Consider the following 54,095-nt stretch of genomic DNA (forward strand, 5'->3'; position numbering starts at 1 on the left):
GGTGTTGACGGTGTGCTGGGTGACGTTGGTGAGGTCGCAGAACACCTGGTGCGAAGCGCCCACAGCCAGGTCGAAGCTTCCGGCTGCGGTGACGCACGAGGGCGACACGCTGTCCGTCAGGGTGATCCCGGTGACCGGCACGGTGCCGGTGTTGGTGACGGTGATGCGCCAGTAGGCGGTGGTGCCGGTGGGGATGGTGGTGGTCTTGGCCCACGGTCCGGGGCCGCCGTCGGCGCAGTCGGCGGCGTTGGTGGAGGTGCAGACCTCCTTGTTGATGCTGATGGACGGGATGACCGGCGGCGTCACGTCGACGGTCGCTTCGGAGGGCGGTGTGGTGATGGGTGTGCCGCCGGGTCCGGGGAAGGAGGCGGTGACGGTGTTGACGGTGTGCTGGGTGACGTTCGTCAGGTCGCAGAACACCTGGTGGGAGGCTCCGACGGCGAGGTCGAACGTTCCGGCTGCGGTGACGCAGGACGGGGAGACGCTGTCCGTCAGGGTGATGCCGGTGACGGGGACGGTGCCGGTGTTGGTGACGGTGATGCGCCAGTAGGCGGTGGTGCCGGTGGGGATGGTGGTGGTTTTGGCCCAGGGGCCGGGGCCGCCGTCGGCGCAGTCGGCGGCGTTGGTGGAGGTGCAGACCTCCTTGTTGATGGTCAGCGCCGGGGTGCACGAGGCACCCGGCGTCACCTGGAGGGTGACCGTGTTGGAGGTGACCGGCGGCTGGCCATTGGTGACGGCGGACGCCTGGTTGGAGACGGAGGTGACTGCACAGTCGGCCGACACCGTGGTCTCGAAGCAGATCTGCGGCGCGTCGCCGACGAAGGTCACCTGCATCTTCGGGTGGTTGTCGGGGGTGAACGAGGACCCGCTGATCAGGGTGAGGTTGGCGATCACCTGGATCGGTGAGTCACTGGTCGGGACGGACGAGATGTCCGCCGTTCCCGTAGCGGGGTTGAACGGGAAGGTGCCGATCGTGGTGCCGTCGGAGGCCAGCACGGTCACCGAGGACTGGGTGAAGTCCACGGTCGTCGGGTCGATGTCGAAGAGGCTGACCGTTCCGTACGACCGCACGTGTCCGGTGGCCCCGTCGCAGTAGTACGCCGAGGGGTTGAGGGTGCTCTGGGCCTTGGTCTTCAGGCAGGGGGAGGCGCCGGTGACCGGGTCGATCGAGAACAGGAAGCCGACGTCGCCGAGGCTGTACTTGCACTGGCCGTCGTAGGCGAAGCCGTACGGGCTGGTGTAGCCGCCGTTGACGGTGGGCGGGCCGTTGACGACGCCGTTGGTGCCGTACTGGGCGCAGGGGGCCTGGAGGTTCCAGTCGTAGCAGAACTCGGAGCTGTTGAGGGTCGGCGTGTTGCCGGTGTAGATCCAGAACGGGAACTCGGTCTCCAGATGCCCGTTGGGGGCGGTGATGGTCAGCGGCACCTGGTAGTTGGCCTCGCCGGTGGCGACGTTGGTGCTGACCAGGGTCTGGAGCCCGGGGGGAGCGGCGATCGGGCTGCCCGTCAGGCTGAAGCAGACGACGGTGCCGACGGGCGGGTTGACCGCGAGGTAGACACCGCCGACCACCGAGCAGACGCCGGTGACGGTGCCGGCCGAGTCGTACATCTCGAAGACGTTGTCGGCCCGGGCGGGGGCGACGCCGAGCGGGGTGACCACGATCTTGGGGACGGACCAGCCGGTGCACGCGGCGTTCGTCACCGGATCGAAGCAGGACATCAGCGTGGGCAGCGGGGCCAGCTGGTTGTTGGTGAGGTAGATCTTGCCGTTGATGACCCTCATGGTCCCGACGAAGTCGCCGCCGAAGCCGCCCTGGCCCTCGTTGGGGGGCAGGGCGATGGGGAAGGTCCCGCAGGAGGCGTTGGCGACGGGGTCGTAGCAGAGGATCTCGCCGGTGCCGGACACCGCGTAGATCAGGTTGTTCGGCGCCTCGACCACGCCGCCCACGACCGAGCCGGTGCCGGTCTGCAGGGGCGTGAAGCCGCAGCTGGCCTGGGCCTGGAGGTCGATGCAGCCGACGCCGATCACCGCGTACGTGACCCGGCTGACCGCGGCGTAGTACAGCTTGGAGCCGGACTGGACGTAGGTCGGCGTGCGGGTGCTGCCGAGGTCGCCGGTGGTCGCGCCGGCCACCGAGGAGTTGAGCGGCTGGGGCCAGCTGGCGGGGGCTCCGGTCGGGCTCGGGCACGGGCCGTTGGTGAGCAGGTCGGTGCAGACCACGCTGGCCGTGTTGGAGAACCCGTGGTGGTAGATGTTCCAGACCTCGGGCGTGGGGACGCCGTTGATCGTGGCGGTGTAGAGGATGGGGGTGAAGCCGTCGCCGCCGGTGGCGGTGTTGACCGGGGTGAACGGCGGCGGGATCTGCACCACCTGGCCGGTCGCCGGCGACGCCAGCAGCGGGTTGGTCGCCTGGACGACGTTGGTGGCCGTGCCCTGGTCGGTGCCGGAGAAGGTCGTACCGGCGTCGGTGGACCACTGCCTGGTGAAGCCGGGGGGCGCCTGGAGCGACCCGGGGACGTAGGTCTGGGCCTGCGGCGTGCTGCCCGGTCCGCCCTGGATCGCGTCGGTGATCGTGGTGCTGACGGGGGCGCCGTCCGGGTTGGTCGCGGAGACGACCCAGCGGACGGTGTCGCCGTGGGTGGTCTGGGTCGTGCTGCCGGTGGTGACGTCGGTGCCGGTCTTCGCCAGGGTCACGGGCTGCTGGCGGCCGGGGTGACGGGCGGCGCCGCCGTCGGCGGGAACGGCCTGGCCGCCGGCGGCGGGAGCGGACGGAGCGTGCGCCAGCGCGGGAGCGGCGAAGGAGCCGGACGCCGTGGCGAGCGCGAGGAGGAGGGGGAGAGCGGCCCGGGTGAGGCGGTTGCGGAGCCCGGCCGGTCCGTGGTGTCTTCGCTGGCGCCCGCTGGTGGGTGGACAGCGCCTCATGACGATTCCCTTCGGTCGAACGGTCCGGTGTGACGTGGTGGGGGAGGAAACCGTGGACCGAGTACGTACGGAAGGCAGATAGCTACCCACGGTGACCATATGGCTGTAGTATGTCGTCTGAAAATCTGACAAATCGTCTGAATGCGTCCGAACGTGGACGCATTCACCCCGGTGCGTGCGACGGGTCGGCCTGACGGGTGTTCATGCGGGGGCGCCGGTGAGGTCGTCGATCCGGTCGTCGATCCGGTCGTCGGGCCGGTTGTCGGGCCGGTCGTCGGGCCGTCGCGTCGTGGCTCGGGCCCGTCCGAGGTCGTCCAGGCCCGTCCAGGCCCGTCCGGGCCTGTCCGGAGTGGGCCGGAACCCTGGGGGAGGTCCGGCGGCGGGTGGCAGCATCGCCTCGGCCGGTCCCGGAAGGCGGGGCCGGCCGTCGACGGAGCGGCCGGCGCATCGGGCGCCGGCCCGGGGAGGGACATCATGGGGAAGATCAGTCGCAGGGCCAGGGCAGGCTTCGCCGTCGCCGTCGCGGCCGGCGCGCTGCTGCCGCTCGCCGTGTCGGGGAGTGCCAGTGCCGCCACCGGCGGGGGCTGTCGGGGCTACACGGCGCCCGGCAGCTACCCGAGCGGGGTGCAGCTCAACCCGTGCATCAATGCCTACGTCTCCAACGGGTCGGATGGCTACGGCTATGTGAACAGCCCGCAGACCGACATCCGGATCTACCTGCAGATCGGCTGGAAGCCCGTGTGGCAGGCGGGTGAGCCCACGAGCTTCGGCTCGGTGGTCAACGCCGGGGTGGTCGGCCCCGGCAACGGCTACTACCGCGGCGAGGCCTTCGCGGGCGGGGCGCCGGGGTACTGCTACTACACCCGGATGTGGTACACGAACGGCGGTTACACCTCGGGCTGGGCCGAGTCCCCGGGGTTGTGCTTCTGACGGTTCGCCGCCGGGGTCCGCGCCCGTCCCGTGTCGGGTCCCGGCCCCGCCCCTCCCCGACGCCGGAGTTGTGTAAGATGTCAACTCGTCAAGTGACTCTTACAGGGGGTGGCAGGTGGACGAGCCCACCGTCAACGAGCTGGTGCGGGCGTGGGTCGAGGGCTGGATCGTGTCGCGCGGTGCGGCCGATCCGGTGGACGAGCCCTGGGGCTGGAGCATCGACGTCGGCCAGCCGAAGCAGGTGGCCCGGCACGTCCTGCCGGAACCCGTCGAGGCCGACGTCCGCAAGCTGGTGGCGGCCACCACCGCGCCGGGGACCTGGCTGAAGCTCTTCGCCGACGACGACACCGTCCGTCCCTGGCTCGGGCCCGGCTGGCAGTACGACCTTCCCGGCTACCTGATGACCGTCCCGCTGGCCGCCGAGCGCCCGGTCGTGCCCGCCGGGTACACCCTCACCAGCTGGTCGCGCGGCGGTGTGGTCCGGGTGCTGGTCCGCACCGAGGACGGCCGGTTCGCCGCCCGCGGCCAGCTGGCGGTCACCGGGGCGACCGCCGTCGCCGACCAGATCGAGACCGACCCCGGGCACCGCCGTCGGGGGCTCGGCTCGCTGGTGATGCGGTCCCTGCGGGACGCCGGTCACCGCGGCGGGGCCGCCACCGGCCTCCTGGTCGCCACGCCCGAGGGGCGGGCGCTGTACTCGGCCCTCGGCTGGAGCGTCCGCGCGTCGATGGCGAGCCTGTACTACGCGCCCCGGCCGGCGGAGTCCGCCGGGGCGTGACATGCCGCCGCGCCGGTCCGGACGGGGTGTCCGGACCGGCGCGGCGGTCCCGGCGGCGGGCTCAGTGCCGGTTCAGCACTGGGGCCGCTTGCCGTGGTTGGCTCCCTTGCGGCGGGCCTTCTTCTTGCGGCGGCGCTTCGAGGACATCGGGCCTCCTTGGTGGTTCGCCCCCGTCCAAGGTCTCACACCGCCGGCCCGCCGTCGTGTTCTCGTCCTGCGGACGGAGGTACCGGGGCGCCGAAGGCCGGCCGGCCGGCGGGTCAGGCCGCCTGCCACAGCGCCGGCGCGTTCGGCGGCTCCCAGCCCACCTGCGCCTGGTGGCCCTGGAGGCAGCGGTAGGAGGTGCTGCCGTAGGTCACCGTGTCACCGGCCTTGTAGACGGTGCCGGCCGCCCAGGTGCCACCGGGGTTGCCCGGGCCCGGGCCGGGGCCGGGGCCCTGCGAGTCCGTCTTCAGCGTCAGCCCGTAGCCCTGCAGGATCGGGTTGACCGGCTGGAAGTAGGTGGTGCCGCCCTGCGAGCAGTTGCCGGTGCCGCCCGAGGTCACGCCTTGAGCCTGCGTCCCGGAGATGAAGGAGCCGCCCGAGTCGCCGGGCTCGGCGCACACGTTGGTGCGGGTCACCCCGGAGACGGTGCCCTCCTGGTAGGTGACGCTGGTGCCGTGCTGCTGGATGGTCCCGCAGTGCCAGCCGGTGGTGGAGCCGGACCGGCAGACCGAGGCGCCGACCTGCTGGAGCACCGAGCCGCTCACCGCGCCGGACGCGCTGTTCACGTACGGGGTCGCCGTCCAGCTGCTGTTGGTGGCGACCCAGGACATGTCGTTGCCCGGGAAGACCGAGGCCTGGAAGCTGCCCTGGGAGACCCGGTTGGACCCGGTCGTGCTGGAGCCCGCCCGGCCGCAGTGGCCCGCGCTGACGAAGCCCTGGGTGGTCCCCCGGGTGATCGGGAAGCCGATCGAGCAGCGGCTGCTGCCGTCGATGTAGTAGGCGTCGCCGCCGCGCAGGTCGTAGAGCGGCCGCGGGGCCTCGGCCACCCGCTCCACCTGGACCGCCGCGCGGTCCACCCCGGCGGCCGTGATCAGTCGCTCGGCCGCGGCCGGGTCGGTGGCCTGCACCACCACGGTGTTGCCGCGCACGTCGACGAAGCGCACCGGCGCCGCGAGCGCGTCCGCCCGGCCCGTCGCGCCGCGCCCGGCGGCCCGGTCGAGTGCGGCCAGCGCCCCGTCCAGCGCGGCCAGCGGGCGCGCGACGACCACCGGCCGGGCGCCCGCCGCGCGGATCGTCGCGGCGTCGGCGGCCCGGGTGGTGGCGACGGCCAGCCCGGCCGCGTCCGCGCCCTCCACCCAGGAGCCGGCCCAACGGGTGCCCAGGCCCTGGGCGAGCGCTCCGGCCCGGGCGCCGGCGCGGGCCTCGTTGACGATCCGGGCCTGCGCCTGGCCGGCCGTCAGACCGAGGTCGCGCTGCAGCGCGTCGAGCACCGCGGGCGTGGCGGCGGCCACGGCGAGGGTGTCCGGCGCGTTCGCGGCGGCCGAGGCGGCGGCGCGGACGGCCGCGGCGGATCCGGGGTCCGGGGCGGCGGCGCCGGCGGTGCCCTGGAGGGCCGTCAGCGCGAGGGCGGCGGTGGCCAGGACGGCGCACGCGGCCCTGGCGGGTCGTCGGAGCATGGGGGTCTCCCGCGATCAGGGTGTGGGGGTTGCGGGAAACCGTAGGAGCCCCGTCCGACGGCGGGGGAGATGTCACCCGGGGGTACAGCCCCGGGCTATACCCCCGCCGGGACGCGCGGCCGGCGACCGGCGGACTCCGTGGTACAGAACACCTTTTCGTGGACCGTTGCGTCAAGACCGCCGCAGCGGACCGGAGTTGGTCAGCGCTGCTCGACCAGCCCCAGCAGCCAGAAGTTCGCGTACGGCCCGGCCGCCGTGGACACCGGGTCGGCGAGCCGCCCGGCCCGCCCCAGCCGGACGGTCACCGTGTCCAGCGAGACCGACGCGCCGCAGGTGTAGCCGAGCGGCGCGTACGTCTCGTCGGGCCCGCAGAGCACGGACACCACACGCCGGGCGGGCGGGAAGCGCAGCACGATCTGCTGGTGGTCGGCGGAGGCCACCTCCAGGCCGAGCACCAGGTGCGCCCCGCCGACCAGGTACCAGCCGCTTCCGGGCCGGTCCTGGCGCAGCACACCGGCCAGCAGCCGCAGCCGCCCCGCCCCGATCCCGCCGAAGCCCCCGAACCCGCCCATCGCACCGATCGCCCCGAGGCCGCCGGCCCCGCCGGACCTGCCCGCCGCGCCCGGCCCGCCCGCCTCGTCCGCCGGCCGCTCCGCCCCCGTACCGCCCCCGCCGGGCGGTTCGGTGGGCGCGACCGCCGCGGTGGCGAGCACGACCGCCGCCGCCACCACCGCCACCGCCCTGAGCCGTCGCACCGCCCCGCCCTTCCCGCGCCGACCGCCCATCCGACCACGACCGGCCCCCGCCCCGCCGCCCGCCGTGCCGTCCGGCCCCCACGACCACCCCTCCGGGGGACGGACCGGTCCCCGGCAGCCGGCCGGTCAACCGTGGGCGAGGAGGACCGGCCGGTCAGTTGGCGCCGGTCGGGTAGAACTGGCGGGCCCAGTGCCGGTAGATGCCGACGGACTGGTCTCCGGCGGCGAGCCGGGGCCGGGGCTCGTACCGCTTGTGGTTCCAGATCGGCACGTCCTGAAGGATGACCCGGGCCGTCATCCGCAGCGTGGAGCGGGCGACGGCCCTGGTCAGTGCCGCCCGGGCCGCCGGGAGGTTCAGGCCCGGTACGCGGCCCGGGTCGGTGATCTCGCAGGCCGCCGCGACCCGCAGCACCGTGCGCCAGGGGCCGGTCGGGGTGGGCAGGCCCCAGAGGTGGACGGCCATGCCGAAGCGCGGCAGTTCGAGCTGGGTGAGCGTCCACCCGAGCCCCGCCATCAGCGTCGACTTCTCCCAGGAGAGCCCGCCGAAGACCGGGATCCGGCCCGCGGTGGAGCGCAGGTTCGTCCGCAGGTACGGCCCGTCGGGGGTGGGCGGCGTCACCTGGCGCACGGTCAGGCGGTGGAGCGTGCCCAGGTGCCGGTAGTCGGCGACGTTCTCCATGACCTCCTGCGGGTGGGTGTCCACCTCGACGGCCCAGTGTGCCGTGGGCCGCACCCGCGCGTCGGGCAGGGCGGGCAGCTCCCAGGTCGGCGGGGCGTCGTCGTGGCCGTGCCAGACGTGCAGGAAGCCGTTGCGTTCGAGGACCGGGAGGTGCTCCACCCGGGTGCGCAGCGGCACGCCGTCAGGGTCGCTGACGCAGGAGCCGTCGGCCCCGAACGCGAAGCGGTGGAACGGGCAGACCAGCGTGTCGCCCTCGACCGTGCCGCCGAAGCCGAGGTGGGCGCCCATGTGGGGGCAGTAGGGCCGGGTGGCGCGGACCTGGCCGCCACGGGTGCGGTAGAGGACGACGTCCTCGGCCGCGAACCTCCGGGTCAGCACGGCGCCCCGGCGCAGTTCGCGGGAGAGGGCGAGGCAGAACCAGCCACTGGGCGTCGGGAGCGCCGGCCCGTCGCCGCCGGGCGCGGTCCGGGGTGGGCGGGCCGACCGGGGAGCGGTGGCCCGGGGACTGTCGTCTTCGGTGGTCATGGGGCACACGGTAGGTAGGCAAACGTTCGCTGCCGCGCAGCGCCGTACGCGACACCCGCCGCGATCACCCGCACCGCCGCGATCCGACCCCGGGGGCGACGGCGGCCGGGCGGTCAGGTGTGGCGGCCCTCGCCCAGGTCGGCGAGGGCCGACAGGACGTCGGCGCGCAGCCGCGGGTTGCCGGTCGTGCCGTCGATCAGCGCGAGGGCCTGGCGCAGCCGCTCGGCCGCCTGCTCCGGGTGGTCCAGTCGGCGGTGGTGGTCCGCCAGGTAGTAGAGCGTGAAGCTCTCCAGCACCGGGTCCCCGGTGGAGCGGTGGCGGTCCAGGGCCCGGTGCAGGTACTCGCCCGCCTCCCGGTCGCGGCCCGCCCACATCGCGGTGACGCCGATGTTGGTCTCGCACACCCGGATCGCCCAGTCGTCCCGGAGGTCCTCCGGCTGCGCCCGCAGCAGCGCGAGCGCGCCCTGGAAATGCAGCCGCGCTTGGCCGTAGGCGCCGGTGCTGAGACAGTGGTCGCCCAGGTTGCCGATCACGTGGGCCTCGCCGTTGCGGTCCCCGATCGACGCGAACAGGGCGCGGGCGAGGCGGAGTTCGGCGAGCGTCTCGTCGTGCCGGCCGAGCGCTCCGAGTACCGTGGCGAGGTCGTTGCGGGCGTGGCCCTCGCCGTACCGGTCGCCGGCCCGCCCGGCCGCCGCCACCGCCAGCCGGGCGGCCTCCTCGTGGTCGTCCAGGTGCGGACTGGTGAAGTAGTAGCTCCACAGGACCACCGGCAGCCGCCAGGCGAGGTCGTCCGGGCCGTCCGCGGCGGCCGTGCGCACCACCCGCAGCACGTGGGTGTGCTCGCTCTCGCACCACCGCTGGGCCTCGGCGGCGGTGGTGAAGGCGGGCGGTTCGTACCAGGCACCGGGCGGGGCGAGCGGGATCCGCCGGCGGTGCGGGGTGAGCAGCCGGGCGGCGGCGTCGGCGTGGTGCAGGTACCAGCTGCCGAGCCGTTCGCGGGCGGCGGCGCGCACCGCCCGGCCGGTCTCGGCGTCGGCGCGCTCGGCGGCGTACAGACGCAGCAGGTCGTGCAGCCGGTAGCGGTCCCCGCCCTCGTGGGTGAGTAGGTGGGCGGTGGTCAGCTGCTCCAGGACGGGGCGCACGGCGGCGGCGCGTTCGCCGCAGAGCGCGGCCGCCGCGGCGGTGGAGAGGCCGGGTCCGGGGGCGAGCGAGAGCAGCCGGAAGAGGGTGCGGGCGGTGGCGGGTAGCGCGCGGTAGGAGAGGTCGAGGGCGGCGCGGACGGCCGAGGTGGCGTCGCCGTCGATCGCCAGCGCGGTGAGCCGGTCCCCGGTGTCGCGCAGTTCGGCGACGTGGTCGGCGACCGTCCGGCCGGGGCGTTCGGCGAGGCGGCTGGCCGCGATGGCCAGGGCGAGCGGCAGCCGGCCGCAGACGGCGGCCAGTTCGCTGACGGCGGTCGGCTCGGACCGGGCCCGCCGGCCGCCGATGACGCGGTCGAGCAGCGCGACGGCGTCCCGAGCCGGCATCAGGTCGAGGGTCAGCGGGCGGGCGCCGTCGCGGGCGGTGAGCCCCGCCAGGCCGGAGCGGCTGGTGACCACGGTCAGGCACTCCGGCGCGCCGGGGAGCAGCGGGCGGACCTGCTCGGCGCTGCGCGCGTTGTCCAGGACGACCAGCACCCGCTGGCCGGCCAGCAGCGAGCGGTAGAGCGCGGCGGCCTCCTCGGGGACGCTCGGCACCTGCTCGCCGGGCACCCCGAGGGCGCGCAGGAAGCGGGCGAGCACGGCGTGCGGCGGCAGCGGTGGTTCGGGGGAGAAGCCGTGCAGGTCGGCGTAGAGCTGGCCGCCGGGGAAGTGGCCGCGCCGCCGGTGCGCCCACTGGACGACCAGGGTGCTCTTGCCGATCCCGGCGCTGCCGGAGATCGCGCAGATCCGGGCGGCGGGCCCGCCGGTGACGGCGGTGGCGTCGGCCGGGAAGTCGGAATCGGCCGGGAAGGTGGAATCAGCCGGGCAGGTGGGATCGGCCGCGTAGGTGGGATCGGCCAGGGGCGCCGCGGCGTCGGCGAAGCGGTCGAGGGCGGCGAGTTCCGCGGCGCGGCCGGTGAACGTGGCGAGCGGCGGTGGGAGTTGGGCGGGCCGGGGCGGCGCGGCCCGGGCGGGCGCGGGTACGGCGTCGTGGTCCCCGCGGCGCCCCCGTTCCCCCCGTTCCCCCTGGTCCGCGCCGTCCCGCCGGTCGTCCGGCCCGCCGCCCGGGACCGGGCGCGGCCCGCCCTCCCGGCCCGCCTCGGTGGTGAGCAACTCCAGGTGCAGCCGCCGCAGTTCCGGGCCCGGGTCGAGGCCCAGCTCCTCGGCGAGCCGGGTGGTGAACCGCCGGTGCGCCGCCAGGGCGTCGGCCGTCCGGCCGGAGGCGTGCAGGGCCCGCATCAGCTGTCCGACGAACCGCTCGCGCAGCGGATGGTCGGCGACCAGCGCGGTGAGCTCGGGAAGGCCGGCCCGGTGCCGTCCGAGCGCCGCCTCCAGGTCGAGGCAGTCCTCCCAGGCGGTGAGCCGCAGTTCGTCCAGCGGTACGGCGCTCGCCGTGATCACCCGGCCCGCCAGTCCGTCGAGCACGGGGCCGCGCCAGAGCGCGAGCGCCTCGCGCAGGTCCGCCGCCGCGGCGGACGGCTCACCGGCGGCGGCCGTCCGGCGGGAGCGGGCGACCGCGTCGGCGAAGGTCCGGGCGTCCAGCCGGTGGCCGTCGAGCAGGAGGCGGTAGCCGCGCCCGTCGGTCTGCAGCGCGGGCGGCCCGGCCGGGTCGGCGCGGTGGAAGCCCCGGCGCAGCAGCCCCGCCAGGTTGCGGATCTGGCGGTCGGCGGTGGCCGGCGGCCGGTCGTCCCAGACGGCGTCGACCAGCCGGGCCACCGGTACGGCGCCGCCCGCGTTGAGCAACAGTGCGGCGAGCAGCCGCTCCTGGCGCTCGCCCCCCAGCCGGACCCGCTCGCCCCCGTCGGTCCGGACCTCCAGCGGACCCAGAATCGCGAACTCCATGCGCTGCCCCTCCCCAGGGTCTTGCACACCGCTGTCGGGTCGTCGCATGTGGTGACGATCTGATGACTAGATCATGCCAGAATCGTGCGCGTGATTGAGAGGGTCGGTGTGGGCCGGGCCCCCAGGGTCGCGGCGCCGTGATCACCCCGCCCCTCAGTCGCCTGGAGGAAGCACCCATGATCCGCGTCAAGCGCTTCGCCGCCGTCGCGGCCGCCACCGTCGTGGCCGCCCTCGCCCCGCTGACCGCCGCTCCGACCGCGCAGGCCACCCCGACCGCCAACCACCCCGGCATGACCTGGGAACTCCTCAACTACGGTGCGGGCTACGCCATCCAGGTCGGCGGACCCGGCGGCAGCGCCAGTGACGCGTACCACGGCGACACCCCCGCCTACACCTCGCTGCCGGTGCTCTGCCTCAACCAGGACAACCGGCCGGCCCCGCCCGGGATCGTCATCGGCTTCTACAACGGCTGGGCCCTGGGCGAGGTGGAGATCAGCCGCCCCGTGAAGGGGACGGAGCTGACCAGCCCGGAGGCGGCCAACACCATCTGCCGCCAGCAGTTCGGCCGCAACTGGCGGCAGGCCGAGTTCCACGACGGGCACTACGGCGACGGCTACGCGTTGCCCGGCGGCTGGACGTTCTGGGCCAACGGCAACCTGCCGAAGAACGTCCGCTTCTGGGTGAACATCAACGACCAGGCCGCCAACCCCTGGAGCTGACGTCCCGCGCGACCGGCCCCGCCCACCCGGGCCGGGGCCGGTCCCGGCCGCTACCAGGCCCCGCCCCCCGCCAGCCAGCGGTCCCGGGCCTCGTGCTCGGCGTCCAGATGGCCGTCGAGCCGCCAGCGCGCCACGTCGTAGTCCGGCAGATGGCTCCACGCCTCGGCGGCGGTCAGCAGGTACCGCCACAGCCCGCTGAGCCGGACCATCAGCTCCTCCACCGCGCCGCCGTCCCCACCCTCCTCCGGCGCGGCCTCCGCTCCGGGCTCCGCCGCGGCCGCCGCCCCGGCCTCCGCGGCCCGGTCGGCGAGCGCTCCGAGGACCTCCCGCGCACTCCCGGTGAGGGCCGCGACGGTCTGGGACAGCGCCTCCCCGATCCGCTCCTCCTCGCTCCCCGACGGGCCGGCCCCCTCCCGCAGCAGGACGATCCGCCGCGCGATGAACCGGGCCAGGCCGTCGATGTCCTCCGCGGTGATGTCGGCGGTGTACCGCAGTGCGGACCGGTGGGTGTCTGTCATCCGGGTGTCCCCTCCCTCGGCCGGCCCGCTCCGGCCGAGCGCCGGATCGGGCCTGAGCCTCGGATATGGCACCCCGGCGGGAACGGTAAACCTCACCGGTCGCTCCCGCCCGGGGCGCAACCGGGCGGACGGGGGCGCACCGGTCGCGCCGACGATGATCGTCAAGGGGTGGCGCATGCGCCTGCGACCTGCGAACATCTGCGGATGCTCACACTCGCCGACGACCTCGGCCACCTCTCCTACGTCGTCTCCGGTGACGGTCCGCCGGTGGTCCTCGTGCACGCGGGCATCGCGGACCACCGGATGTGGGACGCGGTCGCCCCCTCGCTCGCCCGGCGACACACCGTCATCCGCTACGACCTGCGCGGCTTCGGCGAGTCCGCGCCCCCGACCGGCCCCTTCCGCGAGACCGACGACCTGCGCCGCCTCCTGGACCACCTCGGCCACGAGCGCGTCCGGCTGGTGGGCGCCTCCTGGGGCGGCCGGGTGGCCGTGGACTTCACCCTCACCCACCCGGACCGGGTGCACGCGCTGGCCCTGCTCGCCCCGCCGTGGCCGGGCTACGACTGGTCCGCCGAGATGATCGCCTACGACGAGGCCGAGACGGCGGCCCTGGCCGCGGGCGACCTCGACACCGCCGTCGGCGTCAACCTCGACATGTGGGTCCGCGGCCCGGCCCGCACCTGGGACGAGGTCGCGCCGGGAGTGGCCGACCGGCTCCGCGGCCCCCTGCGGACCTCCCTGGTGAACCAGGCCGCCGTCGGCGAGCACTCCCAGGGTGTCACCAACGGCGACCTCGCCACCATCACCGTCCCCACCCTGGTGGCGACCGGCGGCCTCGACGTCCCCGACTTCCGGGCCATCGGCCGCCGCTACGCCGCGGCCGTCCCCGACGCCACCCTGGTCGAGTTCCCCACCGCCGGCCACCTCATCGCCGTCGACGCCCCCGCGGAACTCGTCGACGTCCTGGCGCCCTTCCTCGCCGAGTAGCCGCGGAGCAGGAGGCGGGCCGGGTCCCGCCTATCCGGCCGGCCGCGGGTGCGGGCGGGTGCGGAACGGGCCCCCGTCGGCGAAGGCGTGGGCGGCGAAGCGCTCGCCCATCCGGCGGTACGCGGCCGGGGAGGGGTGCAGCCCGTCGGGGAGGTCGTCCACCTCGGCCGGACCGAGCAGGTCGCGTCCGTCGAGGTGGTGCAGGTGGGGATCGTGCGCCTGCCGGACGGCCACGATCCTCGCCAGCTCGTCACGGACCACCTGCAGCGACAACGCCCCACCGGCCACGTCGGCCGGGTCGCCCAGCGCGGTGAACCTCCCGTCCGGGCCCACCGCGGTCGGGCCGGGACGATCCTCCAGCGCCGGGCAGCTCACCGGGGAGATCACCAGCAGCGGGGTGTCCGGGTGCCCGTCCCGGATCGTGTCCAGGAATCCGTGCACCGCCGGGCCGAACGTCCGCAGCCGGAAGGTGGTCCGGCCCACGATGTTGATGCCCGTCTTGAGGCTGATCAGGTCGGCGGGCAGGTCGCGGATCGTCCGGGCGACATAGGGGTCCAGCATGGCGTTGCCCGGCTGGCTGAGGTTGGTCACCTCCGCGCCCCCGAGCGACGCCGCGACCACGGGCCAGGTGCCGGTGGGTCCGTCCGCCTCCAGGCAGTGGCTGATGGAGCTTCCGTAGTGCACCCAGCGGGGCCGGCCGTCGGGCAGCGGCGCCAGGACCTCGCCGTCGGCACGGAGCGCCACCAGCTCCGTGGGGGTCTGCTGCGGCAGCCACAGCTCGACGGTCTTCATACCGGCCGGCAGCCCGTCGAACCGTGCCGTTCCCGGCTCTCCCGGTATCAGCCGCTGCGCGGCCCCGGGGCCCGCCATCCGCACCACATGGCCCAACGGCGCCTGCCGGCGCTCGGCGAGAGCACCGTCCACGGTCAGGTCCAGCATCCCGGTCGGCCGCGGTCGGGGGTCGCCGTCGAGCTGGCCCGTGGAGGTGAGGACCTCGAATTCGAGCACCCGCGCGTCGGTGCGGAACACCAGCCGCACCCCCGAAGGCATCACCGTCCCCCCGTAGACCGACGGGTCCTGGTACTGCTCCGTGGTCCACGCCGGCAATCGGCGCGGCATCACTCCCGCCGGCGTCCTCTCCAGATCCAGCGCACCCCGTACCTCCACCGGCCCGCCCACCAGCGGATACTCCCGCATCGCCACTGCCATCGCTCCTCGGCTCCGGCCCGTCCGGCCGGGTGGGTACTCGGCCGGAGCCATCGGGCCCCTCCCCGAGCCTACGGGCCGGTCCGCCGATTCCCCCGGGCCCGGCCCGCCGGGGGCCGGCCGGATGCCCGTACGATGCCGGGCAGGGTGAGCGCGGGGCGGGGGAGGACATCGTGGTCTGGGCCGGGGTGCGGAGGGTGCTGGTCGCTCTCCTGGTGGTGCTGGTCGCGCTGGCCGGGTGGATGCTGTGGTCGATCCACCGGGCCTTCGCCACCCCCGACCCCCCGGACCTGCGGGCCCTGGTGAAGGCCCCGGCGACCGCCGAGGCCCGGCGGGCGGCCGAACGGGACACCGACGGGCGGATCGCCCGGCTGCCCGAACTGCTGCCGTGGGTCGAGCGGTTGGGGACGTCGACGGTCGACGTCTGCTGGACGGAGGTCGAGTCCGCCATGTGGGGCCGGGGCAACTGGACGGCGCCGACCTGCGAGCGAACGGTCAAGCTCTACCTCGCCCTGGACACGACCGACATCCGCACCCGCCTGGCCGACCTCGACCGCTACCTCGACGCCGAGGGCTGGCAGGGCGTCGACGACGGAAGGGGGAGCCTGATCGCCGCCGACGACTACGCCCACAGCCCCGGTGGCGACACCTCGCCCGAGCGGCTGGCGGAGGCGGCCGCCCGCCCGATCGCCCCGTCCGTGCGGTTCGGGCGGCCGGCGGCCGAGCCGGTACGGACGTCCCTCGACGTGGACGTCGCCCGCATGACGGGCCGGATGAGCCTGCCCCCCGGTGAGGACTCCTGGTACGCCGAGTACGGCACCCGCCGCCACCGCAACGACGACCGTGCCCGCTCCGAGTACCTGACCTGGCAGCCCCTGCGGCCGATGGAGGTGCTGAAGCCCGCCGAGGGCCGCTACGCCGCCGTCCTCGGCTTCACCACCCGCTACGCCCCGGGGGAGCGGCCGAGGTAGCCGCCGGGGTGGCGCCGCGAGCCGGAGGAGATCGGGCCCGGCCCCGTGCCCGGGAGCACCCGGTGTTTCGACCCACCGTCAGGACGGCGGTGAGGCGGCCGTGCTCGTTCGGATCGGCCGGACGGCGGCGCCCGCGGGGACGGTGACTCACCCGGTGCCGTCGGCCTGTCCGCCGGAGGCCGGCGGTGCCGGCGCACGCGTCCGCCCGCCGTCGTGGCCGGACGCCGCCACCGCGATCAGGCCGACCGCGAGGGCCGCAACCGCGACCCGCCCGAGCGCCCGCACCGTCCAGGCCGGCAGCGACCGGGCCCCGCCCCGTCCCGGCGCCGCCAGCCGCTCGGCCCGCCGGACCGGCCGCAGCAGCCGGGCCAGCAGCAGGACGGCGAGCGGGACCTGAAGGAGCCACAGGACAGTGCGCGGCCACTCGCCGAACCACACGTTGGTCCCGTAGAGCAGGGTGTGCCAGACGCTCAGCACGTAGACGACGACCACGAAGCGGTGCAGCCGGCGCCAGGTGTTCGGTCCGATCCGGTGCCGCACGTAGAACAGCAGGCCGAGCGGCACGGCCAGGTAGAGCGCGCCCTGCCCGAGCGGGATGGCGGTGCGGCCGGTGCCGGAGTCGTACCAGCCGGGCACGAAGCTGTCGGCGAACCCCGACCAGAGTCGGTCGCCCCACGCCGACTCGGCCTCGTAGCGCACGAGTTCGGCCGCGAACAGCAGCGCGTGCGCGAACATCAGGGCCGTCGTGGTCAGACTCGTCGTGCGGTGCCAGCGCTCCAGGGTCTGCCGGGCGACCGGCAGCCGACCGGGCCGCGGACCGGAGAGCAGCAGCCCGAGCACCACCGTCCCCCAGGCCCACAGCAGCCCCGACCAGCCGAACGCCTGGCTCAGCAGGTACATCCAGTACGTGCGGGAGTCGTCCATGAACGGCATGACCGCCACCGTCGCCGAGGTGCCCGCGTCCATCCGGACGTACAGCAGCACGAACACCGCCGCGGTGACGCCGACCGCCGCGCTCGCGTCGGGCAGCGCGGCCCGCAGGTCGGAACGGAGGGCGACGCGCTCGGCGGGCCGCCTCCCGGCGGCGGGCGGCGGGGCGTCCGAAGCGTCGTCCCCCGGCGTCGGCTCAGGCAGCATCGTGGACCTTCCGGAACGGCGGCACACCGGTGGGGCGGTGTGCGGCGGGCGTGGGACGCACCAGTGTGGCGGAGGCGTTCCGGCTTGCCGAGCCCGTATCCGGCCAGAGTGGCTCGTGGACCGACGGCCCGTCCGCCGCGGCGCCCCACGCCCCGGCCCGCGGACCGATCGCATTCGGACAACCGTCCGCACGAGCCCTGCCACCGGAGCGCGAGCCCCCGTATGCTCATGTCCGCAGCCGGTTCGCGCCTCCCGACCGACCGGACTTCGGCGGCGCGACGCAAGAGGGAACCCGGTGGGAAACCGGGACTGTCCCGCAGCGGTGAGTGGGAACGAAAGCCGTCAACAGCACTGGGCCGGGCTCCGCCCCGGCCCGGGAAGCGACGGCCGGTAGGTGTGCGCCGGTTTCTCGGCGCACCGGCCCGCGAGTCCGAAGACCTGCCGCTGCGCCCGCACCCCCACGTGCGGGCTGTGCACGGTGACCTCGTGGACTGGGTCGGCGGTACGGACGGCTGCGCGGCGTGCGACGACGCGCCGTGCCCTCCTCCTCCGGGTCATGACGCGGGGCTCGGAACGAGGAGGAGGACGTGTCCGTGACCGCGCGAGTTCCGCCCGCCCGCACCGGGCGCCCACCGGCCCGCCCCCCGGCGGGCCCCGGCGGCGCGATGGTGACCCCCACCGGAGGGGCCCGGCCCGCCCCGCCGCCGGGCGGCACGCTCTCCGGTGTCTGCCACGGCACCCTGGGCGAGCTCTACCAGGGACCGCTGCGCGCCGGTTCCCGCCCCGACATCGCGGTGGTGTCGTTCCCCGTCGACCGCCACTCCTGGGTGCACTTCACCCCGGGGACGGACCCGCCGGACCCGCTGCCGCTCGGGGCGAAGGCCGCGACGGCGGCCCGGCTGTTCCTGGAGCGCTTCGGGCTGACCCTGCCGCCGGGCCGCTGGTGCGTGCACTCCGAGCTCACCGTCGGGGTGGGCATGGCGAGTTCGACCGCCGACATCGTGGCGACCCTGCGCTGCCTGTTCCGGATCTTCGCGCTGCCGTACGACACCGGGGTGGTGCTCGCGGTCCTGCGCGAGATCGAGCGGGCCGACAGCGTCTTCCTCGACGAGTTCGCCCTGCACCTGAGCGGCCGGCACCGGGTGGTGCGGCGGCTGGGCACCGGCATCGGCTTCCACACCGCGTACATCACCGAGCCCGGGACGGTGGACACCGCCGCCGTCACCGACCTGCTGCTCGGACACTACCGGCGGCACGGCGAGGAGTACCGGCGCTGCCTGACCGACCTGCTGAAGGGCTTCGCCGCGGGCGACCCGGCCGCCGTCGCGCGGACGGCCACGGCGAGCGCCGCGCTCTCCCAACAGGTGCTCCCCAAAGCGACGTTCGACGCGCTGCTCGCCCACCGCGAGGAGTTCGGCGCCGACGGGATCTTCGTCGCCCACACCGGCTGCCTGATCGGCTACCTGCTCCCCGGACGCCCCGACGCCGCGCTCAAGTCGGACCTGTCCGCGTTCTTCCACTCGCTCGGCCACCAGTGTTCCTTCGCCCAAGGAGGCTACAGGTGATCCACCCCCACATCGCCGACGCCCTGAAGATCCCCGATCTCGTCCGGCTCACCGACGGCCTCGTGCTGGTCCGGTTCGAGTCGATGAAGATCTACTCGGCGCTCGCCGCGGTCCGCCACCTGCTGGAGCGCGGCACCGTCCGCCCGGGGCAGACCCTGGTGGACAGCTCCAGCGGCATCTACGCCTACGCGCTGGCGCTCGCCTGCCACCGGCACCGCATGCGCTGCCACATCGTCGCCTCCACCACCGTCGACGCCACCACCCGCGCCCAGTTGGAGATCCTCGGCGCCACCGTGGAGCAGGTCGTGCCTTCCCGCGACCTCAAGCTGGACCAGGAGCTGCGGGTGCGGCGGGTGCGCGAGCTGCTCGCCGAGCACCCGGACTGGCACTGGATGCGGCAGTACCACGACGACGTCCACTACCTCGGCTACCACGAGGTCGCCGACCGGATCACGGCCGCCTTCCCCGGCGCCGCGCTGACCGTCGTCGGCGGGGTCGGCTCCGGCGCCTCGACCGGCGGGGTGGCGACCCGGCTGCGCGCCTCCGATCCCTCGGTGCGGCTGGTCGGGGTGCAGCCCTTCGGCAGCGTCACCTTCGGCAGCCAGGGGCACCACGACCCGGAGGCGATCATCGCGGGGATCGGCTCGTCCATCGTCTTCGACAACGTCCGCCACCACCTCTACGACGGCATCCACTGGCTGGACTTCACCCACGCCATGGCGGGCACCGTCGCCCTGCTGCGCGACCACGCCGTCTTCGCCGGGCTGTCCACCGGCGCCGGCTACCTGGCCGCGGCCTACGAGGCGCGCCGCCACCCCGACCGGCTGCACCTGGTGATCGGCGCCGACACCGGTCACCGCTACGTCGAGCGCGTCTTCGCCCGGCACACCGAGGCCCCCGACCCGGCCGCGTTGAAACCGGTCGAGGTCTCCGCCCCCGAGGAGATGTCCATGCCCTGGTCCACGATGGCCTGGCGGCGCACCGCGTGCCCGCCGCAGCGCGAGGAGCGGGCGGCATGAGCATCGTCTGCCTGGAATCGCTCACCTTCGGCCTCGGCCACCTGGTGCGGGCCGCCGACGCGCTCGGCGAGCGGCTGACCCTGCTCACCCGCGACCCCTCCTACTACACCTACGAGTTGGAGCGGCTGCCGGCGGACGCGCTGGACGTCGTGGAGACCGACACCTTCGACGTGGACGGGCTCACCGCGCTGCTGGAGCGCTCCCCCCGGCCGCGCGGCCTGATCAGCTCCACCGACACCTGGACGCTGGTCGCCGCCGAACTCGCCGAACGGCTCGGCCTGCCCGGCCTCGACCCGGCCGTGCTGCGGCTGACCCGCGACAAGTCGGCGGTGCGCCGCCGGCTGTACGAGGCCGGGCTGACCCGCGGCCGGGCGGTACCGGTCACCGGGACCGGCCCGGAGGCGGCGGAGGCACTCCTCAAGGAGCCCGGCCTGCCCGCCGTCCTCAAGGACACCGCGGGCACCGGCAGTCAGAACGTCTGGCTGGTGCGCGACCCGGCGGAGCTGGACGCCGTCCTGGCCGAGGCCGCCGGGCGGGAGTTCCGCGGCCGGCTGTTCGCCGAACCGTACTTCGCCGGGCCGGTGTACAGCGCCGAGACGCTCGGCTGGGACGGCCGGACCAGGCTGCTGGGCGTCTCCAGCCGGCTGATGTCCCCCGAGCCGTACTTCCGGGAGGAGATCACGGCCTTCCCGGTGGCGTTCCCGCAGCCGCGCCGGGCCGCGCTGGAGCGGTGGCTCGGCGACGTCCTCGCCGCCGTCGGCTACACCGACCGCTTCGCGCACGTGGAGTTCGTGCTGACCGCCGACGGCCCGGAGGTCGTCGAGATCAACCCGCGGATCGGCGGCGCGCTGGTCGGCGAGGGCCTGTGCCGCGCGCTCGGCGTCAACGTGTACGAGGCGCTGGTCGAGGCCGCGCTCGGCCGCCGCCCCGCCCTGATGGACGCCGAACCGCCCGGCGGCCCGGCCGTCGCCTTCGTCCTCGGCTACCCGGCCGCTCCCGGGGTGTTCACCGGCGTCGCCGGGCTCGAACGGCTGGCCGGCCTGCCCGGCTCGCCCGCCTGGTACCCGGTCAGGTCGGCGGGCGACCTGGTCGAGCACCTGGCCGACAGCCGCGGCTACGCGGGCATCGTCTACGCGGAGGGCGAGACCGCCGAGCTGGCCACCCACCACGCGGTCGCCGCCGCCAACGCCCTGCGGGTCCTCACCGAGCCGGTCGCGCCGCCCGCGGCCGGGGGCGAGGGCGGCGGGGCCGACAGTGGCTGACCGCACCGCCGGCCCGGTGGGGCTGCGTGCCGCGCTCGGTACGCTCGACGGGCCGCTGCGGTTCCTGCTGCTCTGCTCGTTCCTGATCCCGCTCGGCAGCTTCATGGTGCTGCCGTTCATGTCGGTCTTCCTGCACGAGCGGATCGGCATGGGCCTCGGCACGGTCGGCGTCGTGCTGGCAGCGGCCTCCCTGGTGCAGTTCTCCGGCGGGATCGCGGGCGGCGCGCTGGCCGAGCGGATCGGACTCCGCCGCACCATGCTGTGGGCGCTGACGGTCCGCACGGCCGGCTTCGTCGGCCTGCTGCTCGCGCTGCGCTGGCCGCCGCTGGCGGTCGGCGCGCTCGTGCTGACCTGCTGCGGAGCCGCGCTGTACCTGCCCGCCAACAAGGCGTACCTGGTGCGGGGCGTCGACGACGCGCGCCGGCCGGCGTTCCTGTCGGCGGGCAACGCCGCCCTCAACGCGGGCATGGCGGTGGGGCCGCTGATCGCCGGGCCGTTCGTGCTCTCCTCGCCCGGCTACCTGTTCCTCGCCGTCACGGCGCTGTTCGTGCTGGTCACCGCCGGCCACGCGGGGCTTCCCGCCGGGGCCGCGCCGCAACGGGCGCAGGGGCCGGAGGCCGGGCGAGGCCTGCTGGCCGGGATCGCGGTACTGCCGTTCGCGGCCAACGCGCTCGCCTTCTACCTGTACTTCCACTTCCAGCACTTCCTGGCGATGTACGCGGTCCAGCGGGCCTCGGGCGCCTTCTACAGCCTGGTGCTGCTGCTCTGCTTCACGCTGGTCATCGTGGTGCAGCCGCTCGCCTCCGACGCGATCCGGCGGATGCCCTACCCGCTCGCCCTGGCGGCCGGCTTCGCCGGCCTCGCCGCCGGGCTGGCCGTGCTCGCCGCCGGCACCCGGCCCGCGCTGCTGGCGGGCGGGGCGCTGATCACCCTGGGCGACATCGTGCTCTTCCTCAAGAACGACCTGGAGGCGCTGGCCCGCAGCCCGCGCTCGGACGCCGTGGTCTTCGGGCAGCAGCGGCTCGGCGCCGGACTCGGCGCCTGCGCGAGCGGCGTCCTCGGCGGACAGCTCTACGGCCTCTCCGAACGGGGCGGCCACACCGGGCTGTTCTGGCTGCTGGCCGCCGCGCAGTGTCTGCTGCTGCCCCCGCTGCTGCTCGCGCTGCGCTCCCGCGCCGCCGGGCCCCACCCCCGACCGCACGACGACGAAGGAGCACTGAGGCCGCATGACACGGACGGGCGGGTTCCAGGACGATGACTTCTGGACCGAGTTCCACGACTTCCTGTTCTCCGAGCAGCGCCACGCACAGGCGGAGGAACTGCTCGACTCCTCCCCGCTGCTGGACTTCCCGGCCGGCTCCCGGGTGCTCGACCTGTGCTGCGGGCCCGGCGTGTTCAGCGTCCCGCTGGCACGGCGCGGCCACGCCGTGACCGGCGTCGACCTCAGCCCGCCGATGCTGGAGCGGGCCCGGCGGCTGGCCGACGGGGCCGGCGCCGAGGTGACGTTCGTACGGGCCGACGCGCGCGCGTACGAGGCGCCGGGCGCGTTCGACGTGGTGCTCAACATGTTCACCTCCTTCGGCTACTTCGAGGATCCCGCCGACAACGCCCGGGTGCTGCGCACCATGCACGACAGCCTGACGCCCGGCGGCACGCTCGTCCTCGACCTGGCCGGCAAGGAACTGCTGGCCCGCCGGGTCACCCCGCCGAAGGTGGTGCGGCGCGGCGACGACCTCGTCGTCCAGACCGACACGGTGCTGGACGACTGGGCGCGGCTGCGCAGCGACTGGGTGATGGTGCGGGGCGAGCACGTCACCCGCGCCACCCTGGTGTGGTTCGTCTACAGCGCGGTGGAGCTGCGCCGGATGGCCGAGGAGGCGGGGTTCGAGCGGATCGAGGTCTTCGGCGGCTTCGACGGCCGCCCGTACGACGAGAACGCCGAGCGGCTGGTCCTGCGGGCGGTCCGCCCGGCGTGACGGCGGGGCCGGGGGCGCGCCCCCGGCCCCGGCCGGACACCACCACGACACCACCACCACGACACCGCCGCGACGGGGACAGGAAGCCGGTGCGAGTCCGGCACGGTCCCGCCACTGTGACCGGGAAGGGCGCGCCGCGCCGCCCCGGGAGTCAGGACACTGGCCCGTCGCGGGCCCGTTCCGAGGAGCGCGGACTCCCCAGGAGGCTTGCTGTGCACGACCGTTCCACCCCTCGCATCCGTCCAGTCCGTCCCGTCCGTCCGGCCCGGTCGCGCCGCGCCGGGCGCTCCGCCGCGGCCCTCGCCCTGGCCACGCTGCTGGCCGCCGCCGGCTGCGGCGCCCCCACCCGGAGCGGCCCGGCGCCGGGCGCCGCCCCGGCGGCCGGAGGCTTCCCCGTCACCGTCCGGAACTGCGGCGTCACCACCACCTACGACCGGCCGCCCGCCCGGGTCGTCACCGTCCACCAGCACCCGGCCGAACTGCTGCTCTCGCTCGGGCTGCGCGACCGGATGGTCGGCACCGCCTTCCCCGACTCGCCCGTCCTGCCCGCGCTGCGCGAGGACTACGCGTCGATCCCGGTCCTGGCGGCGAAGGAGCCGTCGTTCGAGAGGATCCTGGAGGCCGACCCGGACCTCGTCTACGGCGGGTACGGCAGCGCCTTCGCCGAGAACGAGGGCCGCTCGCGCAAGGCGTTCACCGACGCCGGGATCCGGACCCACCTCAACCGGGAGTACTGCGGCGAACGGCGGGTCACCATGGCGGACACCTACGAGGAGGTCCGCACCCTCGGCCGGATCTTCGGCGTCCGGGAGCGCGCCGAGGCCTTGGTCGCGGAGCTGGAGCGCCGCGTCGCCGGAGCGGCCGCCGCCGTCGCGGGCACCCCCGAGGTGCCGGTCTTCGTCTACGACAGCGGCGACAAGGCGCCGTTCACCGCGGGCGGCCGGAGCCTCGGCACCGAGCTGATCCGGCTGGCCGGCGGCCGGAACGTCTTCGCCGACCTCGACACCGTCTTCGGCGACGTCTCCTGGGAACAGGTCGTCGAGCGCCGGCCGGAGGCCATCGCCGTGTACGACTACGGCGACGCCGGGAGCGCCGAGGAGAAGGAGCGGTTCCTGCTGGCGCAGCCGGCCCTGGCGGACGTGCCGGCCGTGAAGAACCGGCGGTTCGTCGTCCTGCCGCTGACCTCGGCCCTGGTCGGCGTCCGGTCCGCGGACGCGGTGGAGGACCTCGCGCGCGGCCTGCATCCCGGAAGCCACCGGTGACGGCCCCGCGCCCCGCCGCCGGAACGGCGGCCGCGGTCGACCCCGACGGCGCCCAGACGGCGCAGCGACCGCCGGCCGGCACGGACCGGCGGCCCGCCGCGCTCGCCGCCGTCCTCGGCGTGCTGGCCGTCGCCCTGCTGCTCTCCGCCGCGGCCGGGCTCGCCCTCGGCTCGGTACGGGTGCCGCCCGGGCAGGTGTGGGACATCGTCGCCCACGCGCTGGGCGCCGACCGCTCGCCGCCGGACTGGTCCCGGGCCCGGGAGACCATCGTGCTCGACGTCCGGGCGCCCCGGGTCCTGCTCGGCGCCCTCGCCGGGGCCGGACTCGCCGCGGTCGGCACCGCGCTCCAGGCCCTGGTCCGCAACCCGCTCGCCGAGCCCTACCTGCTCGGCGTCTCCTCCGGCGCCTCCCTGGGAGCCGTCGCCGTGATCGTGTTCGGGGCCTCCCTGTTCGGCAGGCTGTCGCTGTCCGCCGCGGCCTTCGCCGGGGCGCTCGGCGCACTGCTGCTCGTCTACACCACGGCCCGCGCCGGCGGCCGGATCACCTCCGCCCGGCTGGTGCTCTCCGGCGTGGCCGTCGCCGCGGTGCTCACCGCCGTCCTCGACCTCCTCCTCCTCACCACCGGCCGGGGCAACGAGGCGCGCGCCGTCCTCGCCTGGACGCTGGGCGGCCTCGGCGGCGTCACCTGGGACACCCTGTGGCTGCCCGGCGCGGCCGTGCTGCTCGGGCTGGCCGTCCTGCTGCCGCAGGCCCGCAACCTGAACCTGCTGCTCGCCGGGGAGGAGGCCGCCGCGACGATGGGCCTGGACGTGGCGCGCTTCCGGGCCCGGATGTTCGTCCTGCTCTCGCTGGTCACCGGCGTGCTGGTGGCGGCGGCCGGGCCGATCGGCTTCGTCGGCCTGATGCTCCCGCACGTGGTGCGGCTCGTCGTCGGCGGCGACCACCGGAAGGTCCTGCCGACCGCCGCGCTCGGCGGCGCCGTCTTCCTCGTCTGGGCCGACATCGCGGCCCGGGTGGTCGCGGCGCCCGTCGAGATCCCGGTCGGCGTGCTCACCGCGCTCTGCGGCGGCCCGTTCTTCCTCTGGCTGATGCGCCGCGACGCCCGCCGGGGCGCGTCGTGAGCGCGGCCGACCTCGCCGTCGACGGGGTCACCCTCACCGCCGGGGCCCGCCGCCTGGTCGAGGACGTCTCGCTCGCCGCGCGGCCCGGCGAGGTGGTCGGACTGGTCGGACCGAACGGCAGCGGCAAGTCCAGCCTGCTGCGCGCCGTCTACCGGGTGCTGCGCCCCGAGGCCGGGCGGGTCCTTCTCGACGGCGCCGACACCCGGGCGCTGCCCGTCCGCCGGCTCGCCCGGACGGTCGCGGCGGTGGTGCAGGACCAGGTCGCGGACTTCGACCTGACGGTGCGCGAGGTCGTCGCGATGGGCCGCAGCCCGCACAAGCGGCTGCTCGACGGCGACACCGCCGAGGACGCCGCGCTGATCGGCTCCGCGCTCGCCGCGGTGGACGCCGGCGGGCTCGCCGGGCGGGCGTTCGACAGGCTCTCCGGCGGCGAGCGGCAGCGCGTCCTGATCGCCCGGGCGCTCGCCCAGCAGCCGTCCCTGCTCGTCCTCGACGAACCGACCAACCACCTCGACGTCCGGCACCAGTTGGAGGTCCTCGGCACGCTGCGGCGGCTGCCCGCGACGGTCCTGGTGGCGCTGCACGACCTCAACCTCGCGGCGTACTACTGCGACCGCCTGTACGTGCTGCGGGCCGGCCGGATCGCCGCCGCCGGCCCGCCCGCCGACGTGCTCACGTCGCGGCTGCTCGCGGAGGTGTACGGCGTGACGGCGGAGGTCGCCGTCCATCCGCGGACGGGCGCGCCACAGGTGACCTTCCTGCCCGCCGACCCGTACCCGGCTGCGGCCGGCGGACGTTCCGCCCCCTGACGGCGGGCGCTACGGTCCGCCGTTCCGCCGTTCCGCCGGGCGTGACCCGGCCGCATGGTGGAGCGGCGTCGGTGACGACCTGGCGCAGGCCCTACGGCCGGCGGGTGAAGGTCAGGTGGGTGACGCCGCTCGGGGTGGTGACGGACTCGGTGCGGAAGCGTTCGTGCAGGCCTTCGAGGCCGTCCCAGAGGCGTTCGCCGCGGCCGAGCAGGATCGGGACCACGGCGACGTGGAGGTGGTCGACCAGGTCGGCGGCGAGGAAGGCGCGGACGGTGGTCGGGCCGCCGCCGATGCGGACGTCCAGGTCGCCGGCGGCCTCGCGGGCCCGGGCGAGGACCTCCTCGGGGGAGCCGTCGACGAAGTGGAAGACGGTGCCGCCCGCCATCTCGACGCCGGGCCTGGGGTGGTGGGTCATGATGAACACCGGGGTGTGGAACGGGGGGTTCGGCCCCCACCAGCCGTTCCACTCGTGGTCCTGCCACGGGCCGCGCTGCGGGCCGAACTTGTTGCGGCCCATGATCTCCGCGCCGATGCCGTCGTTCCAGGTGCGGGCGACGGCGTCGTCGACGCCGGTGTCGCCGCCCGGCTTGCCGAGGATGGTGTGGAAGGTCCGGGTGGGGAAGAACCAGCGGTGCAGCCGGTCGCCCGCGTGGCCGAACGGGGCTTCCGCGCTCTGGCCCTCGCCGGTGCCGTAGCCGTCGAGCGAGACGGAGAAGTTGTGGACGCGTACCAGGGACACGGGGGCACTCTCCGGTGGTCGGTGCGGCGGTGGTCGACACAGCGATCCGGCGACACCGCGAGGGAGCGGCACGGCGATGTGGCGACGGGCCGACTCTAGCCGCGCCCGTCCGGTCCGGCGGTCAGCGCCGCAGCCATCCGGTGAGCGTGTCCCACCAGCCCTGCCGCGGTTCGGGGACCGCCGGCGGCTCGTCCGGTTCCACGGGCCGCACGGGTTCGGCCGGCGGGGGAGCGGCCACCGGGACGGCCGGGGCGGTCGCCGCGACCACCGCCGCCGGCAGCTGCTCGCGCGGCGTGAACTCCACCGGCAGCTCGACCAGGTGGCGCGAGAGCCACGCCGAGGTCCAGGTCAGCTCCGACTCCGGGACGGCGAGCCGGAGGTCCGGCAGCAGGGTGAGCAGGCAGTCGATCCCGGCCTCCGCGATGGCCCGGCCGATGTCCTGGCCCGGGCACTCGTGCGGGCCGCTGCCGAACGACAGGTGGGAGCGGTTGCCGTGCAGCGGCCTGGCCAGGTCGGGCCGGACCACGGGATCGACGTTCCCGGCGGCGAGGCCCAGCAGCAGCATGTCCCCGGCCCTGATCCGGCGGCCGCCGAGCACGGTGTCACCGGTCGCCCAGCGCCCGGCCACCAGCGACATCGGCGGGGCGTCCCACAGCACCTGGTCCAGCGCGTCCGGCACGGTCATGTGACCGCCCGACAGGTGGGCGCGGAACCGGTCGTCGGTGAGGATCATCTTCAGCGTGTCGGCGATCAGGTTGACGGTGGTCTCGTTGGCCGCCAGCAGGACCACCCGCAGGTGCTCCAGCACCTCCTCGTCGGTGAGCCCGGCCTCGTGCCGCAGCAGCCGGGTGCACAGGTCGGGGCCGGGATCGTCGCGCTTGCGCTCGACGGTGCGGCGCAGCGCGGCCACCACGTGCTCGTTGCTCGCGATGGCCGTCTCGGTGCCCTTCATGAGGTCGCGCGCCGCCTCGACCAGGCGCGGTCCGTACTCCTCGGGCATGCCGACCAGCTGGGTCATCACCAGCATCGGCAGGTGCTCGGCGAACCGGCTGACCAGATCGGCCCGGCCGTTCGTACCGAACTCCTCGACCAGTTCGGCGGTGTAGCGGGTGACGAAGCGGCGCACCCCGCGCCGGTCGGTGCCGTTCAGGCCGTCGGTGACGGCGCCGCGCAGCCGGCGGTGCTCGGCGCCGTCGGCGAAGACGCAGAGCGGCTGCCAGGCGATGACCGGCATCAGCGGGGAGTCCGTCGCGACCCGGCCCTCCTGGAACGCCGTCCAGCGGCGGGAGTCCCGGGAGAAGCGCGAGGGCGTGCGCATCACGGTGAGGTTCGCGGAGTGGCCGAGGACCAGCCAGGCCGGGAGGTCGCCGTGCAGCAGGACGGGCGCGACCTCGCCGTAGTCGGCGCGCAGCTGCTCGTACAGGCCCGCCGGGTCCGCCTCGGCCGCGGGCCCGTAGAGCCGCCTCAGCTCCGCGACGGGCAGGTCGTCGAGGGCGGGCTCGTCGGGGCCGAGGTCGTCGAACGCGTCGAGGACGGCCTGGTCCCGGTGGCCCGGGTCGCCCGCCCGGTGGGCGGGGCAGCCGGCGGGCGGGGCGAGGGCGGCGTCGTCACGGAACGGGGAGGTCACGGTGTCTCCGGAGATCGTCGGCGGGTGGGGGCGGGGGATGCGTGGGGGTCGGCGGGCTCACCGCGCCGGTGGCGGGTCCGCGAGGTCGTAGAGGTAGCGCATCAGCGCGAGCAGCACGTCCCGCCCGGATTCGCGGACCCGGGCGTCGCAGGCCACGATCGGGACCTCGGGCGGCAGGTCGAGTGCCAGCCGCAGCTCCTCGTCCGGGCAGTCGGGGGAATCGGGGAAGGCGTTGGCGGCGACGACGAACGGCACGCCCCGGTCCTCCAGCCGGCCGATCACGTCGAAGCTGATCTCCAGCCGGCGGGTGTCGACCAGGACGACCGCGCCCAGCGCGCCCTCGAACAGGCCGTTCCACAGGAACCAGAACCGCTCCTGGCCCGGTGTGCCGAACAGGTAGAGCACCAGCTCCTCGCTGATGCTGATCCGGCCGAAGTCCATCGCGACGGTGGTCTCGGACTTCCGCTCGATCCCGGCCAGGTCGTCGACCTCCGCCCCGGCCTGGGTCATCGTCTCCTCGGTGGTCAGCGGGCGGATCTCGCTCACCGAGCCGACCAGGGTCGTCTTGCCGACGCCGAAGCCGCCGACGATCACCACCTTGACGGCCGCGGCGGCCGAGTCCGGCAGCAGATCCTCGTCCGCCGGCCCGAGCACCGTGTCAGAGCCGCTGAAGTCCATGCATCACCGCCTCCAGGAGGGCACGGTCGGGGAGAAGCGCGGCCGGGACCGAGGCGCGCGCCTCGACCCGTTCCTCGGCCACGAGCTCCGCCAGCAGCAGGGTGACCGCGCTGACGGGGAGCCGCAGGTAGGCGGAGATCTCGGCCACGGAGAGCGGCGATCCGCACAGGCGCAGGATCGCCGCGTGCTCCGGCGGCATCGAGGGGGCGGGCTCCGCACGGGACACGACCAGCGTGACCAGGTCCAGCTCGGCCCGCTCGGCCGGCTGGGTGTGGCCGCGCGTGATCACGTAGAAGCGTTCCGGGGGCTCGTCGCCCCAGTCCCGGCCGGTGGTGCTCATACGACAGGTTCGCTCCTTCGCGGCGGCGTGGTGAGGTGCTCGCCGATCCGGGCGACCAGGTCGCGCATCCGCTGGCCCATCAGCCCGGCGTCCACGCCCTCGTCGGCGAGCACCGCGAGGTAGGCACGGGCGCCGGCCGCCATGAGGTAGAAGAACCCGCCGCCCATCTCGATCACCACCAGCCGCATCCGGCCGTCCCCGAACGGGAACTCGTGGCCGACGGCGGCGGCGAGGCTCTGCAGTCCGGCGCAGGCGGCGGCGAGCCGGTCGGCGGTGTCGGGCTCGGTGCCGTGCTGGGCGATCCGCAGGCCGTCGGCGGAGAGCACGATGACGTTGCGGACGAGCGGGACCTCGTCCGCCAACTGCTTGAGCAGCCAGTCCAGGTTGGTCCGTGGCTGAGTCACCGCTCGTCCCTCCGCGTCCCCGTCGAGTCTTCGTTGCCGTGGTCGGCCGGTCCGGTGCCGTTGATGCCCTCGGTGAAGGCGGCCAGCCAGAGGCCGGGCTGCACCGGCTCCGCCGAGCTCCCGGGCGCACCGGCACCGCCGCGGGGACCACCGGTACCCGCGGCCGGCCTGCCGCCGGTGGGGGTGCCGTTGGGGGGCGTGCTCCCGCCGGGAGTGCCGAACCGGATGGCCGGAGCGGCGTGCCGGCGGCGCCGGGGCAGGCCGTTGGGGGTGCGCTCGGTCACCGGCGGGACCTCCTCGCCACCCGTCGGCGACCCTCCGCGCCGCGGTCCGCCGAGCGTCACCCCGCGGGTGCTGCCGAGCGGTCCGGGCGGCGGCCCCGTGCGCGGGCGGCGCGGCGGCGGCGAGGTGTGCGGCCGGCGGTCGTCCACCGGCTCGGGCCCGGACGAACCGGTGACGCCGATGCCGTGGGCGCGCCCGGTCGCGGGGGCCGTGGTGATCAGCTCCTGCGGGAAGACCAGCACCGCCCGCACCCCGCCGTAGGCCGAGGGCCGCAGCGAGACCTGGAAGCCGTACGCCCGGCAGAGCCGGCCGACGACCGCGAGGCCGAGCCGCGGCGTCTCGCCGAGGTTGTTGAGCTCGATGCCGGCCCGGGCCTCGGCCAGCATCCGCTCGGCCCGGGCCCGGCCCTCCTCGCTGAGGCTCAGACCGCCGTCCTCGATCTCGATCGCGATGCCGCTCTGCACCTCGACCGCGGTCAGGTGCACCAGGGTGTGCGGCGGGGAGTAGCGGGTGGCGTTGTCCAGGAGTTCGGCCACCGCGTGGATGAGCGGTTCGACGGCCGGTCCGACGACGGCCACGTCCGAGACCGGGTGCAGCTCGATCCGCTCGAAGTCCAGGATCCGCGACATGCCGCCGCGCAGCACGCTGTACAGCGGCACCGCCTTGTTCCACTGGCGGCCCGGCCGGGCGCCGCCGAGCACCGCGATGCTGTCGGCCAGGCGGCCGATGAGGGCGTTGCCGTGGTCGAGCAGCAGCAGGTCGTCGAAGACGGCGGGGTCGTTGCCGTGCGCGTGCTCCATGCTGCGCAGCTCGGCGGCCTGCCGGTGGACGATGGCCTGGACGCGGCGGGCGATGTTGACGAAGGACCGCTGGGCGGACTCGCGCGCCGTCTCCGCGGTCTCGACCGTCTCCAGCACGGCGCGCAGCAGGGTCTGCTGCGCCGCCCGGAACTCGGCGCCGACCGAGACGTCCTGCAGGGTGTACGCGGCGGTGACGTTCTCCAGGCCCTCGCCCCGCACGAGCCTGGCGACCGCGGCGGGCAGGACGGACCTGGCCAGCCGGATGTACTCGGTCTCCTGCCGGGTCAGCCGGCGGATCAACTCGCCCTCGCGCCGGGCCGCCTGGGCGCGCAGCTCCTCCGCGGCCCGGCCCCGGCGGGCGGCCTCGGCGGCGACCAGGACCACGGCCAGGGTTCCCACCACCGCGCACAGGGCGACCCCGGTACGGGCGGCGGGGGAGGCCGCGGCCACCGTCACGGCGGCGACGGCGGCCGTCGCGAGGGTGGGCAGGAGCCAGACGAGCACGGGGGCGGAGCGCCGGCGTCCGGGTGACGAACCAGCACCAAGCATTCGGCAACCTCAAAACGGTCGAAGAGCGGGGAACGGGACGGGACGGGCGTTCGGCCCGTGGCGTGCGGGGTCGGGGCGTGCGGGGGCGGGCGGGGCGTGCGGCACCGGGACCCGCCGTGGCCGGGCGCTGCGCGCGTCGGCGGGAGCGGTCCGGCCGGACTCCCGGACCCGCGACCGGGCCGGTGTCGGCCTCAGGTTTACCGTGCGCCGCCCGCCGTGAACGGGCGCCCACGCCCAGTTCGCCAATGCGAGCGGACTCCCGGTGAACTTGCCGCGAGCACGCGCCGTTTCGTGCTAAGGCACGCCGTCGCGCGCCCCGGCGCGCCGCCGCTCCCGGCGCCCCGGCGCAGCTCCCATCGGCCGAAATGACGATCCGCCGGACGGGTCGAGGACGGGCGGCGGGGGAACCATGGCCGAACACGCCCGACTCCGGGGGGACGGATGCCGAACGGATCCCGGCCGGCGACCGGTCCGGCCGCCCAGCTGGTCGACCTGGTGGCCACCGCGGTGGGCCTGGCCGTGGCCGCCGCGGTGGTGGCGGGCTTCGACCTGGGCGGTCCGCCCGCGAACCGGTGCGCCGCCGTCCTCGGCGCCGCGGTGCTCCTGGTGGCCGTGCACGCCGCCGGCGGCGCGCTGGTCCGGCGCCTCCCGGCGGACCGCTCGCAGGTGTCCTGCCGCGGGGCGCTGCTGCTCGTCCCGCTGGTGCCGCTGCTGCTCGCGGCGGAGCCCGCGGCGCTCTGGCTGGCGGTGCGGCTGGCCGGCGGGCTCGGCCTGTCCGCCGGGCCGGCGGGACCGGGCGCGACCGTGGTCGCCGCCGTGGTCGTCATGCTGGTCGGGGTGACGGTGCGCCACCTCTGGTCCGTCCTCGCCGACCGCGACGGCGACGGCTCGGCGCTGCGCGGCGTCGCCCGGCACCTGCTCGCCGTGGCCGGTCTCGCGGTGGTGGTGGCCGTGCTCGACGGCGCCGTCCTGGCGAACGGCCCGGGCTGGCGGCAACTGCTCACCCTGGTGGCGCTGGGGGCGGTGCTCGGCCCCAAGTTCAGCCGGCTGTCGCTGCCGGGGCGCGGCGTGCGGCTGCGCTCGGCGGCCGGTCTGGCGGTCGCCACGGCGGGCAATCTGCTGAAGCTGTGGCTGGTGACCTGGCTCAGTACCTGGATGGAACTGCCGCTGAGCATCGCCGGGTTCGGCGCCTACGCCGCCGCGGCGCTGATCGTGGCGGTGGCCATGCTGCCCACCTCGGTGGCCGGGCGGCGCGCGGCCGACCCCGGCGGGCCGTTCCTGCCGGGCGCGATGGCCGAGCTGTACGGGCGGCTGCGCCCGCGGGTGTGACGCCCGGCGGGGCGGCCGCCGCCGAGGGTGCGACCTCCGGCCAGGCGGCTGCCGCCGAGGGCGTGCGCCCCCGGCGCCGGGCTCAGACGGGGCGGACGGTGCGCGGGCCCGCCACCGCGGCGCCGAGGGCGGAGACCCGGGCGCGCAGCCCGCGATCGGCCGTGACGACCAGGCAGTGCCGTCCGGGCCGGGCCGCCAGCGCCGCCGCGACGAGGTCGACGATCAGGTCGTCGCCGCTGCCGCTCGCGGCCTCCACCCGGACCTGCGGGGTCGCCGTCACACCCCGGGCGGCGCCCTCGACGACGAGGACGACCTCCAGCGGTCCGCTCCGCGCCCACCCGGGCAGGTCGGGCCGGTCCCCGCCCGCCGCTCCGTCCAGTCCGCGGCCGGCGAGCGGCGCGAGCGCGTCGCGCAGCCGCTGCGCGGCGCCCCGCCGGTCGCGCCACCAGCCGTCGGGCACCGAGCCCACGACGTTGGCCCCGTCCACCACCAGCAGCGGCACGCCCCGCGCGGCCCCGCCCGCCCCGCTCTCGCCCGCCCCGTTCTCGTCCGCCCCGCTTTCGTCCATGGCGCGCAAGTCTGGCACGAAGGCCCTCGGCGCCCCGCCCGCGCTACCCGACCGGGCCGGTGTCGCCGGCGAGCAGCTGCCGGCGGTCCCGCCAGGCCTGTTCCCACTGGCGGGTCAGCGCCGGGTAGACGATCAGATGGCGGAACGGTGCGATGAGCAGCAGGTAGCACCGCCCGAGCAGGCCGTTGGGCTTGACCAGGACGGCCATCCGCAGCTCGTGCCCGCCGTTGCCGGTCGGCACCCAGCCGAGGTGCATGAGGGTGTGGACGGTCCGGTTCGCCAGCTCGCGGACGTCCTCGTCCTCCAGCCGGTAGACCGGGGTGAGCGGCAGGCGGTCCGGGGCGGTGGCGTCGACGGTCTCGGCCAGTTCGCGCGGCAGCCGTTCGCGCAGTGAGCGCACCCGGGTGCCGAGGCCCGTGTCGGGCCGGTCCCAGCCGAGCAGGGCGCCGAGCTTCCAGCGCACCACGAACAGGAACCGGTTGGCCCGTGACTGCCGGGCGAAGCCGCCGCCCGCCCGCATGGCGTCGAGCATCACCCCGAAGTCGCCCGGCCCGGCGCCGGGGGTGCGGAAGGCCCAGACGTCCTCGGTGCGGAAGTCGGGCGCGAGTCCGTGGATGCGCCACGGTCGGCCGGTGTGGGCAGTGAGCGGAAGTCGCATGGCCGGTGCCGCCTTTCCTGCGCGGGGCGCCGCCTGCGGGCCCCGTCTGTACGCCAGCGTATACACGCAGACTAGGCGTCATATTCGGTGGCGTATACACAGCGGCGGGGTGAGCCCGAGCACACCCCGGCCCACCCCGCCCCCGGTGTCAGAAGTCCGGCAGGCACTGCTCGGAGAAGCCGCCGCCGAACACCTGCTGCGCGTGCGTGAGCATCCGCCGGGCGTACACGGCGTCGCGGGCCAGGCAGGAGTAGCCGTCGAGTTCGACGGTGATGACGCCGGAGGTGTCCGCCAGGTAGACGTCCAGGCCCGGGTACATCAGCTCGACGCAGGGGAGGTCGTCGATGTCCAGGGCGAACACCGGGTACTCGCCGTGCCCGTCGCCCACCCCGGTGGCCAGCACCCGGCGCGAGTCCGAGCCGCCCGGGAGCAGGAAGCACTCGTCGAAGCGGTCCGACACGGTGTCGAAGCAGGACCCCCAGGGGTCGCCGAGCTCCTCGCGCGCCAGCTCCCCCAGGGGCCGGGGCGTGAAGCGGCCGTCCCCGTCGAGCCAGCCGAACCGGCGCAGCAGCCCGGCGTCGAACGCCAGCCAGCGCCGCAGGCTCGGCGGCAGCGGGCGCCCGCTCGGGAAGACCGCCTCGGCCAGCAGGCGCTCCGGCAGCGGCTCGGGCTCACCGGTCAGCCACGGTCCGGCCCACGGGCCGTAGTCCAGGATCGGCCGGTGCGGGTCGGCCGCGACGGAGGCGATGGCGCGCTCGGTGAGCGCGACGCCGTGCGCGTCGCTCGGGGGGATCGGGTTCGCGGGGTTCATCGGGCTCGGTGTCCTGTCCGGGAATCGCTCGACTGCTGCTCGGTCGCGGCGAATCTACGGCCCGTCACCGACACCCGCCGCATCGCCCGTGCGGCGGGTGCCGGCTGCCGGGTGGCCCGAACCCGGTGCGGCTCAGCCCCCGGTGGGGGTGGGCGTGGGCACTCCGGGGCCGCTCGGGGGCGTGGTCGGCCGGGGCATGCAGGGCTTGGTCGAGGTCTGGGCGGGCACGCCCGGGGTGGGCGTGGGGAACTCGCACCCGCTGGGGTACATCGGCCCGATCATCGAGACGTGGCTCACCCGGTAGGGGGCCTGTCCGTACCAGCCGTGGAAGGTGACCTCCACCGCGCTGGACTTGCCGATGACGAGGGTCGTACCGAGCGACTTCCAGCTCGGCCCGTCCTCCCAGAGCGTCACCTCGCCGGTGCCCGTGCCGGTGCCGGAGATGGTGACGAAGGTGTAGGCGCCGGACATGGAGGCGGAGAAGGTGTAGCTGGTGTCGGCCACGACCGGGACCGTCTGCGTGCAGCCGGCGTAGTCCTGCCCGCTCGGACGGCCCTCGACGATCCGGTCGGTCTGGACGAACTCGCCTTCGCAGGACCAGCCCAGGGCGAGCGGGTGGCGGAAGTCGCCGTTCTTGATCCATTCCAGGGGTGCGGGCTGGGCGGTGGCGGAGCCGTGGGCCGCGAGGGCGGCCGTGCCGGCCAGGAGGAGGGCGCCGAGGGCGGCGCCGAGCGTACTGCCGCGGTGGGCATGGCGAGGACGGGGGCGTGACGAGCGCATGGCGGTCTCCGAGGTGGGGGTGTCCGGACGGCGCGGGGGAGGGGCGGCCGTCAGGGGATGTACGTGCGCCGGCAGGTGGGGGACGGCGTGGGGGACGCGGGGCCGTCGGTCGCCGTGGGCGACGGGGTGGCCTGATCGCCGCACGGGTGCGGCTCGTACCCGGGCCCGATGAAGGACACCGACCGCACGTCGAAGGCCGCCTGCTCGTACCAGCCGTGGAAGTACACCGTCAGCTCGGTGGTGTCCGGCCCGGTGGTGACGTTCACCGACAGGTTGTTCCAGTCGCCCTGGCTCGACCAGGTGGAGGCGTTCTCGCCCGCCGCGCCGCTGACGCCGGCGAAGGCGAACGGGCCGCGCACCGTGGCGTACAGCGTGTAGGTGGAGTTCGGCAGGACCCGGACCCGCTGGGAGCACCGCGCGTTGTTGTCGGCGGTGGGCAGGCCCGTCACGTAGTGGTTGTGCGGGATGCTGCTGGACCGGACGTTCGCGTCGCACGCCCAGATCCACGGGTACGAGTCGAAGTTCCCGTTGAGGACCAGGTTGACGTAGGGGAGGGGCTCCGCCGCCGACGCGGCCAGGCCGACGGTGGAGGCGGCCGTCGCGACGAGCCCGGCGACCGCGAGGCCGACGGACAGGCCGCCGGGCCGGCGTCCGCGGGCGGGGCGGGCGGGGCGGGAGTGGGGGAGTGCACGCATGCCGTCTCCGGGTGGGGGAGTGCCGATGGGACAGCGGTGCGAGGGAGTGGGCCACACCATGGTGGATGCGGCCCGCAGCCGTCAAGGGGCCGCCGTGTCCGGCCGGTGTCGGCGGACGCGTCAAGTCAAGCCCCCTGACGGTGAGGTGACGATTGATCAACCCCGCCGATCGACAGGCCGGTCCGGTCCTCACGGGGCATGGCCGATGACCTCCGAGGGCGACGCGCAGGGGGCGGGGCGGATGCGACGGTGGTACCGGCGGCCCTGAGTCGGGCCGGAAGGGGCGGACACCATGACCACTGTTCAGGTTCGGACATCGCACCGGCGCGGCCGGCTGGGGATGCGGCTGGCCGCCGCCGCCCTGGCCGGTGCCACCGTCGTCACGCTCGCCCCGACGGCGGCGGTGGCGGCGGGAGCGGCGGGAGCGGCGGGCCCGTCCGCCGAGGAGCGCGGCTCCCGGGTCGACGGGCGGCTGGAGCTGCGGTACCTCGTGGAGCGCGGCGGCATGACCGCCGCGCTCGCGGAGATCCGCCTCCCCGGCCGCTCCCCGTGGCGGGGCGCCGCGGGCACCGCCGACCTGGCCGACGGGCAGCCGGCCAGGTCGGACGGCCGGTTCCGGATCGGCAGCGTGACCAAGACCTTCGTGTCGACGGTCGTCCTCCAACTGGTCGGGGAGGGCCGGATCCGACTGGACGACCCGGTCGAGCGGTACCTGCCGGGGGTCGTCCCGAACGGCGCGGCGGTCACCGTGCGGCAGTTGCTGAACCACACCAGCGGCCTGTTCAACTTCACCGACGACGAGCGGTTCCGGGTCGTGAGCGAGGCCGAACTCCAGGAGTACGCCTACGGGCGGTGGCGCTACCGGGACTACCGGCCGCAGCAGCTGGCCGCGGTCTCCGCCGAGCACCCGCCGTACTTCGCGCCCGGGCAGGGCTGGCACTACTCCAACACCAACTACGTGCTCGCCGGAATGATCATCCGGAAGGTCACCGGGCACACCTGGCAGCGCGAGGTCGACCGCAGGATCGTCCGGCCGCTGCACCTGGAGGACACGGTGTTCCCGGGCTCCGAGACCGGCCTCGGCGGCCCGCACGCCCACGCGTACCTGGACATGCCGGCCGGGCCGGCCGACATCACCCGGTTCAACCCGAGCGTCGTGGACGCGGCCGGCAACGGCATCTCCACCACCTCCGACCTCAACCGCTTCCACGCCGTCCTGTTCGGCGGGAAGCTGCTGCGGCCGGCCGAGATGGCCGCCCTGACGGACACGGTGTCGACCGGCGCCGATGGCGGGCAGTACGGGCTCGGCGTGGTCCGGGTCGACCTCGGCCCGGGCTGCGAGACGGCCTGGGGCCATGACGGCGGCCTCCCCGGCTGGAGCACCCTGCTGCTCGGCAGCCGCGACGGCCGGCGCCAGTTCGCCCTGTCGCACAACCCCTTCGTCGGCAAGGACAGCTCGGCGAGCGGCCAGGCGATCGGCTCACTCGTGGAGAAGACCCTGTGCGACCCGCCGACGGACACGAGCGCCCTCGCGGCCCCGGTCCCGAGGACGCTCCCCCTTCCCGGCCCGGACCTCCGCGTCGGGAGCGGCGGCCCGGCCACCCGCTGACGGCGGGAACGCCTCCGCCCCCGCCCGCAGCCGCGGCCGGGGGCGGAGGGCCAGCCGGAGGGCCAGCCGGAACCGTCCCGTGGCGGGGCGGCCGGCGAGGACGGCCTCGAAGCGGCGGTGGTCGCGGGCCGCGCGCAGCGCCGCGGCGTCGTGGGTGCCGGGCAGGGGCGGGGCCGGTTCGGCGCGGTGGGCGGCACGGTAGCTGTCGAGGAGGTGCTGCTGCAGAGCGTTCATGCGTCCACCCTGCCCACGGGCCGCCCCGCAGGTCCCGTCGATTGACAGCCCTGGTCAACTGGCACGACAGCGCCCCCGGCGGGTCCGGCACCATGGGGGAGTGAGCGTGACGATCGACATCACCGGACTGCCGCACGAGCGGATCACCTTCTGCCCCTCGCCGCTGGCGGAGCTCGGCAACGCCCTGCACGCGCTGGCCGAGCCCGCGCACCACGCCCGGCTGCACGCGTGGACGACGGCGACCTCCGCCGCACTCGCGCCGGAGCTGGCCGACCGGCTGCTCGAAGCCGACTTCATGTGGCGGTCGACGCGCTCCGACTTCCTCATGCCGGCCCGGCCCCGGGAGACCCTCGCCGAGGAACTGGACGACCTCGACCGCCTGGACGACGAGACCTTCGTCGGCGCGGCCCTGGAGATCTCCTGCAGCACCAGCCACTACGCCAAGGGCCTGCCCTCACCGCTGGTCGACGCCTGGTCGCGGCGCCGCGCGCTCGACCTGGCGGCCGCCCGCGGCCCGCGCCAGGCGGCGTTCGTCGAGCGGATGCTCGCCGAGCCCACCGCCACCCGCGCCTGGATACGACGCCTCCTGGAGGACTGCGACCGGGCGTTCTTCGCCGACACCTGGCGCCGGGTCCGCGTCCAGCTCACCGCCGACGCCCAGCACAAGACCGAACTGCTGCGCCGCAAGGGCCTGGCGGCGGCGCTCACGGCCGCCTCGCGGGCGCTCGCCCTGGAGGAGGACGAGCACGGCAGCCGCATCGTCGCCGACAAGCTGGTGCACGGCCGCACCGAGGCCCGCGGCACCGCCGTCACCCTGCTGCCGAGCGTCTTCGGCTGGCCGCACCTCTTCGCCATCTACGCGCCCGGCTGGCAGCCCGTCATCCAGTACCCGGTCGCCACCCACGAGGTCGGCGGCACCGAGCCCGTGGAAGCGGTCACGCTGCGCCTGGAGGCGCTGACCCACCCGATGCGGATGAGGCTCTGCCGCAACCTCGCCCGCGGCGTGTACTCGACGAGCGAGCTGGCCGACGCGTACGGCATCACCGCCCCGGAGGTCTCCCGCCACCTCGCCGTCCTGCGGAAGGCCGGCCTGCTCACCACCCAGCGCCGCGGCCGGTACGTCCTCCACCAGCTCGACCTCCCGGTGGTGGCCCGGCTCGGCAGCGACTTCCTGGAGTCGGTGCTGCGGTAAGGGCGGCCGGCCGGGCCCAGGCGGTTCGGTGTCGGCGGGTCCGGCGGAGACTCAGGTCCGTGCGGCGGCCGGGGCGGGGAGGCCGAGGTGGCCGTGGAGGGTGCTGGTCCGGTAGGCGGTGCGGAAGGCGCCGCGGCGCTGGAGTTCGGGGACGAGGGAGCGGGTGATCGCCAGGAGGTCGTGGGGGAGGCGGGCGGGGCGGAGGCGGAATCCGTCCAGGCGGAGGCCGGCCGCCTCGGCGCTGCGCCGGTCGAGGAGGAGGTCGGCGAGTTCGGCGGGGGTGCCGGCGAAGATCTCGGCGTCGGAGGTGAGCGGGGCGCCGGCCAGCTCGTCGAGGCGGTCCTTGTGGCGGGCGGCCTCGCCGGGTCGGTCGTCGAGGAGGACCAGGAGGTCGGCGAAGACCTTGAGGGGGCGTTCGGCGGGGCGGGCGACCGCGGTGGCGGCGGCCGCGACCTCGGCGAGGACGGTCGCCACGCCGTCGGTGGAGTACGGGGTGACGAAGACGACGTCGCCGCCCTTGGCCGCGAGTTCGTAGGGGATGCGGGCGTGGGCGAGGACGGTGACCGGGAGGGCGGGCTGGTGGCCGTCCCAGCGCCGGCCGACGTCGGCCAGCACCTCGGCCGCGTCCTCGAAGAGCGGGGCGAGGCGGCTGGAGATCTTCTCGGGGGAGGCGAGGTCGGCCTCCCCGAGCGCCGCCGGGGCGCTGCGGCCGAAGTGGGTGGCGTCGTCGGAGCGGGCGGAGACCTGCGGCCGCCAGCCGGCCCGGCCGCCGGCCGCGTGGTCGAGGGTGGCGAGGGCGGCGGACAGGTGGAGCGGTTCGGTGTGGGTGACGTTGGTGGTGGGGACCAGCCCGATCCGGGAGGTCAGCGGTGCGACCCGGCTCGCGATCAGGACGGCGTCCAGCCGCCCGCGCACCTGGTCGGTGCGGTCGTCGGGCCCGCGCAGGCTCACGGACTGGAGGGCCAGGGCGTCCTCGAAGGTGACCAGGTCGAGCAGGCCGTGCTCGGCCTCCGTCACCAGGCCGGCCCAGTACCCGGCGGTGAACAGCTCGCCGGGGCGGGCGCCCTCGGCGCGCCAGGCGGCGGGGTGCCAGCCGGCGCCGTCCAGGGCGACGGCGAGGTGCAGCGGCGGCAGCCCGCGGGTGGGGCGGGGCGTGGCGGGACTGGTCATGCGGAGGCCTCCCGGCTCGGTCGGCGGGTCCGGGCGAGCCCGAGGTGGTCGCGGAGGGTGGTGCCGGTGTACGCGGCGCGGTGCACGCCGTCGGCGCGGAGCAGTGGGACGACCCGGTCGACGAACGCGTCCAGCGGGTCGGCGGCCGGGTGCGGGGTGAGCAGGAAGCCGTCCGCTCCGCCGTCCCGCACGTACGCGGTGAGCGCGTCGGCGATCCGGCGCGGTGAGCCGGCGAGGTGCGCGGCGGGGGCGCTCGCGGCGGCGCCGGGGGTGTCGTCGAGGGCGTACACGACGGTGGCGAGGACCCGGAGGTCCCCGGGGGACCGGCCGTGGGCGGCGAGCCGGCCGGCGAGGTCCTGGCGCAGCGCCCGGGCCTCGGCGAGTCCGGTGTGGGGAACGAGCACCACGTCGGCGTCGGCGGCCGCCGAGGCGAGGTCCTTCGGGGAGGCGACGGTCCGCACGACGACCGGGTGGCCTTGCGGGGCGCGCGGTGTGGTGAACCGGCCGTCGAGGTCGAAGTGGTCCCCGCGGTGGGTGAACGCGCCCGCGCCGGGCCGGACGAACACGCCGTCGGCCTGGTCGGCGGGGACGTCGTCCTCCGCCCAGCTGTCCCACAGGGTCCGGGCGGCGCGCAGGAACTCGGTGGCGTGCAGGTGCCGGTCGGCGTCCGCCGGGAGGCCGCCGTGGCGGAGCGCGCCGTCGGTGGCGGCGTCCTGCGGGCCGTCCGGGCCGACCGTCACGCTCCAGGCCGCGCGGCCGGCGCTGAGGTGGTCGAGCGAGGCCAGCCGCCGGGCCAGCTCGTAGGGCTGGTGGGCGGCCGGGCCGAGGCCGGCGGCGAGTCCCAGCCGGGTGGTGGCGGCGGCCAGGGCACCGAGGGCGGTCAGCGTCTCGGGTCCGGGCTGCGGGGCCTCCGGGAGGAGGAGGAAGTCGAACCCGCCCCGCTCGGCGGTCCGGGCGAGCCGGGTGAGCCGGTCGAGCGGGGTGCCGGCGTCCGGTCCGGCGGGACCGCCGGGCCCGGGCGGGTGGACGGCGAGGTGGAGTTGCTGCACGGACACGACGACGATCGCCTCCTGTCGGCCGCCCGTCCGCCGCGTGTTGGCCCACGCGGCCGGGCCCGTTCATCCTGCGCGGCGGCGCCCGGCCCGGGCAACGGTCGCAACGAAGTGTTCACACGAAGCAATCGGGCGCCATGAAGGGTCGGCCGGCGATGGGATTCGGTCATCGGAAGGCCTGAATCAGCGTCAGACTTCAAAAGCCAGGGTGGAATTAGGAATTCCGCCCCAATCGATGCCAGCATGTGAGGTGTGAAGCGTGAAATGTCACATGGCTTCGCACTGCCGTCCCTACCCATGAACGGGAATCACCCGATGAACCGGCTCCTCGCCACCCTCGCCACCAGCGCCGCCCTGACCGTCGCCGCCGCCACCGCCGCCACCGGTGCCGCCGCCCAGGGCGCCGCCGGCGCCGCCGACACGCTCCAGTCCCCGGCCGGCCCGGGCCTCTGCGTCACCGGATACCGGGGCGTGGTGGTCAACGACATCTGCGCCACCGTCAGCGGCGACCAGGTCACCTTCTACGGGCAGTCCTCGCCCGGCAGCCTCGGCTGGACCGCCCGGCTGGTGCCCTACCGGCTGACCGCCTCGGTGGTCGGCGGCGCCACCCTGGGCACCATCACGCCCACCGTCCTCATCGACCGGTCCGCCACCGGGGTGGGCCGGATCACCGCCACCGCGCCGTGCGGCTCGAACGTCACGGCGTCGCTGGAGACCACCCAGTGGGGCTGGCCGCCCGCCACCGCCACCATCACCGTGCCGGTCGGCTGCTGACCCCGGCGGTCCCCGGGTACGGCGAAGGCCCTGCCCGCTCGCCCGGGCAGGGCCATCGTCCTTCCGTGATCAGCCGGTCCCCGGCCGCTGCCGCCCGCACGCGGCCGGGCCGGGGGCCGGCGCCGCTCAGTGCGCCCAGTGCACGGGACCGGAGCGGCTCAGCCGGGCCAGTCGGACCAGGGCGGGATGGTTCCCGGCCTTGCGGGGGGACGGGGAGATCCGGACCGTGGACCCGGCCAGGGCCGGTCCGTCGGTCGCCGGGACGGCGGTCGCGCTCGGCGCGTGGTGACGTGCTCTCATCTCCTGGGATCCCTCCTGGTCGGTGAGCGGCTGCCCCGCTCGCTCGCCAATGACCACCAGGGAACCGGTCCGGCCCGGCCGGAACAATGCGGGTGACTACCCATCGCTGCCCGGGAACCCTGCGGGCCCGGGCCCGGGCCCGGATCGGCCGGGCGCACGGCGGGATCAGCCGGACCCGCCGTCCGCCGCCTCCTCGGCGTCGGCCCGGGCCAGCGCCTGCGCCGTCCCGGCCCGGCTGGTGCCCAGCTTGTGCAGCACGTTCGCCACATGATGCTCCACCGTGCGCGGCGAGAGGAAGAGCGCCTGGGCGATGTCCTGGTTGGCGGTGCCCTGCGCGAGCAGCTCCGCCACCTGCCGCTCGCGCGGCGACAGCTGCTTGCCGTAGCCCCGGCGCCCCGGCGAGCCGATCCCGCCGAGATCGAGGTCCCGGCGCAGCTTCCGGCACCGGGCGGTGTCGGTGGTCGCCCCCAGCCCGAGGTAGACCCGCTCGGCGGCCGCCATCCGCTCCGCCGCCCGGGTCCGGTCGACGACGGCCAGCGCGGCGGCGATCCGCTCGTCGGCCCGCGCCGCCTCGTACGGGCGCCCGATGTCCTGCCAGCTGTCCCGGGCCCGGGCGAACGCCTCCACCGCGCAGGGTTCGCCGTCCGCCGCCAGCAGCAGGCCCCGGGCCTGGTCCAGTGCCGCCGACACCGCGGGCGCGCCCCGGTCGGCGAGCGCTGCGGCGGCCTCCTCGGTGACGGCGCCGGCCTCGGCCCGCCCGCCCGTCGCCAGCAGCGCCTCCACCGCGACCGGCAGCAGGTCGGCGGTGCGGGCCCAGGCGGCGGCCTGCCGCGCGGTGGCCAGCGCGGCTCCGACCGTCACGGCGGCCCCGGCGGTGTCGCCCTCCAGCAGCTGAAGGCCCCCGAGCCCGGCGGCCGCCCGCAGCGCGACGGTCACCTGCGACTCCCGCTGCCCGTACCGGGCGGCGATCTCCAACTCCTCCCGGGCCAGGGCCAGCCGGCCCCGCGCCGCCGCGAGCCGCCCGAACAGCAGCGAGCGCTCGGCCCCGGCCATCGCCAGGTCGTCGAACTCCGCGCCCAGCTCGTCGAAGCGCTGCTCCACCCCGTCCCAGCGTCCGGCCAGCATGTCCAGCCGGATCAGCGCCAGCCGGCTGTAGCACTCCAGGTACGGTATGGCCGTCAGCTTGGCCAGCCGCCGGCTCTCGGTGAGCAGGTGCGCGGCCCGGGTGTCGTAGCCCAGCTCGATGGCGATCTCGCCGGTGTTGTACAGCGCCCGGGTGGTCTGCCGCATCACCTCGGGACGCTCGGAGGCGCGCGGCAGCTCGTCCAGCCGCTCCCAGACCTCCGGATCGCCGGCCCGGGCCTGGAAGGTCAGCGAGGTCGCCCGCACCGCGGCGGCCACGTCCTCGTCCGGATGGTCCGCCAGCAGCCGGTCCGCCCGGGCGAGCCACTCCCAGGCGTGGCGGCCCGCTCCGTCGCGCTCGTCCATGGCGATCGCCACCATGGCGCGGGCCGCCCGGACGGGACGCTCCTCCAGCTCGTCCAGGGACTCCCGGATCCGGCCGAACCCGGCCCGGTTGCCGCTGTGCACCGCCGTGAGGAAGCCCAGCGCGAGCCGGATCTCGCCGCGGTCGGCGACGGGCAGCCGGGGGTCGGCGACCATGCCGCTGAGCACCTGCACGCTGGCCGCCGGGTCGACGTCGTCGGCCGCGAGCCGGGCCAGCGCCAGGGCGGCCCGGCCGCGCCGGGGCGGGTCGAGGTCGGGCTCGTCCAGCAGGCTGCGCAGCATCCGGCGGGCGCCGCCCGGGTCGCCGAGCGCGACGGCCTGGTCGGCGGCGGCCTGGGCGAGGTCCTGCCAGGCCGCGCGGTCGCCCATGGCCAGGGTGTGCTCGGCGATCAGGGCGAGCGGCCGGGGCTCGCGGGTCTCCAGCGCGGCGACCGCCCGCCGGTGCAGCAGTCGGCGGCGGGGCCCGGGGATCCGCCGGCGGGCGACCTGCCGAACCGCCGGGTACCGGAAGGCGTACCGGTCGGGCGAGGCCTCCTCCAGGACGGCCGCGAACAGCGCCTCGGCCAGGCCGTCCGCGCCCGCCCCGGCGTCCAGCCCGGCGACGGCGGTGAGCAGGTCCTCGTCGGCGGGCACCCCGAGCACCGCCGCCGCGGCGACGACGGCCGTGCCGGCCGCGCCCAGCCGGGCGAGCCGCCCGGTCGCGGCGTCGGCCACCGCGTGCGGGACCTCGGCCTCCGCCAGCCCGGTCGCGAGGTCGGCCGCCCGACGGGGCTGCGGGCGCTCCGCGAGGGCGCGCAGGTCCTCCTCGACGGCCAGTGGCAGGCCCCGGGTGCGCTCGTACAGCACCCGGGAGACCTCGGGGGTGGCCACCGCGCCGAGCGCGGCCCGGGCCAGCTCCGCCACCTCCGCCTCGTCCAGCGGGCCCAGCCGCACCAGGCCGACGCCGGCACCGGGCCCGGCGGGCGCGCTCCGGTAGGCGGCCGCGGGCGACGGCGCTCCGGGCGGAAGGTCCTCGGGCCGGTAGGTCAGCACCAGGGCGAGCCCGGGCGGCAGGTCGCGGGCCAGTCGGAGCAGCAGGTCGAGGGTCGCGTCGTCGGCCCACTGCAGGTCTTCGACCACCAGCACCGGGTCGTCGAGCGCCGCCAGCAGCGCCCGCACCCCCCGGGCCGCCAGTCGCCGGGGGGACAGCAGCTCCCCGCCGTCCGGCGGCGCGGCGGGCAGCCGGTCGGCGAGGTCCGGCAGCAGCGGGCGCAGCGCCCCCGTGCTGGGCGGCAGCGCGGCGGGCGGGGGGAGCAGCGCGGCGGCGTCCCGCAGGGCGTCCACCACCGGCCCGAACGGCTCCGGCTCGCGCAGCGGGTGGCAGCGGCCGACGAGCACGGCGCGCCCGGGGGCGGCGGGGTCCGCCCCGCCCGGGGCCCGCACCGCCTCGGCGACCAGCCGCGACTTGCCGACGCCGGCCTCGCCCTCGACGAGCAGCACGGCCGGCGGCCGGTCCAGTGCCTCGGCCAGCCGGGCGAGTTCCCGGCCCCGGCCCACGAAGCCGCGCTCCGCGGGGCCGGGCCCGACGGGGGCGGGTCCGACGGGGCCGCGCCCCTCGGGTGCGTCCGGGGCCTGCGTCCGGTGCGGTGGCCGGGTCATCGGGGCCACGCCCGGCCGGGGGCGGAGGAAGTCTGAGCGGGCATGCCCCCATGATGCCCGCGTCCGCCCCGGCCGCGTCCGGCGGGGGCGGGCACGGGGCGGGTACGGGGTGGGCAACGGGCTGGGCGGGGCCGGGGGCCTACCCGGCCCGGTACACCACCGGACCGCCGTCGGAGTGCGCCGCCGCCGGGCCGACGAGCTGCCGGGGGAGGGGGGCGTCCCGCAGCGGCCCGGTCGGCCGGACCACCCGGCCCGGTGCCTCGACGACCTGGCAGCCCGCCCGGGCGAGGCGCCGGACGACGCTCGCCGCCGCGCCGTCGTCGAGCGCGAACACGAACGGCCCGGGCACCAGCACCACGTCCAGCCAGCCGCGCTCGGCGGCCGTCAGCAGGCTCGCCAGCGCCGGCAGGGGGCCGCGGGTGCTCAGGCCGTGGTCGGCGTACACGTCCGGGTAGGGCAGCGCGAGGCGGTGGGCGAGGTGTTCCATGGCGGAGCGCACGTAGTCGGCCTCCTGCGGGTCGTACGGGCGGCACCGCAGGTACATCGCGGACCGCCGGGCCGCCCGGTGCACCGGTTCGTGGGGGTCGTGCATGCCGTTCACCTGGCCTTGCTGACTGTGACGGGTGGGGGGATGTGCGATAACGGGCCGGTGTCCAGCGGACCGTCGGAACGGTACGGGGAACAATGGGGGCCACTACCCATTGCTGCGCCGCACGGCGGGCGGTGAGCGCCGGACACCTGAGATCGTGCGGATCGCCGGGGCCGGGGCCAAGAGTGGGACGGGGGCGCCCCGTGGTGCGGGTGGTGACCGCCGGGCTCCCGTGCGCGGGTTTGCCGGCGTGACCCCTGGGGCCGGCCCCGCCCACCTGCGGCTTTCCCGTTCCCCGGCCCGCCCGGCGACGGTCCCGGCCGCCCGCGGCCCCACCTGTCCGCCGCAGCGCGCCCCGGCCGGGCGTCGTGCACGAAGCACCGCGCGCCCCCGCCGCGCTTCGCACACGCCGGTCCGGGCGCCCCCGCCGGGACCGGCCGCGCGGTGGGGCGGCCGGGCACGGGCGGGGCTGCGGGGAACCGGGTTCAGGGGGCGGGGACGGTGTCCGTGAAGGACGTCCCGGCGGCCCGGTAGGCGGCGACGGCCGCGCCGACCTGGGCCGGGGTCAGCACCCGGTCCTTGACGTGCAGCACGTAGTCCACCTGCTCCTCGTAGCTGCGCGCCTCGGTGCCGGTCAGGCCGGCGAGGTCGGTGAGCCACTGGTTGAAGGCGATCACCATCGGCCGCTCGGGGAGGTAGCGGGTCTCGTGGCGGGCGAACTCGACCCCGTCGACGTAGTACACGATGCCGCTGTCGTCGATGGTCAGGACGAGGTCGTGCCAGCCGGCGAAGGAGTTCCGGGAGACGGTGTACCGGTTGTCGCTGCCCTCGGGGCCGTAGGTCTCCCACGAGGTGGTGAAGAAGATGTTCGAGGTCTCGCCCCAGCCGCCGTTGGGGAGGTACTCGAAGTCGTACTCGGCGTAGTCGTCGGCGTTCGGGGCCTTGAGGTCGTTGATCGCGAAGAAGCTCTGGACCAGGTGGTCGCCGTCGGGGCCGGTCACCGGCGCGTCGGCGAAGCGGACCCGGGCGGCGTAGGTGCCGTTGCGGAACTTCATCGCCTGGCTGTGGAACTCGCTCTGCCGGGTGGACTCGGCGGTCCCGGCGGTCGAGGTCCGCAGGGTCATCACCGAGTTCCCGCCCTCCTTGGCGAAGGTGACGTTCTCGGCCGCCCAGGTGGCCCCGGCCACGCCCGGGCCGCCGCCGCCGGAGCGCGCGCTCCAGCCGTGGGCGGCGAGCGCCGGGTCGTCGTGACCGGTGTAGTCGAGGTCGTCGAAGAGCACCGGGCCGGCCGGGACGGGCGGCTTGGTGGGGGCGGTGCCCCAGACCTGGACGCCGGCGACGGTGGCGGTGACCTTGGCCCAGTCCGCGTACCCGCTCTGCGCGGCGCCGAAGGAGTAGTCGTCGCCCTGGTTCATGACCTGCCAGTCGATGCGGTGGACGCGCAGTTGCAGGTCGCCGCTGTCGGCCCCGGGGGCCAGCGTGCCGGCGCCCCCGGTGAAGCCGATCTCCAGGTAGCGGTCGGCGGCCGCGCCCGGCTCGTTGATGGTGCCGATGGTGCCGGTGACGTTGGCGCAGCCGCGGACGGCCCAGTCGCAGGCGTAGCGGTACGCGGCGAAGGGCGAGTCGGACCTGAAGTAGTAGCGCAGCTTGACCTGGTCCAGGGAGATCGGCGTGGAGCCGGTGTTGACGACCTTGAGCCAGGGCGAGGCCTGCGCGGTGCCGCTGCCGCCGTTGCGGTACTGCACGGCGAGCGGCTCTCCGGCGGCGGCCGCCGGCAGGGCGCCGAGGACGCCGGAGCCGAGCCCGGCGGCGGCGACGGCGGCGGCGAGCACCGCGCGGACGCGGGGGCGCCGGCGGCTGGTGGGGACGGTCATGGGGCGGGGGTTCCTCTCCTGGCGTGGGGGTCGGCGCGCGGCACCGGCGGAGGGGAGCCCGGTTTCACCTCGGGTACGGCGGTGGGGGAGGAGGTGACGGGCCGCGCGATCAGAAAGTGGCATAGACCAATTTGGCGGTCAACCCCGCACCGGTGCGATCGGCCGGAACGTGGACGTCCGCCGCGCGGAGTGGCTGATTGTGCGTGCCGGCGGTCTCCGGTCGCCCGTGGCGCCCCAGGGTGTTTGACGGCGCGACGGCCGGGGAACGGGAGTTCGACGGCGCGCCGGACGGGCCCACGCGTCCGCCGTCTTCCACCCGTCCGTCCACGCCGCCCCGCAGGAGGTCCCGTGCCCGAACTCCCCCCGCAGCGCCGGATCGTCCTCCACCTGCCCGTCGACCTGGCCGACTGGCTCCAGGGCTTCGCCGAGATCTCCCATCGATCCGTCGACGACGTGGTCCGGCCGCTCGTCGAGGCGGAGAAGGTCCGCGTCGACGCGAACTGGCACCGGCGGGAACCGGGGCCCGAGTAGCACCGGACCACCGCCCACGCCGTCCTCTCCCCGTCCCCGGCGCCCACGACCGGGGACCGCTCAGAAGGGCTCGCACTGTGAGCTTCCCGTCGCACCGGCAGCCGCCCACCCCGGCCGACGCCGGACCGCCCGCGGGCCGGGTCGATCCCGCCCTGGCCGACCGCCTCACCGAGGCGGTGCTGCTCGCCGGCCTTCCGGTCGCCTTCGGCGACCAGGGGCCCGGCGTCCGTATCCGGCCCGCGCGGCCCGCCGACGACCGCGACCGGTGCGCGGGCACGGCCGCCCTCGACTGGCTGCCGTCCCCGCGCCTGACCGGCGCCGCCGTGGCGGGGCCGGGGCAGGCGGCCGGGTCGGCGCGGACGGTGGTGGAGGCGGCGATGGTGAACGCGCTCGCCGAGTTCCTGCCGGCCCTCGGGCTGGAGGCCGGCCGGGACCGCACCGGCGGGGAGCTGCGGGTCACCGCCGAGGCCGCGGGCGGCGGCGGTCTGCGCGTGCCGCCCGGCGTCCTGGTCGCCCGGCCGGCCGGGCCGACCCCGGCCGAACTGGGGCTCCCGGCGGACCTGGTGCGCACCGTCCGCCGCAGCGCCGCCCTCGCGGGCCTGCCGCTGGCCACCCACCTCGGCGCCACCGGCATCACCCTCGCCCCGTACGCCCCGACCGGTGGCGCGGACGACCGGGACGGGGCGGCGGACCTGGGCTGGAACCCGTCCCGGAGGCTCGCCGACCTGGCCGACAGCGACCTGCCCGAGGCGGCCCGGGCCGCCGCCGCCCGCGCGGCGGTCGACGGTGCGCTGCGCCACGCGGTCGGCACCGCGCTGCGCGCCTGCGGCACCGAACTGCGCTGGCTGCACGCCCACCAGCTGCTCCGCGCCTACGGCGAGTCCGCCCCGGCCGTCCGCCGCTGACCGGGCGGCCCCGTTCCGGCGGAACGGGGCCGCGATGCCGTCGATGGATTCCGATTCCGTCTGCCCGCGCCGGAGGGCTTGTCGGCCGGGGCGCGGAGGGTCGCGCTGTGTGCCGTGGGGGATGCGTTCCGGCGCCGCGTTGCCCGCGTCCTGCGGGCTCTGGGGCGGTTCGTGATCGCCGCCACGGCTCCGGTCGCCGCGGTGGCGCCAGGGCATCGACAGGGGTGGCCCCGCCTCGGGCCCCGGCTTCCACCTCGCCGCCCGCGCCCCCGACGGGATCCACTGGACCCTGGAGACCGACCCCCGCGACAAGCATCTGATCGGTCAGGATCGCCTGTCAGCGGACAGCGGCGCACTGTTCCGTACGGGCGTGATCCCGTCGGGGCGCGCCCGGTCCGGCCCTGCGCCGGGGGCGGGCGCGGGCGGGCGGTGGCACCCGCCGTCACCGGGTCGTCGGGCGGAGGGCGGCCGCGAGGAGCAGCGCGGCGGCGACCAGCAGTCCGCCGAGCCAGAACGGCGCCAGCTCCCCGGCCGCGGTGTCCAGGGCGGCCGCGCCGGCGAGCGGGCCGGCGGCGGCGCCGAGGTTGAGTGCGGCGGTCGCGCAGGCGCCGGCCAGTGCCGGGGCTCCGGCGGCCTCGTACAGGACCCGGGTGATCAGGGTGGCGCCCACCGCGAACGACAGCGCGCCCTGGGCGAACACCAGGGGGAGCAGCGCGGCGGGCCGGTCGGCCAGCAGGGCCAGGGCGGGCCATCCGGCGAGCAGCAGTGCGCCGCCCGCGGCCAGCACCGGGCCGGGGTGCCGGTCCGACAGCCGCCCGGCGGCGGTGACGCCGGCGAAGGAACCGGCGCCGAACAGGGCCAGGACGGCCGGGACCCACGAGGGGTCCAGTCCGGCGGTGCCGGTCACCACCGGTGCGAGGTAGGTGAAGCCGGTGAAGGTCGCCGCGTTGACCAGTGCGGCGAGCAGCATCACGGTCGCCAGCCGGGGGCTCCCCAGCCGTCCGAACTCCGCGCGTACGGTGGTCCGTTCGGCGCCGCCCCCGGGCGCGGGGCCTGCCGGGACCCCGGTGAGGACGCCGAGAGCGGCGGGCAGGCAGAGCGCGGCGACGGCCCAGAAGACGGCCCGCCAGCCGAGCGCCGAGCCCAGGGCCGCCCCGGCGGGGACGCCGGCGACGGTGGCCACCGTGGTGCCCGAGAGCAGGACGGCGAGCGCGCGGCCCTTCCGGTCGGCGGGCACCAGCGCGGCGGCGGTCGACAGCGCGAGGGCGAGGAACCCGGCGGCGGCGAGCGCCGCGACCACCCGGGTCGCGAGGAGGGCGGGGAGGTTCGGGGCGACGGCCCCCGCGACGTGCGCCGCGGTGAACAGGGCGAGGGAGCCGAGCAGGCCCCGGCGGCCGGGCAGGGTGCGGGCGAGCGCCGCCGTCAGCGGGGCGCCGACGACCATCCCGGCCGCGAAGGCCGAGGTGAGCGCGCCGGCGGCGCCGACGGTGACGCCGAGGTCCGAGGCGATGGCCGGCAGGAGGCCGGCGAGCATGAACTCCGACGTGCCCATGGCGAAGACCGCCACGGCGAGCAGGTACAGCGGAAGAGGCATGGAGTGGCTCCGGGGTGAGGAGAGGCGCGGGAGGGCGTCTCGTCACCGCCGTCAGCACCCAGGGGCGCACGCGTCCGGCCGCGCGCCGGTGGCGGCGCGGCAAGGGCTGCGGACTCAGCGGTCCATCGGGGGTTCAGGGGGCTGACGGCGCGTGACCGAAAGCCCCCACCTCGTCCGACTCGGGGCTCGACATGCCCGGCACGCTACCGGACCGCAGGCCGTCCCCGCACGGGGGTTTCGCGGCGGGGACGGCCTGCGGGGTCGGCCCCTTGCTGGACAGTTCGTCCGAACTGGACGTACGGTCCAGTCCATGGGGATTGTCGAAGAGGGCGCGGATCCGCGGGTGCGCATGTGGGCGCCTGTGGGCCAGGCCGTCGCACTGCTGCTCGGTCCGTACGCCGAGGTGGTCCTGCACGACCCGGGCACCGACCGGATCCTGGCGATCTGGAACCCGATGGGCTCCCGCGCCCCGGGGGACCCGTCGCTGCTGGGCGAGCTGGACGAGCTCGATCCGTCGGCCCGGGACGTGTTCGGCCCGTACGAGAAGCTGCTCGCCGACGGCCGCCGCCTGTCGTCGGTCAGCGCCGTCCTGCGCGGCCCGGACGGCGAGCCGGCCGCGGTCCTGTGCGTCAACCTGGACCGCACGCCGCTGGAGCGGGCCGCGGCCGTCCTGTCCGCGTTCGGCGCCCCGACCGTCGCCCGGCCGGAGCCGCTGTTCGAGCAGGACTGGACCGAGAGCGTCCAGCACATCGTCGGCGGGTACGTACGCGAGTGCGGCCGCCCGGTGGAGCGGCTGACCCGCGCCGACCGGCTGGCCGTCCTCGCCCGGCTGGACGAGGCCAAGGTCTTCGCCGTACGCCGGGCCGCACCGGTCGTCGCCGGCGCCCTCCGGGTCTCCCGATCCACCCTCTACGGCCTGCTGGCCGAACTCCGAGCACCGAAGGACCACGCGCCATGACCCGCCTGCCCGACTTCCGGCTGGAAACCCACTTCTCCCGGTGGGAGTTCACCGCGCGGCACCACCTGACCGCCGCCGACGTCCAGGCCATGACGCTCGCCGAGCTGCTGGCCCTGGCCGACGACCGGGACCGGGCCGCGTTCGAGAACCTCCCCCTGGGCTACACCGAGACCTTCGGCGATCCGGCCCTGCGCGAGGTGATCGCCGGGACCTGCGAGCGGGCGGACGCCGCCGACGTCATCTGCTTCGCGGGTGCCGAGGAGGCCCTCTACCTGGCGATGAACGTCCTGCTGGACGCGGGCGACCACGCGGTCGTGGTGACGCCGAACTACCAGGCGGCCGAGACCGTGCCGCTGGCGCTGTGCGAGGTCACCGGCGTCGCCCTCGACCCCGACCGGGACTGGGCCCTGGACCTCGACGAGGTGCGGGCCGCGATCCGCCCGAACACCCGGGTCGTGTCCGTGAACTTCCCCAACAACCCCACCGGCAAGGTCATCGGCGCCGCCGACTTCGCCGAGCTGGCGCGGCTGTGCGACGAGCGCGGCATCCGCCTGTTCAGCGACGAGGTCTACCGCGGGCTGGAGCGCGATCCGGCCCGGACCCTGCCGCAGGCCGCCGACCTGTCCGAGCGGGCCCTGTCGCTGAACGTGACCTCCAAGGCGCTGGGCCTGCCGGGCCTGCGGATCGGCTGGATCACCTGCCGCGACCGGGAGCTGCTGTCCCGGCTGGAGCGGGCCAAGCACTACACCACCATCTGCAACTCCGCGCCCAGCGAGGTCCTGGCGAGGATCGCGCTCAAGGCCCGGACCGCGATCCTGGAGCGCAACCGGGCGATCGTCGCGGCCAACCTGCCGCTGTTCGACGCGTTCTTCGCCGGGTTCGCCGATGACTTCGAGTGGCGGGCGCCGGACGGCGGCTGCGTCGCCTATCCCCGCTACCTCGGCCCCGAGGGCGTGGAGGCGTTCTGCACCCGCCTGGTGGAGGAGGCCGGGGTCCTGCTGCTGCCCGCCGGCATCTTCCGCTCGGAACTCACCCCCACCCCCGCCGACCGCTTCCGCATCGGCGTCGGGCGCCGCGACCCGGAGGAGGGTCTCGCCGCGTTCGCCCGGTGGATGCGGGAGCGCCGATGACCTCCGTCCGCTTCGCTCCCGCGGCTCCCGGGCGCAACTCTGGCGCGGCGAGGACCGGTTGACCGAGCGTCAAACTGGTCCAGACCATTGACGGTGGGCGCCGCGCTCCCTACGGTATGGGGCAATCCACCTGGCGCAGGCATGCCAAGATCCATCCGGTCGGCGCACCCCCACACGCGCCGCCCCGCGCCGGGCGCACTCTCCATCCCCCCACGGAGGAGCATCATGCGCAAACGCCACATCGTCGGCGCGGCCCTGGCCGCGCTCGCCGTCCCGCTCGCGATGGCCGTCCCGGCCAACTCGCACGGGTTCATCAACCTCCCGCCGAGCCGCTCGGCCCTGTGCGGCGCGGGCGTCGTCAAGAACTGCGGCGACATCCAGTGGGAGCCGCAGAGCGTCGAGGGCCCGAAGGGCTTCCCGACCCGCGGCCCGGCCGACGGCACCATCTGCGCGGGCGCCGACGCCCGCTGGGCGCCGCTGGACAACCCGCGCAACGGGGCCTGGCCGACCACCAAGGTGACGGGCGGCGCCCAGCAGACCTTCACCTGGGAGATCGAGGCCCGGCACTCGACCACGAACTTCCGCTACTTCCTGACCAAGCAGGGCTACGACCCGACCCAGAAGATCACCCGGGCCAGCCTGGACCTCACGCCGTTCCTGACGGTCCCGTACAACGGGCGCCAGCCCGCCGCCGTCACCACCCACACCGGGACCCTCCCCACGGGCCGCACCGGGCACCACGTGGTGGTCGCGGTCTGGGACGTCGCGGACACGGCGAACGCGTTCTACTCCTGCACCGACGTGCTCTTCTGATCCGCGCCCACCCCGTACGACCGTCGGGCCGGCCCCCCGGGGGGGGGCGGGGGGCGGGCCGGGGGGGGGGGGCGCCCCCCCCCCGCGGCCGCGGCGGACGCCCCCGGGGAGCCCGGGGGCGGAGCGGCCAGACCGGGCGCC

48 protein-coding genes and 2 riboswitches are annotated in these 54,095 nt (G+C 75.9%); of the genes, 22 read left to right on the forward strand and 26 right to left on the reverse strand.

Annotation, left to right across the window (positions count from 1 at the left end; translation table 11 throughout):
• Positions 1–2,922 (reverse strand): hypothetical protein (locus ACFC0B_RS04100; RefSeq protein WP_376081804.1); only part of this gene is annotated, 2,922 nt, incomplete at its 3' end.
• Positions 2,923–3,396: 474 nt separating this feature from the next.
• On the opposite strand from ACFC0B_RS04100, the gene ACFC0B_RS04105 reads away from it, so the two are divergent.
• Together ACFC0B_RS04105 and ACFC0B_RS04110 are read left to right on the forward strand one after the other, a co-directional pair.
• A complete protein-coding gene (locus ACFC0B_RS04105) occupies positions 3,397–3,852 on the forward strand; it encodes a hypothetical protein (protein WP_376081806.1) in 456 nt (151 codons plus the stop codon).
• 115 nt (positions 3,853–3,967) lie between these two features.
• Complete coding sequence (locus ACFC0B_RS04110) at positions 3,968–4,630, forward strand: GNAT family N-acetyltransferase (RefSeq protein WP_376081809.1); 663 nt, start codon at positions 3,968–3,970, stop codon at positions 4,628–4,630.
• 260 nt (positions 4,631–4,890) lie between these two features.
• On the opposite strand, the gene ACFC0B_RS04115 is transcribed toward ACFC0B_RS04110, so the two are convergent.
• From ACFC0B_RS04115 to ACFC0B_RS04130, 4 genes are all read right to left on the reverse strand, one after another.
• A complete protein-coding gene (locus ACFC0B_RS04115) occupies positions 4,891–6,291 on the reverse strand; it encodes a carbohydrate-binding protein (RefSeq protein WP_376081811.1) in 1,401 nt (466 codons plus the stop codon).
• A gap of 200 nt (positions 6,292–6,491) precedes the next feature.
• The gene (locus ACFC0B_RS04120; protein ID WP_376081813.1) at positions 6,492–7,046 is read right to left on the reverse strand and encodes a hypothetical protein; all 555 of its coding nucleotides are present in this window, start codon (positions 7,044–7,046) and stop codon (positions 6,492–6,494) included.
• A gap of 154 nt (positions 7,047–7,200) precedes the next feature.
• The gene (locus tag ACFC0B_RS04125; RefSeq protein ID WP_376081816.1) at positions 7,201–8,250 is read right to left on the reverse strand and encodes a Rieske 2Fe-2S domain-containing protein; all 1,050 of its coding nucleotides are present in this window, start codon (positions 8,248–8,250) and stop codon (positions 7,201–7,203) included.
• A gap of 113 nt (positions 8,251–8,363) precedes the next feature.
• Positions 8,364–11,270, reverse strand: coding sequence for a BTAD domain-containing putative transcriptional regulator (locus ACFC0B_RS04130; RefSeq protein ID WP_376081819.1), 2,907 nt, complete (start codon positions 11,268–11,270; stop codon positions 8,364–8,366).
• Positions 11,271–11,446: 176 nt separating this feature from the next.
• Between ACFC0B_RS04130 and ACFC0B_RS04135 the strand changes: the two genes are divergently transcribed.
• Positions 11,447–11,989: a hypothetical protein gene (locus tag ACFC0B_RS04135; RefSeq protein WP_376081821.1), complete on the forward strand. Its 543-nt coding sequence runs from the start codon at positions 11,447–11,449 to the stop codon at positions 11,987–11,989.
• Positions 11,990–12,039: 50 nt separating this feature from the next.
• Here the strand turns inward: ACFC0B_RS04135 and ACFC0B_RS04140 are convergent, their stop codons facing one another.
• On the reverse strand, positions 12,040–12,507 hold the full coding sequence (locus tag ACFC0B_RS04140; RefSeq protein WP_376081824.1) for a hypothetical protein: 468 nt from the start codon (positions 12,505–12,507) through the stop codon (positions 12,040–12,042).
• Between the two features lie 204 nt (positions 12,508–12,711).
• Here ACFC0B_RS04140 and ACFC0B_RS04145 point away from each other — a divergent pair, with 204 nt between their 5' ends.
• Complete coding sequence (locus ACFC0B_RS04145; protein WP_376081826.1) at positions 12,712–13,497, forward strand: alpha/beta fold hydrolase; 786 nt, start codon at positions 12,712–12,714, stop codon at positions 13,495–13,497.
• Between the two features lie 30 nt (positions 13,498–13,527).
• Here the strand turns inward: ACFC0B_RS04145 and ACFC0B_RS04150 are convergent, their stop codons facing one another.
• Entirely contained in the window at positions 13,528–14,694 is a 1,167-nt protein-coding gene (locus ACFC0B_RS04150; RefSeq protein ID WP_376082403.1) for a GDSL-type esterase/lipase family protein, read from the reverse strand.
• A 206-nt stretch (positions 14,695–14,900) separates the two neighbouring features.
• On the opposite strand from ACFC0B_RS04150, the gene ACFC0B_RS04155 reads away from it, so the two are divergent.
• On the forward strand, positions 14,901–15,674 hold the full coding sequence (locus tag ACFC0B_RS04155; protein WP_376081829.1) for a hypothetical protein: 774 nt from the start codon (positions 14,901–14,903) through the stop codon (positions 15,672–15,674).
• A 147-nt stretch (positions 15,675–15,821) separates the two neighbouring features.
• Here ACFC0B_RS04155 and ACFC0B_RS04160 read toward each other — a convergent pair whose 3' ends face one another.
• Positions 15,822–16,811, reverse strand: coding sequence for a ferric reductase-like transmembrane domain-containing protein (locus ACFC0B_RS04160; protein ID WP_376081831.1), 990 nt, complete (start codon positions 16,809–16,811; stop codon positions 15,822–15,824).
• Between the two features lie 282 nt (positions 16,812–17,093).
• Positions 17,094–17,251: riboswitch (cobalamin riboswitch) on the forward strand.
• A gap of 153 nt (positions 17,252–17,404) precedes the next feature.
• On the opposite strand from ACFC0B_RS04160, the gene ACFC0B_RS04165 reads away from it, so the two are divergent.
• The 8 genes from ACFC0B_RS04165 to ACFC0B_RS04200 all read left to right on the forward strand — a co-directional run bounded on the left by ACFC0B_RS04165 (position 17,405) and on the right by ACFC0B_RS04200 (position 25,825).
• Positions 17,405–18,376 carry a hypothetical protein gene (locus ACFC0B_RS04165; protein ID WP_376081833.1) on the forward strand — a complete coding sequence of 324 codons (972 nt, stop codon included), beginning with the start codon at positions 17,405–17,407 and terminating at the stop codon, positions 18,374–18,376.
• Positions 18,373–19,395 carry a cysteine synthase family protein gene (locus tag ACFC0B_RS04170; protein WP_376081834.1) on the forward strand — a complete coding sequence of 341 codons (1,023 nt, stop codon included), beginning with the start codon at positions 18,373–18,375 and terminating at the stop codon, positions 19,393–19,395. Before ACFC0B_RS04165 ends, ACFC0B_RS04170 begins: the two co-directional genes overlap by 4 nt.
• Positions 19,392–20,657 carry an ATP-grasp domain-containing protein gene (locus ACFC0B_RS04175; RefSeq protein ID WP_376081837.1) on the forward strand — a complete coding sequence of 422 codons (1,266 nt, stop codon included), beginning with the start codon at positions 19,392–19,394 and terminating at the stop codon, positions 20,655–20,657. Before ACFC0B_RS04170 ends, ACFC0B_RS04175 begins: the two co-directional genes overlap by 4 nt.
• On the forward strand, positions 20,650–21,915 hold the full coding sequence (locus ACFC0B_RS04180) for an MFS transporter (protein WP_376081840.1): 1,266 nt from the start codon (positions 20,650–20,652) through the stop codon (positions 21,913–21,915). Before ACFC0B_RS04175 ends, ACFC0B_RS04180 begins: the two co-directional genes overlap by 8 nt.
• Positions 21,884–22,633 carry a class I SAM-dependent methyltransferase gene (locus tag ACFC0B_RS04185; protein WP_376081842.1) on the forward strand — a complete coding sequence of 250 codons (750 nt, stop codon included), beginning with the start codon at positions 21,884–21,886 and terminating at the stop codon, positions 22,631–22,633. The genes ACFC0B_RS04180 and ACFC0B_RS04185 overlap by 32 nt, the downstream gene beginning before the upstream one ends.
• Positions 22,634–22,711: 78 nt before the next feature.
• Positions 22,712–22,795: riboswitch (cobalamin riboswitch) on the forward strand.
• Between the two features lie 50 nt (positions 22,796–22,845).
• Positions 22,846–23,895: an ABC transporter substrate-binding protein gene (locus ACFC0B_RS04190; RefSeq protein WP_376081845.1), complete on the forward strand. Its 1,050-nt coding sequence runs from the start codon at positions 22,846–22,848 to the stop codon at positions 23,893–23,895.
• Complete coding sequence (locus tag ACFC0B_RS04195) at positions 23,892–25,016, forward strand: FecCD family ABC transporter permease (protein ID WP_376081848.1); 1,125 nt, start codon at positions 23,892–23,894, stop codon at positions 25,014–25,016. The genes ACFC0B_RS04190 and ACFC0B_RS04195 overlap by 4 nt, the downstream gene beginning before the upstream one ends.
• On the forward strand, positions 25,013–25,825 hold the full coding sequence (locus tag ACFC0B_RS04200; RefSeq protein ID WP_376081851.1) for an ABC transporter ATP-binding protein: 813 nt from the start codon (positions 25,013–25,015) through the stop codon (positions 25,823–25,825). Before ACFC0B_RS04195 ends, ACFC0B_RS04200 begins: the two co-directional genes overlap by 4 nt.
• Before the next feature lie 91 nt (positions 25,826–25,916).
• On the opposite strand, the gene ACFC0B_RS04205 is transcribed toward ACFC0B_RS04200, so the two are convergent.
• From ACFC0B_RS04205 to ACFC0B_RS04230, 6 genes are all read right to left on the reverse strand, one after another.
• The gene (locus tag ACFC0B_RS04205; protein WP_376081853.1) at positions 25,917–26,564 is read right to left on the reverse strand and encodes a dihydrofolate reductase family protein; all 648 of its coding nucleotides are present in this window, start codon (positions 26,562–26,564) and stop codon (positions 25,917–25,919) included.
• A 121-nt stretch (positions 26,565–26,685) separates the two neighbouring features.
• Entirely contained in the window at positions 26,686–28,191 is a 1,506-nt protein-coding gene (locus ACFC0B_RS04210; protein WP_376081856.1) for a cytochrome P450, read from the reverse strand.
• 57 nt (positions 28,192–28,248) lie between these two features.
• Positions 28,249–28,869, reverse strand: a complete 621-nt coding sequence (locus ACFC0B_RS04215; protein WP_376081858.1) for an ATP/GTP-binding protein — start codon at positions 28,867–28,869, stop codon at positions 28,249–28,251.
• Positions 28,850–29,209 carry a DUF742 domain-containing protein gene (locus tag ACFC0B_RS04220; RefSeq protein ID WP_376081861.1) on the reverse strand — a complete coding sequence of 120 codons (360 nt, stop codon included), beginning with the start codon at positions 29,207–29,209 and terminating at the stop codon, positions 28,850–28,852. Before ACFC0B_RS04220 ends, ACFC0B_RS04215 begins: the two co-directional genes overlap by 20 nt.
• A complete protein-coding gene (locus tag ACFC0B_RS04225) occupies positions 29,206–29,613 on the reverse strand; it encodes a roadblock/LC7 domain-containing protein (protein WP_376081864.1) in 408 nt (135 codons plus the stop codon). The genes ACFC0B_RS04220 and ACFC0B_RS04225 overlap by 4 nt, the downstream gene beginning before the upstream one ends.
• On the reverse strand, positions 29,610–31,244 hold the full coding sequence (locus ACFC0B_RS04230) for an ATP-binding protein (protein ID WP_376081867.1): 1,635 nt from the start codon (positions 31,242–31,244) through the stop codon (positions 29,610–29,612). The genes ACFC0B_RS04225 and ACFC0B_RS04230 overlap by 4 nt, the downstream gene beginning before the upstream one ends.
• A 441-nt stretch (positions 31,245–31,685) precedes the next feature.
• Between ACFC0B_RS04230 and ACFC0B_RS04235 the strand changes: the two genes are divergently transcribed.
• Entirely contained in the window at positions 31,686–32,573 is an 888-nt protein-coding gene (locus tag ACFC0B_RS04235) for a hypothetical protein (protein ID WP_376081870.1), read from the forward strand.
• Between the two features lie 82 nt (positions 32,574–32,655).
• Here the strand turns inward: ACFC0B_RS04235 and ACFC0B_RS04240 are convergent, their stop codons facing one another.
• From ACFC0B_RS04240 to ACFC0B_RS04260, 5 genes are all read right to left on the reverse strand, one after another.
• Positions 32,656–33,141 (reverse strand): NTP pyrophosphohydrolase, encoded by a 486-nt coding sequence (locus ACFC0B_RS04240; RefSeq protein WP_376081872.1) that lies wholly within the window; start codon positions 33,139–33,141, stop codon positions 32,656–32,658.
• 43 nt (positions 33,142–33,184) lie between these two features.
• A complete protein-coding gene (locus ACFC0B_RS04245) occupies positions 33,185–33,799 on the reverse strand; it encodes a DUF2867 domain-containing protein (protein WP_376081874.1) in 615 nt (204 codons plus the stop codon).
• A gap of 148 nt (positions 33,800–33,947) precedes the next feature.
• Positions 33,948–34,610, reverse strand: coding sequence for a hypothetical protein (locus tag ACFC0B_RS04250; RefSeq protein WP_376081877.1), 663 nt, complete (start codon positions 34,608–34,610; stop codon positions 33,948–33,950).
• 132 nt (positions 34,611–34,742) lie between these two features.
• Complete coding sequence (locus ACFC0B_RS04255; protein WP_376081880.1) at positions 34,743–35,390, reverse strand: hypothetical protein; 648 nt, start codon at positions 35,388–35,390, stop codon at positions 34,743–34,745.
• A gap of 50 nt (positions 35,391–35,440) precedes the next feature.
• Entirely contained in the window at positions 35,441–36,085 is a 645-nt protein-coding gene (locus ACFC0B_RS04260) for a carbohydrate binding domain-containing protein (RefSeq protein ID WP_376081882.1), read from the reverse strand.
• A gap of 292 nt (positions 36,086–36,377) precedes the next feature.
• Between ACFC0B_RS04260 and ACFC0B_RS04265 the strand changes: the two genes are divergently transcribed.
• Both ACFC0B_RS04265 and ACFC0B_RS04270 read left to right on the forward strand, forming a co-directional pair.
• Complete coding sequence (locus ACFC0B_RS04265; protein ID WP_376081884.1) at positions 36,378–37,694, forward strand: serine hydrolase domain-containing protein; 1,317 nt, start codon at positions 36,378–36,380, stop codon at positions 37,692–37,694.
• Between the two features lie 334 nt (positions 37,695–38,028).
• Positions 38,029–39,120, forward strand: coding sequence for a DUF5937 family protein (locus ACFC0B_RS04270; RefSeq protein ID WP_376081886.1), 1,092 nt, complete (start codon positions 38,029–38,031; stop codon positions 39,118–39,120).
• Positions 39,121–39,171: 51 nt separating this feature from the next.
• Here the strand turns inward: ACFC0B_RS04270 and ACFC0B_RS04275 are convergent, their stop codons facing one another.
• Positions 39,172–40,290: an LLM class flavin-dependent oxidoreductase gene (locus ACFC0B_RS04275; RefSeq protein WP_376081889.1), complete on the reverse strand. Its 1,119-nt coding sequence runs from the start codon at positions 40,288–40,290 to the stop codon at positions 39,172–39,174.
• The gene (locus ACFC0B_RS04280; RefSeq protein ID WP_376081892.1) at positions 40,287–41,345 is read right to left on the reverse strand and encodes an LLM class flavin-dependent oxidoreductase; all 1,059 of its coding nucleotides are present in this window, start codon (positions 41,343–41,345) and stop codon (positions 40,287–40,289) included. Before ACFC0B_RS04280 ends, ACFC0B_RS04275 begins: the two co-directional genes overlap by 4 nt.
• 294 nt (positions 41,346–41,639) lie before the next feature.
• Here ACFC0B_RS04280 and ACFC0B_RS04285 point away from each other — a divergent pair, with 294 nt between their 5' ends.
• On the forward strand, positions 41,640–42,116 hold the full coding sequence (locus tag ACFC0B_RS04285; RefSeq protein ID WP_376081895.1) for a hypothetical protein: 477 nt from the start codon (positions 41,640–41,642) through the stop codon (positions 42,114–42,116).
• Between the two features lie 126 nt (positions 42,117–42,242).
• On the opposite strand, the gene ACFC0B_RS04290 is transcribed toward ACFC0B_RS04285, so the two are convergent.
• The 4 genes from ACFC0B_RS04290 to ACFC0B_RS04305 form a co-directional block, all read right to left on the reverse strand.
• Positions 42,243–42,416 carry a hypothetical protein gene (locus ACFC0B_RS04290; RefSeq protein WP_376081898.1) on the reverse strand — a complete coding sequence of 58 codons (174 nt, stop codon included), beginning with the start codon at positions 42,414–42,416 and terminating at the stop codon, positions 42,243–42,245.
• A gap of 165 nt (positions 42,417–42,581) precedes the next feature.
• The gene (locus ACFC0B_RS04295) at positions 42,582–45,458 is read right to left on the reverse strand and encodes an AAA family ATPase (RefSeq protein WP_376081900.1); all 2,877 of its coding nucleotides are present in this window, start codon (positions 45,456–45,458) and stop codon (positions 42,582–42,584) included.
• A gap of 241 nt (positions 45,459–45,699) precedes the next feature.
• Entirely contained in the window at positions 45,700–46,152 is a 453-nt protein-coding gene (locus ACFC0B_RS04300; RefSeq protein ID WP_376081903.1) for a hypothetical protein, read from the reverse strand.
• Positions 46,153–46,634: 482 nt separating this feature from the next.
• On the reverse strand, positions 46,635–48,023 hold the full coding sequence (locus tag ACFC0B_RS04305) for a cellulose binding domain-containing protein (RefSeq protein ID WP_376081906.1): 1,389 nt from the start codon (positions 48,021–48,023) through the stop codon (positions 46,635–46,637).
• Between the two features lie 348 nt (positions 48,024–48,371).
• On the opposite strand from ACFC0B_RS04305, the gene ACFC0B_RS04310 reads away from it, so the two are divergent.
• Both ACFC0B_RS04310 and ACFC0B_RS04315 read left to right on the forward strand, forming a co-directional pair.
• The gene (locus tag ACFC0B_RS04310) at positions 48,372–48,554 is read left to right on the forward strand and encodes a hypothetical protein (RefSeq protein WP_376081909.1); all 183 of its coding nucleotides are present in this window, start codon (positions 48,372–48,374) and stop codon (positions 48,552–48,554) included.
• Between the two features lie 77 nt (positions 48,555–48,631).
• Positions 48,632–49,459 carry a hypothetical protein gene (locus tag ACFC0B_RS04315; protein ID WP_376081911.1) on the forward strand — a complete coding sequence of 276 codons (828 nt, stop codon included), beginning with the start codon at positions 48,632–48,634 and terminating at the stop codon, positions 49,457–49,459.
• A 442-nt stretch (positions 49,460–49,901) separates the two neighbouring features.
• On the opposite strand, the gene ACFC0B_RS04320 is transcribed toward ACFC0B_RS04315, so the two are convergent.
• Positions 49,902–51,053, reverse strand: a complete 1,152-nt coding sequence (locus ACFC0B_RS04320) for a Cmx/CmrA family chloramphenicol efflux MFS transporter (protein ID WP_376081913.1) — start codon at positions 51,051–51,053, stop codon at positions 49,902–49,904.
• 310 nt (positions 51,054–51,363) lie between these two features.
• On the opposite strand from ACFC0B_RS04320, the gene ACFC0B_RS04325 reads away from it, so the two are divergent.
• From ACFC0B_RS04325 to ACFC0B_RS04335, 3 genes are all read left to right on the forward strand, one after another.
• The gene (locus ACFC0B_RS04325) at positions 51,364–52,011 is read left to right on the forward strand and encodes a transcriptional regulator (RefSeq protein WP_376081916.1); all 648 of its coding nucleotides are present in this window, start codon (positions 51,364–51,366) and stop codon (positions 52,009–52,011) included.
• Positions 52,008–53,141, forward strand: coding sequence for an aminotransferase class I/II-fold pyridoxal phosphate-dependent enzyme (locus ACFC0B_RS04330; protein WP_376081917.1), 1,134 nt, complete (start codon positions 52,008–52,010; stop codon positions 53,139–53,141). The genes ACFC0B_RS04325 and ACFC0B_RS04330 overlap by 4 nt, the downstream gene beginning before the upstream one ends.
• A gap of 225 nt (positions 53,142–53,366) precedes the next feature.
• On the forward strand, positions 53,367–53,954 hold the full coding sequence (locus ACFC0B_RS04335) for a lytic polysaccharide monooxygenase (RefSeq protein ID WP_376081919.1): 588 nt from the start codon (positions 53,367–53,369) through the stop codon (positions 53,952–53,954).
• Positions 53,955–54,095: the final 141 nt, after the last annotated feature.

It is taken from the genome of Kitasatospora sp. NPDC056184, from assembly GCF_042268405.1.
GTDB lineage: Bacteria > Actinomycetota > Actinomycetes > Streptomycetales > Streptomycetaceae > Kitasatospora.

Excerpts from the sequence above, each read along its gene's own strand:
- ACFC0B_RS04265 (WP_376081884.1), top strand. The coding sequence starts at position 36,378 with ATGACCACTGTTCAGGTTCGGACATCGCACCGGCGCGGCCGGCTGGGG.
- ACFC0B_RS04105 (WP_376081806.1), top strand. The coding sequence starts at position 3,397 with ATGGGGAAGATCAGTCGCAGGGCCAGGGCAGGCTTCGCCGTCGCCGTC.
- ACFC0B_RS04255 (WP_376081880.1), bottom strand. The coding sequence starts at position 35,390 with ATGCGCTCGTCACGCCCCCGTCCTCGCCATGCCCACCGCGGCAGTACG.
- ACFC0B_RS04325 (WP_376081916.1), top strand. The coding sequence starts at position 51,364 with ATGGGGATTGTCGAAGAGGGCGCGGATCCGCGGGTGCGCATGTGGGCG.
- ACFC0B_RS04230 (WP_376081867.1), bottom strand. The coding sequence starts at position 31,244 with ATGCTTGGTGCTGGTTCGTCACCCGGACGCCGGCGCTCCGCCCCCGTG.
- ACFC0B_RS04220 (WP_376081861.1), bottom strand. The coding sequence starts at position 29,209 with ATGAGCACCACCGGCCGGGACTGGGGCGACGAGCCCCCGGAACGCTTC.
- ACFC0B_RS04145 (WP_376081826.1), top strand. The coding sequence starts at position 12,712 with ATGCTCACACTCGCCGACGACCTCGGCCACCTCTCCTACGTCGTCTCC.
- ACFC0B_RS04115 (WP_376081811.1), bottom strand. The coding sequence starts at position 6,291 with ATGCTCCGACGACCCGCCAGGGCCGCGTGCGCCGTCCTGGCCACCGCC.
- ACFC0B_RS04235 (WP_376081870.1), top strand. The coding sequence starts at position 31,686 with ATGCCGAACGGATCCCGGCCGGCGACCGGTCCGGCCGCCCAGCTGGTC.
- ACFC0B_RS04150 (WP_376082403.1), bottom strand. The coding sequence starts at position 14,694 with ATGCGGGAGTATCCGCTGGTGGGCGGGCCGGTGGAGGTACGGGGTGCG.
- ACFC0B_RS04135 (WP_376081821.1), top strand. The coding sequence starts at position 11,447 with ATGATCCGCGTCAAGCGCTTCGCCGCCGTCGCGGCCGCCACCGTCGTG.
- ACFC0B_RS04125 (WP_376081816.1), bottom strand. The coding sequence starts at position 8,250 with ATGACCACCGAAGACGACAGTCCCCGGGCCACCGCTCCCCGGTCGGCC.
- ACFC0B_RS04250 (WP_376081877.1), bottom strand. The coding sequence starts at position 34,610 with ATGAACCCCGCGAACCCGATCCCCCCGAGCGACGCGCACGGCGTCGCG.
- ACFC0B_RS04275 (WP_376081889.1), bottom strand. The coding sequence starts at position 40,290 with ATGACCAGTCCCGCCACGCCCCGCCCCACCCGCGGGCTGCCGCCGCTG.
- ACFC0B_RS04305 (WP_376081906.1), bottom strand. The coding sequence starts at position 48,023 with ATGACCGTCCCCACCAGCCGCCGGCGCCCCCGCGTCCGCGCGGTGCTC.
- ACFC0B_RS04140 (WP_376081824.1), bottom strand. The coding sequence starts at position 12,507 with ATGACAGACACCCACCGGTCCGCACTGCGGTACACCGCCGACATCACC.
- ACFC0B_RS04290 (WP_376081898.1), bottom strand. The coding sequence starts at position 42,416 with ATGAGAGCACGTCACCACGCGCCGAGCGCGACCGCCGTCCCGGCGACC.
- ACFC0B_RS04215 (WP_376081858.1), bottom strand. The coding sequence starts at position 28,869 with ATGGACTTCAGCGGCTCTGACACGGTGCTCGGGCCGGCGGACGAGGAT.
- ACFC0B_RS04285 (WP_376081895.1), top strand. The coding sequence starts at position 41,640 with ATGAACGGGAATCACCCGATGAACCGGCTCCTCGCCACCCTCGCCACC.
- ACFC0B_RS04175 (WP_376081837.1), top strand. The coding sequence starts at position 19,392 with ATGAGCATCGTCTGCCTGGAATCGCTCACCTTCGGCCTCGGCCACCTG.
- ACFC0B_RS04300 (WP_376081903.1), bottom strand. The coding sequence starts at position 46,152 with ATGCACGACCCCCACGAACCGGTGCACCGGGCGGCCCGGCGGTCCGCG.
- ACFC0B_RS04330 (WP_376081917.1), top strand. The coding sequence starts at position 52,008 with ATGACCCGCCTGCCCGACTTCCGGCTGGAAACCCACTTCTCCCGGTGG.
- ACFC0B_RS04260 (WP_376081882.1), bottom strand. The coding sequence starts at position 36,085 with ATGCGTGCACTCCCCCACTCCCGCCCCGCCCGCCCCGCCCGCGGACGC.
- ACFC0B_RS04185 (WP_376081842.1), top strand. The coding sequence starts at position 21,884 with ATGACACGGACGGGCGGGTTCCAGGACGATGACTTCTGGACCGAGTTC.
- ACFC0B_RS04160 (WP_376081831.1), bottom strand. The coding sequence starts at position 16,811 with ATGCTGCCTGAGCCGACGCCGGGGGACGACGCTTCGGACGCCCCGCCG.
- ACFC0B_RS04320 (WP_376081913.1), bottom strand. The coding sequence starts at position 51,053 with ATGCCTCTTCCGCTGTACCTGCTCGCCGTGGCGGTCTTCGCCATGGGC.
- ACFC0B_RS04240 (WP_376081872.1), bottom strand. The coding sequence starts at position 33,141 with ATGGACGAAAGCGGGGCGGACGAGAACGGGGCGGGCGAGAGCGGGGCG.
- ACFC0B_RS04335 (WP_376081919.1), top strand. The coding sequence starts at position 53,367 with ATGCGCAAACGCCACATCGTCGGCGCGGCCCTGGCCGCGCTCGCCGTC.
- ACFC0B_RS04245 (WP_376081874.1), bottom strand. The coding sequence starts at position 33,799 with ATGCGACTTCCGCTCACTGCCCACACCGGCCGACCGTGGCGCATCCAC.
- ACFC0B_RS04130 (WP_376081819.1), bottom strand. The coding sequence starts at position 11,270 with ATGGAGTTCGCGATTCTGGGTCCGCTGGAGGTCCGGACCGACGGGGGC.